The sequence below is a fragment of the Runella sp. SP2 genome, from assembly GCF_003711225.1.
Taxonomy (GTDB): Bacteria; Bacteroidota; Bacteroidia; order Cytophagales; family Spirosomataceae; genus Runella.
In genome coordinates, this window is the sequence record NZ_CP031030.1 from 692,057 (window position 1) to 749,727 (window position 57,671).

Here is a 57,671-nt window from a genome sequence, read left to right on the forward strand (position 1 = left end):
TGTTGAGCGGAGGCATGGCGACGATTGGGATATTGGGAAGCCATTTTGCCAGCGATTTTTTCTTGGGAGTTGACATCATGGTGACCAGTATGTTGGTCAATTTTTTACTGATGTGCATTACCTTATTGACCCTCCCCAAACGCAACCCTGCCATTGCGCAGCGCATCAAAGTATTGGCGTCGCCTTGGCTTCGTCGTACGTTGGCGTGGGCAGGTATTGGGTGTTTGGTGGCATTTTTGGGAATACACGTGTGGAAAGACCTTCAGGCGTCGGTGGGAGCGTGGTATTTTCATTCCACCTACGTGTGGCTTTTGGTGATGGGAGCGGCTTCGCTGATTTATGTTCGCAGAAAACCGTTGAGTGACAACGATTAACGATACAAACGAATGCAGACTTTAGTAACCCCCGATTTTAAAACGTCCAACGTTATTACGGGGCTTTGGCAAATTGCCGACATGGAGCGCGATGGGCGTTCGTTGGATTTGGACGCGGCCGCACGGGCGTTGGTTCCGTACGTGGAAGCAGGTTTTACGACCTTCGACATGGCCGACCACTACGGTTCGGCAGAAATCATTGCGGGAATTTTACACAAAAAATACGTTCCCAAAGATTCGGTGCAACTGCTGACCAAATGGGTGCCGACGCCAGGGAAATTAACCAAAGAGCAGGTGCGCGAAGCAGTGCAAACCTCGCTCCAACGAATGCAGCTCGACACCCTCGATTTGCTGCAATACCACGCTTGGAACTACGCCGACCCCGCCTGGCTCGACCAGCTGTTTTGGCTGCAAGAACTGCAAGAAGAAGGACTTATCAGGCATCTCGGTTTGACCAATTTTGACACCGCTCACCTGAAAATGGTACTGGACAGTGGTATCAAGGTGGTGTCCAACCAAGTGTGTTTTTCGCTGCTCGACCAGCGGGCGCAACGCTTTATGCTGGACGTGTGCCAACAATACGGCGTAAAACTACTGGCGTTTGGTACGGTAGCGGGTGGTTTTTTGAGCGAAAAATGGCTGGGAAAACCCGAACCGACCCAAGATAATTTGGCGACGTGGTCGCAGATGAAATACAAACGGTTTATTGACCAAGCAGGAAGCTGGGAACAATTTCAACAATTGCTTTCGACGCTCTCGACGATTGCGCAGCGGCACTCGTTGGACATGGCCAACGTGGCGAGTCGCTACATCATGGAGCAGCGTGGCGTAGGTGGGGTGATTATTGGGGCACGACCCAGTCAAAGCGAGCACATACAATCGAACCGTCGTTTGTTTGAACTCCAACTTTCGCAGGAAGAAAAGGCTCAAATTGACGCTGTTTTGGGATTACTAAACCCCATTCAGGGCGATTGTGGCGACGAATACCGCAAGCCGCCCTTCCTCACAGCCTCGGGCGATTTGAGCCACCACATTGCGAGTTTTCCCGCGCCTTATGCCACCAAAACGGGTCACGACGGGCGCACTCACGCCCTGAGTGGGACGATTTGGGAAGACATTGCGGGCTTTAGCCGTGCCGTAAAACGCGGCAACAAAATTGTGATTTCGGGTACGACGGCCACCCATGGCCACCGCGCGATTGGCGGAAACGACCCCGCTTCGCAGGCTCATTTTATCATCGACAAGTTGGAAGGAGCGTTGCAGTCGCTGGGGGCACGCCTCGAAGACGTCGTTCGAACCCGAATTTTCATTCGTAACATCGACGATTGGGAGCCGATTGCGCTCGCCCACGGGGTTCGGTTTGCGACGATTCAACCCGCCAATACGATGGTGCGGGCCGATTTGATTGGCGACGAATACTTGGTCGAAATGGAAGCCGATGCGATGATTGAACCATAAAAGTGAAGGGGAAAACGCAAGTATGACGAAAGACTTTAACACCGCTTGGCGCAAAACGGCCTCGACCATTTACCAAAAACCCAACGATTCTAAAATTTTTGGGTCGGTGGAGGTGGACATTACGGAGCTGGAACAATACATCCAACAACAGCGCAAAGCGGGGGTGAAAATTACGTTAACGCATTTTTTTCTGTTGGCCACCGCCCGCGCTCTTCGCGACGAAGTTCCTGAGTTTAATACCTACGTCAAACGCGGCACCATCGTACCTTTTCCGAGCATCGACGCTACGGTGAGTGTCTTGATGGCCAACGGTGAAATGGGTTCGGTGAAAATGCAACACATTGACAAACATACCCTTGCGACGCTGGCCGAGGCGTTGAGGCAGGCGATTCAGGAGGCGCAAAAGGGCGACGATACCTCTAAAAAACAGAAAGAAACCTTGGCGCGTATTCCGTGGCCCTTCCGCGACTACGTCTATCGCCTGATTCGGTACCTGACCGTGCGCTTGGGGTGGACGATTCCAGGTTTGGGGCTTTCGGCCAACAATTTTGGCGCGTTTTTTCTTTCCAACATCGGCAGCATTGGGCTGGACATGGGCTATCCCGCCTTGTTTCCCTCGGCTAATGTCTCCTTTGTGTTGATTTTAGGGGGCGTTTCCCAAAAACCGTGGGTGGTAAACGGCCAAGTCGTTCCCCGCACAATTCTTTCGCTCGGTGCCGCCCTCGACCACCGCGTAGTGGACGCCTCGCACGGGGGAAAGTTATTTAAATACCTCAAAAAAATGATTGCAAACCCTAGTTTGCTCGAACGCTAATGGGTACCCAAGCAACGCCCATTTGTCACCTCGACGAAGGAGAGGTCTAACACCCCACGCCTCTAGCCCCCTCCGCCACAATTTTTAAAAAATTTTTAGGAATTAGGCAGTTAGTTTTGAATTCAACTAATCTTTGGGATATATTTACAAAGCGACATACACCTTTGCTTTTTCGCCCTAATTGGTTTTTAGATATGTTTTGGGTGGAATCGTTTTGCTGGTGAGACGGATGAGATTTTTGGGGCGATAATGGGTGTGTACAATACAAAAAGTACGACACCTAAAGTTAAATCGAATACTGGAATAGTGTAAATACAAAAAGTACTGTAGGACTTTCGTGTGTTTGAGAGTTAGCGGTAATTATAATCAAACAAACCTAAATAATGGCAAGCATAAATGATTTCAAGCTCGTAAATGAGAAAAGTAAAAAATACTTTGACCTTTTCTCAAAACTTATGGATGCCTCATTTGAGAACCTTACAGAAATAAAGCGAGTTCGGTATGGTTTTTATTTTTTTATGTTAGAGAACATATGTGACATTAAAGATGTTCTAGATATTTGTGATTTAATAACTGATATGGATTTTAATAAAGAGATTTTCGGAGAGACATTTGAAGATTACGGCATTGATGCAATCTATATTGACAAGGAAAATCGAATAATTAATTTGTTTAACTTTAAGTTTAGAGAAAAATTTAATAAAGATAAATCTCAGAGTATTAATGAAACTGTCATATCAACAAAATTTGTTAATGCTTTAATAAATGAAAATATAAGCCATTTAGATAATAAACTTAAAAAATATGCTCAACTCATAGTTGATAATTTAAATAGTAACGAAGTATGGGAATGGAAACTATACGTTGTGTCAAATGAGAGTGTAGAATTAAACAGAAATGAACCTAGTCTAAAGCAATTGGAGCAATTATATGACTTAGAAATAATTCCACTTGGCCTTAATAATATAAAAGAACTAATGTCCTTAAGACCAGAACCAATTAATGCAAAATTAATAGTAGACAAGGATGCAATTATGTCTTTTTCGGAAAGTTCAATCTCTTCATCAAAATCCTATATTTTAAGATTACCTATAAACGAATTAATTAGGATTTCTGTAAGAAGTAAGGAAGTAAGGATGAACTATGGAATAGAGGATTATACATCATTATTTAAAGAAGAACTTGAGTTTTCAGTTCTTTTTGATAATGTAAGGGGGTTTGTAATGAATTCTAAATATAATGATAATATTGAAAAAACATTAATTAGTAACCCTACCAAATTCTTTATGTATAATAATGGAATAACGATTACTGCAAATGATGTCTCAGCTGAACCAGTCAATGCAGGTAAAAAAGTTATTCTTACAATTAATAATTTTCAAGTATTAAATGGTGGACAATCACTAAGAACAATCCACAATTTCAATAAAAAGTCAGCTACTAATATTATAGAGAATCTAGCCAATAGTGAAATTCTTGTTAGAGTATTTAAGACAACGTCTGATACTGGACTAATAAACAAGATTGCTGAGTATACAAATAGCCAAAATGCAATTTCAAGTATAGATTTAAAATCTTTAAGTTCCGAGCAAATTGAAATAGAACAATTTTTAGATGTAAATAACATTATCTATGCGCGAAAAAATGGAGACACAGGTATTTCATCTAACAAGTCTTATGATTACAAGATTAGTATGGAGCGACTTGGACAAATTTTATTTTCTATAAATGGTTTTCCAGAAAAAGCATCTAACCAAAAGAAAGATATTTTTGAAAAGTATTATGACAGTATATTTGGCTCGGAATCCCTTGACTTAAATAAGCTTCCAACTTTTATTAGGAATTATTTTTTAATAAAACACAAGTATGATACAAACTCCAAGGGTTACTTGAGTAGTGAGCAAAAAATTTTCTATATTGTATATATTAATCAGCATTTGGAGGAGTCATTAGATAAACAAATTGAAAGATTTGAAGAACTTATTTCTTCCTTTGAACCAGAAGGAAACAAAAATATCGCTGACTCTAGAAAACTTATTCAACTGAAATTTAGAGAATATGTCGAGGCAGAATTAAAAATAAAGTAACTACCACTAATAACTAAGCATTCGTGGTACCTGCAACCCAAGCCATGAAATTCCCGAAAGCGTTTTCAACTGAAATTTAGAGAATATGTCGAGGCAGAATTAAAAATAAAGTAACTACCACTAATAACTAAGCATTCGTGGTACCTGCAACCCAAGCCATGAAATTCCCGAAAGCGTTCGGGATTAAACGAAACTCGGGCGGGCGGCCAGCCTGGCGGTGAGAGCTCACCAAACCCGATGGCTCGAACGTCACGTTCGTGTCTTTGATTATCAGGCTTCCAGCCTTGCATTTTCCCTTCCAAGGCTAGAAGCCTCGGAATAGTGAGCACGAGCGATACGCTCGCGCTAACGTGCAGAAAAGTTTCTAATTCGTTTTCTTTCAAACTTATTGCTCAAAGGAAATTATTCGCTCAAAAACCGTGAAATGCACGTCCTTTTTGACACTGTAAATGACACTGTATTTTCATTGATTAAGCAAAACAACAAAATAACGGCTAACGAAATAAGTGAGCATTTGAAAATGAGTTTAAGTACTGTAAGACGAAAAATCAAAGAACTTAGAAACAATGGAAGGATAGAGCGTGTTGGTAGTGATAAAACAGGGTATTGGAAGATAATTGAATAAATAACCCCCGATGGCGCGAACGTCTCGTTCGTGTCTTTAATTATCAGGCTTCCAGCCTTTCATTTTTCCCTTCCAAGGCTATAAGCCTCGGAATAGTGAGCACGAGCGATACGCCCGCGCTATCGTAGTTTTTGACACAATGGCGGGTGAAGTGGTTCATTAAACATTTTACCTTGCATCAATCCCAAAATCTTTCGGGAGGGTGTATTGGTAGTTTTTTACTCATAAATCCGTCCAAATGCAAAGCCCTATCCATTATGCCCCCTTCTAAAACAACAGAAAACAAGCAACTTAGCCCAAATATTTTGTAAATTTGATAAGAATTTAAAATTAAAAAAATGTTCAACACAATTGAAATAGACAGAAGCAACCTTACAATAATGGGTGTTAAGTTTTCGGACTTGAAAACCTTAGAAAGCACTGCAAACGCTCTGGGAAGTAATATGTTTGAAGGATTTAAACCTACACCAAAAGGAGTTGAAATTATAAGAGACTATGTGACAGGCAAAATATCACTCACAGAACTTGTGGCATTTGCCAAACAAAAAGCCTATGTCTAACTCCTATAAATACATAGACCCTGACTACACCTACACTGACCCCAAGACAGGACTTTTACGGAATTTACAAGACATTACCGACCCCGATGTTTTGCTCTTTGTTGAAAGTGGTGCGGTAACAAAGAGGCTTAAAGAACTCTACGAAAACCCGATGGCGCGAACATCTCGTTCGTGTCTTTAATTATCAGGCTTCCAGCCTTTCATTTTTTCCTTCCAAGGCTAGAAGCCTCGGAATAGTGAGCACGAGCGAAACACTTGCGCGAAGCACTCCGCTCGTATCATCTGATTAGTTGGCTATTTTCCAGGTTATGTCTTTATTGTCTCTGAAACTATCAATACCTTTTTCATGGCTTAGAACCAACTGACGCAAAAACGAAGCGCTTTTGTTGATATTTACGTCCAATTTGTCGCTCCCCAATTCAGGAAAGTTGACGCCATAATGGTATTTATTCAGGTTGACCTCGTTGCCTCTGGCCCCAATTTGTACGTTGTATCCAACATTGGGTTGGAATAAAGTGCCTTTCTGAACAAAAATACGAAACAAGTATTCTACCTCTTTCGGAGGCTGGAGTTCATCATGAACATACACATAACGATTGCCCAAGAGTTGGAATCGAATGGCTTCCGATGGATCTGAGGTATTTTGGAAATAATAAGTCATCGTTTCAAGCTCGAACTGCTGACCGCTGACTCCTCTGTCATAGACACTGAGCAAAACGGGTTTTTCATTTACTTTTTCTACCGAAAAGACTTTTCTTTCGTTTTTTTCATTCACAAACTGAATCGTGTTTTTACCCTCAAAAGCCTTCACCCAAACAGTGGTGCGCTCCCCAAGGGCTTCTTTGGGGTACGCTACCTCTTCTGGGACAATCGTGGTTTCGTTTTTGCACGCAACATGGCAGAAGATAACCAATAAAATGAGCATTAGTTGTTTCATGTGACTATCAGGATTAAGTGTATGTAGCTGTCAACCAATTACTTATTAAAAATGTTTTGATTTTCAATAAGTAATTAAAATGACTCGGTATCACATGCGCATTAGAAGTGGCTCTACCGTTGCCCGCACGTACCTTTGATTATCAGGCTTTCAGCCTTTCATTTTTCCTTTCCAAGGCTAGAAGCCTCGGAATAGTGAGTACGAGCGAAACGCCCGCGCTATCGTGCATCGACTAAAAAATCGTACTTTTGCCCCATCATAGGTAAAAATCGACACCTAGCTACTTCCTAGTTTAGTACGCGCATCCACCAATGAAAAAAACATCATTTCTACTCAGCTTTTTGGGCATTTTATGCCTGCATTTTACCCTCAGAGCGCAGCTAAAACACCTGTCTTCTGCCAACAACGTCCCCGCTCATCCGCGAATCATGCTGCTGAAAGGGGAGGAAAAGGAGATTTTAAAAAACATTTCTTCGGATCAATCTTGGGCCAAACTCCATCAAGCCATTGTGGCCGAGTGCGACAACATGATTGCCCTTGAGCCGTTGCAACGAATCCAAATTGGACGGCGGCTGTTGGACAAATCGCGGGAGGCATTGCGTCGAATTTTTTACCTGTCGTATGCCTATCGTACCACCAAAAAACCTGCCTACCTAAAACGGGCAGAGACCGAACTGCTCACCGTAGCGCAGTTTTCGGACTGGAATCCTTCGCATTTTTTGGACGTGGGCGAAATGGCAATGGCCGTGGCGATTGGCTACGATTGGCTGTACCACGACCTCCAAAAAAGTTCGCTGCCCGTGTTGCGAGACGCTATCTTGAAAAAAGGCTTGGAGCCTTCGTTGGATGCCAAGTACAACAGTTGGTTGAAAGCGTCGCACAACTGGAATCAGGTGTGCAATGCGGGCATGACGTACGGCGCATTGGCGATTTTTGAAGATAAACCCGAATTTGCCAAACAAATCATCGACCGCGCCATCGAATCCATCAAACTCCCGATGGAAGACTACAACCCCGACGGTGCTTACCCCGAAGGATATAGCTATTGGGGCTACGGTACAAGTTTTAACGTGCTGTTTTTGAGCGCTATCAACCGCGCTTTGGGCAGCGAATTTGGACTGTCGCGGGGGCGTGGTTTTTTGAATACGGGCAGTTATGTGCAGCAAATGGTAGGAACGTCGGGCAAGACTTTCAACTATTCCGACGCGGGAAGTGGCTCGGGTGGGCTAAACCCTACTTTGTGCTGGTTTGCCGAACGTACCAACGATGCCTCTTTGTTGTTTTTGCAGAAAAAGGCGTTTGAAAATTTATCCCCCTCCGTCACCAAAGACCGTATCCTTCCTGCGGCGTTGATTTGGGGTAAAAGCCTCAAAATCAGCACGGCTCCTGCGCCAAGTGCGTTGATTTGGGTGGGTCAAGGCAAAAATCCCGTCGCGCTCATGCGTACATCGTGGACCGACCCCAAAGCCATTTACGTGGGACTAAAAGCGGGCTCTCCGTCGGTCAACCATGCGCACATGGACATTGGTTCGTTTGTGATGGATGCCTTGGGCGAACGCTGGAGTATGGACTTTGGAATGCAGGAATATGAGTCGTTGGAATCCAAGGGCGTGAAATTGTGGGGACGCGAACAAGAGGCCGAACGCTGGCAGGTGTATCGTTACAACAACCTTGCTCACAGTACGCTGGCGTTCGACAATGGTTTTCAACTCGTGGATGGCTACGCGCGAATCACCAGCGTTACCCAACGACCCGTGTTTTTGAGCGCTACTACTGATATGACATCGGTGTATCGAAATGCGGTAGCGATAGCCAAGCGTGGACTGGCGATTATCGACCAAAAATACGTAGTGGTAAAAGACGAGATTACGACTTCCGATAAACCAACGGTGGTGCGCTGGGCCATGCTAACGCCTGCGGAGGTACGGATAGGAGCCAACGGTAGTGCGGAGTTGATTCAAAACGGGAAACGAGTGCAACTAAAAGTCATGGAGCCCGCCAGTGTGACCCTTAAAACGTGGTCAACGCAACCTACCCACGATTATGACGCCCCCAACCCTGGCACGACGCTGGTGGGTTTTGAATTAACGTTGCCGTCCAATACCTCCCAAATCATTAATGTTCAGCTCATTCCCGAAGGTATTTCGGTGAATGAAGATACCAAAATCCCCTCGTTGAAAGATTGGAAAAGGTAATTTTACCACCTTCCCGAAAGTGCCACCTTCCCGAAAGTTCTGAAACCTTCGGGAAGGTAATTAGAAGCCCTATTCTATCCCCCCCAAACAATGAAAAACACCTTTTTCTACGCCATTACATTTACTGTTTTTTGCCTACCATTGCTACAAGCGCAAACCCTCAACCAGACCGATGATGGTTTTCGAGGGATTTGGTATCATATTGGTAAATTAGACAACGAATACGTTCATAAATACAGCGGTGGACTGGGTACGTACCCGTCTAACCACAATCCTTTTGCGGTGTACAGCCCAGAGGCGAACAAAACATTTTTTTGTTACGGTGGGGCTTCCAAAGCTGCCAAACCAAGCCTTTTGCACGAAATCGCCTTTTACGACCACCAAACGGGGCTGGTCTCAAAACCCACCATTGTACTCGACAAAGCCACCGACGACGCCCACGATAATCCCGTCTTGAATATCGACGCCCAAGGCTACATTTGGGTATTTTCAACTTCGCACGGGGTAGAACGCCCGTCGTATCTTCACCGTAGTCGCAAGCCGTACGACATCAGCGCCTTTGATAAAATAGAGGCTACTTTTGTGAAAGAGGGTCAAGAAACGGCGTTCAATAACTTTTCTTACCTGCAAAGTTATTACCAAAAAGGCAGCGGTTTTTTTCATTTGATGACGCATTACGAACGAGGAATCTTAAAGTACGGCGCCAAAAAACCGCGACGCACGATTGGTTTTATAACGAGTTTGGACGGGGTCAAATGGTCAGCAATCAAGAATATTGGCACCATTCAAGAAGGGCATTATCAGACCAGTGGGCAGTGGAAAAACAAAATTGGGACTTCGTTCAACATGCACCCCGATACCGAAAAAGGCGCGGGACTCGATTATCGAACCAATTTGTACTATGTAGAAACCTCCAATTTTGGTAAAACGTGGCAAAATGCGGCAGGTGAAACGATTCAGTTGCCGTTGGTTACACCCCAAAATACGGCATTGATTAAAGATTATCAGTCGTTGGGATTGAATGTTTATATCAACGACGTCGCTTATACTCCCAAAGGTTATCCCGTCATTTTGTACGTCACCAGCAAAGGCCCCGACCCAGGCCCAGCCCAAGGCCCGCATACGTGGCAAGTGGCGTCTTGGAACGGTAAAGCGTGGGACATCGCTACCGTAGCCCCTTCCGACCACAACTATGACATGGGTTCATTGTACATTGAAAGTGCCAATCGTTGGAAAATCATCGGCCCCGTGGAAGCAGGCCCTCAACCGTACGGCACGGGTGGAGAAGTGGGCGTGTGGGTGAGCAACAACCAAGGTAAAACGTGGAAAAAACAACCTTCTTTGACCCAAAAAAGCGTTTATAACCATTCGTATGTACGTCGGCCAGCCAATGTTCATCCCGATTTTTACGCTTTTTGGGCAGATGGGCACGCGCGTCAACCGTCGGAATCGGCCTTGTATTTTGCCAATCAAAAAGGGGAAGTATTTCGCTTGCCCCGCCAAATGACTACGGAAATGGCGAAGCCCGAACGGGTTTTTGTAACACCATCCCGAAAGTTCTGATACCATCCCGAAAGTTTCAGGACTTTCGGGATGGTGGGAACTACTGCAAAATCTGAATCACATTAACGGGACAGGCCGCCGCCGCTTGCTGATTTTGAGGAAGTTCGTCTTCCGAAAGTGAAATTTGATAAATCCCTTTTTTCTCTTTAGCACCCAACAACACGGCCTTCCCGTCTTTTTTTGACATCCGCCAGCGCTCAAACGCAATCTCGACGCAAGCATTGCAGCCGATGCAGCGGTTTCGGTAATGAAAGACTTTAAACATCGCTGCTCACTACTTTATAAAGTTTGTCCGAAGGTCTAATTTTTTCAGGAATCCGAATTGCTACCGTGTTTCCTTTCATGGCTTTATCGACCGAAGCGCCCGAATCGAGGCGAATTTCTTCGACGGTGGTTTCTACGTAGCCCGTAGTGGGGCCTGTTACGATGAGTTTGTCGCCCACTTTTACGTCGTGACTTTCAAGGACAAATTCACCCACACCCACACGTTCAAAATACTTGATGCCCTTGCCAATGTACAGTTTTTTCTGGGTAGCTACGGAGCCATATTGGTTGCTCCATTCTCCCATTTTTCTTCCCAAATAATAGCCGTCCCAAAAACCACGGTTGTACACACTGCTGAGGCGTTCTTTCCAATCTTCGATTTTTTCGGGGGTATAAGTGCCGTTTTCGAGGGCATCTACGGCTTCTCGGTAACATTGGGTCGTGGTATAAACGTAGTCGGCAGCGCGGCCACGTCCTTCAATCTTGAGTACGCTCACGCCTGCGTCAATGATTTTGTCCAAAAAGTCGATGGTACATAAGTCCTTGGCCGACATGATGTATTCGTTGTCGATTTTGAGTTCGATGCCTTCTTCGTCAGTCACCACGTACTCACGGCGGCAGTTTTGGATGCACGCACCGCGGTTGGCCGAGGCATTGTGGGAGTGCAAACTCAAATAACATTTGCCCGAAACTGCCATACAAAGTGCTCCGTGGGCAAAAATTTCGACCTGCACCAAATTACCCGACGGCCCCGTGATTTGATTACGGTGAATCGTTTTGACGATGTCGCCCACTTGCTTGAGGGTAAGTTCACGCGCCATTACCACCACGTCGGCGTAGTCGGCGTACAGTTCTACCGTTTCGATGTTGGTAATGTTCGATTGGGTCGAAATGTGCAACTCCATCCCTTTTTTACGGCAATAATTCATCACCGCCAAATCGGAAGCAATCACGGCCGTGATGCCCGCTTCTTTGGCTTGGTCGATGATACGACGCATGAGCGAAATGTCGTGGTCGTAAATAATCGTATTGAGCGTAATGTAACTTTTGACGTTGTGTTCTTTGCAGACGCGCGCCACTTCGGGCAAGTCATCTACGGTAAAGTTATTGGTTTGGCGGGCACGCATGTTGAGCTGTTCCACGCCAAAATACACCGAATTAGCACCTGCTTTAATGCCCGCCATCATTGATTCCCACGAACCAGCAGGGGCCATTATTTCGATAGTTTGCTTTGTTGCCATTGGACAAAAATTGAAGTCGTACAAATCGGCCACAAAGGTAACTTTTTTGTCGGAACCGTTAAATAACCCGCTTCAAGGCAAACTCGGCCACCACTAGGCGTCCGTCTCGCCGTACGACAAGTTGTACCTCCTTGCCTTCTTTTTGCTGAAATGTTCGATAAATCTCTGAAAGTGTGAGGGTTTGCACAGGTTCATGGTTAACTAACATCAATTGGTCGCCTATCTGAAGTCCCGCTTGGTGGGCAGGGGAGTTTTCGGTAATACTTTCGATAAAATAGTGACGAAAATCATTTCCTTTGGCCCTAATATCGATACCGCTCATGTCATGCTCAAATTTTTCGTTTAAAAATCGACGAACAGGTTTAAGAACGATGTAGCCTTCTTCGTAATTGAACGTTACCTTAAAACGTCGTAAAAACTCCCCTCCGAGGTTTCCATGTCGTTGGGGGGAGTTGGGGGAAAGTTTCATACCCAACGAACTGCTATCAGGGAAAGTCGCTAGTACGTCATTGAGTTCATACTGACCAATTCGGACTTTGGACAGACGCCCAATGTGTCCATTGATTTCTCCTCCTAATCCTACCCCTAGTTGGGCTTTGATGACTTTCTGAGGTAGTTGGAGATGCGAGGCGGCAGTATTGAGCATCAAAGCGTGCCCCGCGCCTGTATCCAATACCACCCGAATCGGCATTTCTTGGTTATTGGAAAATACCGTGACGGCATCTAAGTAGGGTTTTGAGCGTTCGATGGTAATGGGCAATTTACTGCCTTTTTTGGGAGAATATTTATAATGTTGTGGGGTCGTTAGCGTAAGTTCACTCGTTTGGAAATCAATGGTAACCACAAATTTACTAAAAAGCTCATAGCCAAAAATACCGTGAATCTGCGTGCCTACTAACTCCGAAAGCCGTAGCACATTATCATCCATCACCACGATGGTTTGCTTCAATCCCCGCATTTGTCCCATCACAAAGGTATTACCGATGGTCACATCAGCGCTGATAGGCTGTCCCCCACCGATGCCCTCAATGGCCATTTTCCGAACCGATTTCATACCGAGTTTTTGGGCTAGTTCACTATTGGTAAGCATCATCGAACTTACCCCCGTGTCTAAAATAAATCGTAAGGTATCAGAAGCATTGATTTTGACGGGCACGACAATCAAATTGGAATGTAATTCAAACGGAATACGGGTCGTCTTTCGACCGTGCAATAGGTGAAACCCGTGAATGTCTTCTTCCTTCTTGAGAGTTATGGCCAAAGTGCTGATACTCTGCACCAACAGTACACAACAAAGCAGGCAATAAGCGATAGATTTCATGGAAAGGAGGGTTTTGGTGAACGAAAACTGGCTGTCATCTTTCCCATGAAATTACACAAAAAACAAAATCGGCGCATCCCCCCAAAATGGTGTTTTTTGGAAAAATGCCCCGTTTTTTTATCCCCCAAAAAAGGGGATTTTATATTAATTTGTCTTTGACCGCTTTTTTCAGCGCTTCTGTCTTGTTGGTGACGTGTAGTTTTTGGTAAATATTCCGAATGTGGGTTTTTACTGTTTCGACACTGATAAACAATTCGTCGGCAATCGAATGATAGGTTTTTCCTTTGGCCAACAAGGTCAATACGTCGGTTTCGCGGTCAGAAAGTGGCGAATTCAGGTTTCTTTGAAAAGACTTTACCACCAACGATGCAATCTTAGAACTCATCGGAGCACCACCAGTTAGCACTTCATCAATGGCGTTCAAAAGGCGAATGTGGTCGGTATCTTTTGTTAAATACCCCGACGCGCCCGCACACAATGCTTCAAACACAAGTTTGCTGTCTTCGTGTACGCTAATCACCAAAATGGTGGTGGAGGGGCGCTCGCGCAAAATGCGTTTGATGCCTTCAATGCCGTGCATTCCTGGCAGCTCAAGGTCAATCAAAACCAGCTCAGGCGCGTCTTTTCGCAGGTTTTTCAAGGCATCCATGCAGTTGGTGTAGGTATTTACTACCCTAAACCGCTGTTGGCTTCCGATGATGAGCGCCAAGCCATCTTTGACCGCTTCGTTGTCTTCAATGACTGTAATTTTTGTAACGTTATTCATTATACGTATTTTGTTTAGGCCCCCTTCTTTCTACCGAATTTTGGGGGAGGCTGTTTTAGTAGGAATCGTACCCGTCAGTGTGAGCGATGTTCCCGAAGGTAATCGGGGCGCAATCACGAGCGAGCAATGAATTTTTTCGGCACGTTGACGCATGTTATTAAGCCCTTTGTGATAACCATCGGTGGGAAAAACAATCCCGCAACCGTCGTCTTCCAACGAAAAAGAAACGTTTCGCCCTTGAAGGGTTGCACAAAAGTAAATATTTTGGCATTGTGCATGTTTAATACAGTTGGTTAAAGCTTCTTTAAAAATCATAATAACCTGAATACTCCAACCTGGCGGTAAGGTTACATTTTCGAGCTCAAAAGGTATGGTGGTATTGGAGTGAAACCGTATGGTGGTGTCCTGAAGAAGGTTTTCACCAAAGTCTTTGATGTACAAAACAAGCTCTTTGACAAGGTTGCTTTCGGGGTCAATCGCCCAAATAAAATCTTTGGTGTCCCGAAATAACCGCACCACATTTTTCTCAATTTCGCCCACAATTCTTTTTTCTTCGTTGCCCGTTTCTCTGCTTTCGTACCTCAATTTAAGAACACTCGATTGCATCCGAATCGCCGCAAGTCGATTCCCCAGTTCGTCGTGAAAATCTTGTGCTAACTGCACGCGAATCGCCGCTTCGGCTTCTTGTTTGAGCTTTTCATAGGCCAACACCCGCCGCGTACGGCGCTGAATATAAAACTGTTGGGCAATACCTATTGATGCTATCACCAGGCTAATCATCAAGGCAATAAACCAAGACCGCTGATAAAAAGGCGGCACAATCTCAAACGCATACACGGCCGTTTCTCCCCAGCGATTATCACCCAAGGACGCCCGAACTTTGAACTGATACTTACCTGGATTTAGGTGCGAATAGACAACACTCGTTTGCTCCGTAGGCCCTAACCACGCATCGTCCTGGCCTTCCAGTTGGTATTGGTACCTGACCAGGTTAGGATGGCTATGATTAATAGATATGAAGCTGATTTTAAGCTGATTACGCGCATGAGGAAGCGCCAAGCCGTTGGGTACGTTATACCATGTATTTTTACTTTTGGCAAATCGAACCAAGTTTGTCGTGTCAAACGGAGATTTAACTTCGGTAAAATGAACTTTGGGCAAAGTTGGTAAGCGAAATTTTGGATTTTCACGGTAATGAAAAATTCCTTTGATGGTGCCAATCCAAAAGTCACCGTTCGGGCTTACGTAAGCCGTATTGGCGTTGGTTTCACGGGCTGTAAATCCGTCGGTTTCGTTAAAGTGCCGAATAGAAGCAATGCGGAATTGCGCATCCAACGTCAAAAGGTCAATCCCCCGTTCTGTACCTATCCAAAGCCGCCCTTTTTGGTCAAAACTCGTATTATAAATAAGGTTAGAACATAACCCTTGCTTGACGGTAAAAAAGCGTTTTTGTTTGGTTTTTGGATCAAAAACAACCACGCCATCTTCAAAACTACCCAAGGCCAAGAGTCCGTCGTGGCGCTGCGCCATACTTAGTGCAGGAAATGAAGCAATTTCGTTATCGTACTGAAAGTCAGAAATTTTACCGTTGCGAACAACATTCAAACCCCTGGGCCCCGCCGTCAACAGTTCGCCCGATTGCAACAACAGTGTGCGCCTCACAAAACTACCTTTGAGCCCTTCTTTGGAATGAAAATGCTGGAACGATTTTCCATCGAATAATAAAACACCGTTTGAAGTGCTTATCCAAACGTCCTTCCCTTTGCCTGCTTGCATAAACAGCGTAACGCCTTGGGACGAGATGTATTCGTCGAGGGGAAAATATGTTACCTTATCGGCTTGCACTTTATAAACCCCTGGTCCTGACAATCCTACCCACACATTTCCTTCATTATCAACGGATAAGCAGTTAACTCTTTTGCGTTGAAGGGGTAGTGGAACGGGCAAAGGTCGGTTAGTTTGGGTATCAATAATGTCTAATCCTCCATCAAAATAGCTTACCCAGAGTTTCCCCGTGGGCGATAAAGCCAAGGACGAAATCGTGTTCCCGTGCAAGCCAGTTTGTGTGTTAAGACTCGTAAAGGCAGGGTTGGTGAACTTATACACGCCGTCGCCGTCGGTAGTAAACCAAAGATTTCCTTCACGGTCTTCGAGCAGTCCACGAACCATAAAGTTGGAAAAGCCATTGTCGGCATTAAATCGCAGGATATTTCCTTGCTGATACCGCAACGCTCCTATCGACAGCCCCATCCAAATACTACCGTCGGAGGCTTCGGTCATTTCGTGGACAATGTCGTGGCTAATAGGTGTCAGCGCCGAAGGTGTTTTTGCTTTTGTGGTAAAAACACCTTCGTCAGTACCTAGCCAAAGAAGCCCTTGATTATCAAAGAGAATACTTCGCAATACCAACGCTGGCGAAAAATTATAGCGGCGAAATAACCCTTTGGGAGTCACCTCAAAAATCTCTCCGCTGTAGGTCGAAACCATGAGTTTGCCGTCGGGTGTCACCGACATATCACTAAAAAAAGAAGGTCGGTCGGAGCTGTTTTTTTTCAAAAACCGAAGACTATCCCCCAGTAGTAAACCCAATTGACTAGCGTTACAAATGGCATAGACATTGCCTTTGGTGTCACCAATGACCGACGAAACGGTGTAGGGCTCGCGGTCGGATGTGCGTACGGGGCGGGTGCGTTGTCCATCGTAAATCGACAACCCAAAGGGGGTTCCCATGTACATGGTACCCTTGGTGTCGATTTCGAGCGATAAAATATTGTTGGCGGGCAGGTTATCTTCTTTTCGGTAGGTCGTAAAATGCAAGCCATCAAAACGCGAAAGCCCTCCCCCCCGAGTTGAAAGCCAAATATAGCCCAAGCGGTCTTGTTCGATGTCGGTGACTTGCGATTGTCCCAACCCCGAAAAGATGTCATAGTGCTGAAAATGATATACCTGCGCTACGGATGTATGTACCACCCACATGACCCAAATGGACACAAGCCATCCGCAGGTCTTTGCTCGTCTGCTTAACATTTCACGACTGTCACGTTAAAAGTGAAGTGGACAAAAATACGATAAATCCACGGAAGACCAAGAGACGTATAAAATACCTTTTGTCGTTCCGACAAACGAAAAAATATAAAAGTCAATATTTCATTAAAAGTCGTCAAAAATCCTCCACCGAGCTGTCGATACTTATTGTAATTTTGGCCATCCAACTTGGCAAGGAATACTACATAAAAAAGTTTACTATGAGCAACATTACGATTGTAGGCGGAGGCGTGAGTGGCCTTTTTTCGGCCTATTACCTCCAGCAAGCAGGCCACAAAGTCGCTATTATTGAACAAGGAAACTTCAGCGACGGCTGTTCGTTTGGCAACGCGGGCATGATTGTACCGAGCCACATCGTACCCTTGGCTCAACCTGGCATGATTTCCAAAGGGCTTCGCTGGATGCTCAAGTCAACAAGTCCATTTTACGTCAAACCAAGATTGAGCTGGGACTTAATGCGCTGGGGAATGTTGTTTTGGAAACATTCGACGGAAGAACACGTACAGCGCTCAATTCCTATTTTAAGAGACATGAGTTTGTTGAGTAAACAACTATTTCAAGAGCTTGCTGCAACCAACGAAGTAGATTTTGGGTGGCACGAGCGCGGGTTGTTGATGTTGTACAAAAACGCCGACACCGAACACGAAATGGCCGAAGAAGCCGCAATTGCCAACAAAGCAGGCATTGTAGCCGAAGTGCTCGATGGACGCCAAGTACAAAACCTCGAACCCGACGTGAAGGTGGACGTACGCGGGGGAGTCTATTACCCTGGCGATGCCCACATTACGCCTAATTTGCTCATCAAAAATTTGGTTGGTTATCTCCAAGCCAAAGGCGTCGCTTTTTACGAAAATCAAGAAGTAACAGATTTTGAGAAAAATGGAAAAAAAATAACGGCTGTCCTGACCCGTACGGGAAAATTTGAAGTGGATGAATTGGTGATAGCCGCAGGGGCATGGTCGCCCGTGTTGAGTGAAAAATTGGGTATTTCGTTGCCCCTACAAGGCGGAAAAGGCTACAGTTTTATGCTAAAAAATAAAACCAACAATATCCACGTCCCAGCCATCATGTTGGAAGCACGCGCCACAGCCACACCGATGGGCAGCGACTTGCGTTTTGCGGGGACGCTTGAAGTGGCAGGAACGGATTTGAGTATAAATATGAACCGAGTGCGGGGAATTGTGCAGGGAATCAATAATTATTATCCCGAAATTGAAGTGCAACTTCCTGAAAAAGAAAAAGTTTGGAGCGGATTACGCCCGTGTTCGCCCGACGGTATTCCGTACGTGGGTCGAGTCGAGCATTTTGATAACCTTACCCTCGCCACGGGCCACGGAATGATGGGAATTAGCCTTGGGCCTGCCACGGGGAAGCTAGTGTCGGAGATTGTGACCCATGAACCTACCAGTATGAATATGCAACCTTTTGCACCTTTACGTTTTTCTTAAAAGTAAAACCTCCCGAAAGTTTGGAACTTTCGGGAGGTTGAAGCAAATTAGTTATTTGAATGTGGCATTGATTTTTTCTTCTCCAAATAAAGCGCCCATTGCTCAGGGGTCAGAATTTTTTGGTACTTTGCCTCGCGTTCAGTCCACCACGTATCTACCAATTTACGAATATCCTGCAACTCTTGCTGCGTTGGACGTGTATTAGCGTGGGTTTTCATAAACGCCTCTTGATAGTCCATCATCCGCAAACAATAATCCAAATTCACCGTTTCGACCGAAATCTCTTGGTCTTCGTTTAATTTTAGTTTTTTCTTCATCCATTTGGTTTGGTCTTCGGCCATTTTGTCCGAAGTAAGCGCCTTTGGAGGTGGATTCGGTGTTTGAGGAAGTCGGCCACCGTAGCCTCCTCGCCCGTAGCCGCCGTAACCATACTGCGCCATTGAACTAACACTTACAAATAGCAGCGCAACGAGAAAAAAAAGCTTCATGTTCATCGTAATCGTTTTTATAAAAAGTGACTGATAAAGTACTTGTATCAATTTATTTCCAAAAATAAATCGAAAAAACAAACCCACCACATTTCTTGCGCAATTTCTCAAAATGACGTGTTTTTAAACTGCTACTGTCTTTTTTTGTACAAATCCTTGACAATCCTGCCTGACCGTCCTACATTTGTGGCATCAATTTGTACAATTCTTCGTGAAAACACAGAACTACGCCTTTTTTCGACATCGTCACTTCCACGCCTGCGGGCGAGCGTAGAACCTTTTTAGTTAAGTTTTTCACATTTTTCAATGGTCTCGTGGTTGTCTTGAAGACGAAATGGAACCTACCCCCACTGTTAAACACAAACAATTCATGTTACGTATTGCCATTCAAAAATCGGGACGTTTGAGCGACGATTCCATTAAGTTATTTAAAGAATGTGGTATCCGTTTTGAGAGCGGTTCGACGGGTAAACTCAAGTCTCTTTCGACCAATTTCCCTGCGGAGTTTCTTTTTCTTCGCGACGATGATATTCCAGGTTACGTAGAAGACGGCGTAGCTGATTTGGGCATTGTGGGCGAAAACGTACTCGTTGAGTCGAGCAAAAACGTACGTGTCGTTCACCAATTAGGCTTCTCAAAATGCCGCCTTTCGTTGGCGATTCCGCGCAGTACGCAGTGGAACGGTGTGCAAGACCTTCAGGGACGCGGTATTGCGACTTCTTATCCACGGATTTTAGGAAATTATCTCCAAGAACACGGCGTAGAAGCCGAAATCCACGAAATCAGTGGCTCAGTCGAAATCGCGCCAAGTATCGGTTTGGCCGATGCCGTGTGCGATATTGTTAGCTCAGGCAGCACATTGTTGAGCAATGGTTTGAAAGAGGTAGAAGTAATTTTCAAATCAGAGGCTGTTCTAATTGGAAGCAATCAATTATCGAACGAAAAACAAGTAATTTTGGAGAGCCTCCTGTTCCGAATTAATGCCGTCCAAGCAGCACAAAGCAACAAATACATCGTACTTAATAGTCCTGTCGAAGCCATTGACCAAATTGCGGCTTTGCTTCCAGGCATGAAAGCCCCCACCGTAGTACCTTTGAAAACGGAAGGATGGGTGTCGTTGCATTCGGTGATCAATGAAAACGATTTTTGGACCAACATCGTCAAAATCCGCGAAGCAGGCGCCGAGGGAATCTTGGTTATTCCGATTGAAAAGATGGTTTACTAACAAGTTTCAAAACGAGTTATCTGTCACTATGCAAATTATTCCTTTTCCTAAAAAATCAGACTGGCCTGCTTTATTGGCACGACCAACGCAAAGTATTGCCAATATCGAGCAAGCTGTAGCGCCTATTTTGGAGAAAGTCCGTACCGAGGGCGACGCTGCCATTCGTGCATTGACGTTACAGTTTGATAAAATTAAACTTGGGGAAATTGCCATGCCCCAAGCCACCATCGACGCTGCCGAAGCGGCGCTTTCGGAGGAACTAAAAGCGGCAATTCGCCAAGCATACCAAAACATCCGTACCTTTCACGAGGCGCAATACCAACCCGTACAGAAAATCGAGACGATGCCTGGGGTGACGTGTTGGCGTAAAAGTGTCGGAATTGACAAGGTAGGTTTGTACATTCCAGGTGGGTCGGCTCCCTTGTTTAGTACGGTGCTGATGCTGGGCGTCCCTGCCCAATTGGCAGGCTGCCGCGAAGTTGTTCTATGTACACCAAGCGACCACCCTGCAATCTTGTACGCGGCTCAATTGGTGGGAGTAACAAAGATATTTCGCGTAGGTGGCGCACAAGCTATTGCGGCGATGGCCTACGGAACAGAGTCAGTACCAAAGGTGTATAAAATCTTTGGCCCAGGTAACCAATACGTGACAGCCGCCAAAATGTTATTGGCCAAAGAGGGCGTGGCGATAGACATGCCTGCGGGGCCGTCGGAAGTAGCGGTGTATGCCGATGCTACCGCGTTGCCGTCGTTTGTTGCGGCCGATTTGTTGTCGCAGGCCGAGCACGGGGCCGACAGTCAAGTATTATTGGTATCGACGGACAAAAAGTTTTTAGCCGCCGTCAATCTTACTTTATCGACGCAGTTGGAAGCCCTACCGCGCAAAGAACTGGCGCGCCAAGCTATTGAGAACAGCAAGGCGATTTTGGTTGAAACCCAAGAAGAAGCCATTGAATTGCTGAACGAATACGCGGCGGAACACTTGATTTTAAGCGTCGAAAATGCCGAGGCAGTGAGCGAACAGATTTACAACGCGGGCTCGATTTTTTTAGGAAATTATACTCCTGAGTCATGCGGAGACTATGCGTCGGGTACGAACCATACCTTGCCCACTAACGGTCACGCGCGGGCGTACAGCGGGGTGTCGCTAGATAGTTTCGTGAAAAAGATTACGGTTCAGCACATTACGCCGGAAGGGCTTAAAGAACTTGGCCCAACCGTGGAAGCCATGGCCGAAGCCGAATCGCTCCAAGCGCACAAACGCGCCGTGAGTTTGCGATTGAGTAGTTTGAAGTAATGCCCAGTTATATCATATTTACGAATTTCAATGAAGTGGGTTGCCACTTTTTAATACAATGATATTTGATTTAGCTTCGATTCTTCGTCCACACATTTTGAATTTGGTACCTTATTCCTCGGCGCGCGATGAATATACGGGCAAAGAAGGGGTGTTTTTGGATGCCAATGAAAACCCGTACCAATCGGTGAATGGGCAGCAGTGGAACCGCTACCCTGACCCTTACCAATGGGCTATTAAAGAAAAACTTGCTCCTATCAAAGGGGTTCGTCCTAGTCAAATATTCTTAGGAAATGGCTCTGACGAACCGATAGATTTGCTCGTTCGGGCTACTTGTACGCCGCGCGAGGATAATATTCTCATCATGCCGCCCACTTATGGCATGTATCAGGTAAGCGCTGATATTAATGATGTTCCTATTATTAAAGTACCGCTGACGCCTGATTTTCAAATTGATACTGAAAAAGTGTTGGCAGCTGTTACGCCAAAGACCAAAATTATTTGGATTTGTTCCCCCAACAATCCCAGTGGAAATTTGGTAAAACGGGAAGCCATTTTGACCATTTTGGCCAATTTTTCAGGTTTGGTCGTGGTGGATGAAGCTTATATTGATTTTGCTGAAGTTCCCGAAAGTTTAGAACTTTCGGGAAGTTTGACGGCCTCATTTACCAACGAATTGGACAATTACCCCAATCTTATCGTACTTCAAACGTTTTCTAAAGCGTGGGGGTTGGCTTCGTTGCGTTTAGGGATGTGCTTTGCGTCGGAAGAAATCATCAGAGTACTTAATAAAATTAAGCCTCCTTACAATCTCAGCGGGGCTACTCAGGCGATTTTGTTGGAAGCCCTCGATTTTGTAGAAATCAAAAATCAGTTGGTGAAAGAAATTTTAGCCGAAAGAGAGAGGTTAGCGCAGGAGTTGGTTGTCATACCTACAGTGAAGCATATTTATCCGTCAGACGCTAATTTTTTATTGGTAAAATTTGAGAAAGCCAAGCAGCTCTTTGATGATTTAATTGAACAAAAAATCATCGTCCGCGACCGCTCGAAAGTAACCCTTTGCGAAGATTGCCTGCGCATAACGGTTGGGACAAGCGAGGAAAATAATGTACTACTGGAAGCGTTAAAAATACTAAGCAAATAATAATCCATGGAAGAATTTGTCAGTGATGTATCAAAACAATCGTTCCCAATTTCCGACAAAGTCGTGGGAGGATACATTACAGGTTCGCTGTACGAATTCATCCGTTCTGAACATCCCGACTTTACCAAAAATAGTTCGTTGTCGATTGCCGAGCTGAACGAATTGCGGCAAAAGTACATTTCGAGTTGTTTGATGAAGGATGGGCAGAAGTTGTCGAAGTTGCAAAAAGACTTTACTAAGTCGTTACACAAGTTGCAAAGTCTGACCAAAACGGTAGAAGAGACTGACTTTTCGGATTTGACACTGGGACAGCGGATTGCCGATAAGGTGGCTACCTTTGGCGGAAGTTGGACATTTATTCTTTCATTTGCTTTTTTTATCACCGTATGGATAAGCCTAAATATATGGGTGTTATCCACCAAACCATTTGACCCGTATCCATTTATTTTGTTAAACTTGCTGTTGTCGTGTTTGGCCGCCTTGCAAGCTCCTGTGATTATGATGAGCCAAAATCGGCAAGAAGAAAAAGACCGAGAGCGCGCAAAAAAAGACTTTTTAATCAATCTCAAGTCTGAATTAGAAATCAGGTTGTTGCACGAAAAAGTTGACCACCTGATTATGCACCAGCAACAAGATTTGCTTGAGATTCAGAAAATTCAAGTCGAAATGATGGATAGTATTATCCAAAAAATAGAGCATATCAACAAAACTTCAAACCCATGAAAAAAGCCATTATTACGCTCATCTTTGTTCAATGCGTTGCGTTTGCCTCGCAAGCACAGTACAACAATTGGGCCATTGGATTTCAGCTAGTTGAACCATCTGGACTTAACGTCCGAAAGTACTATGGCGACAACAAGGCGTTGGATGTTTCGTTTGGAACGTATGGGCTTTTTTATGGTCGCGATCGCAAATACCGTAAAGGTTTTTACCAAAATGCAGGCTTTTCGTTGCGCGTAAATCACCTTTGGCATACGGCTTTATTCAAAAAAGAACAATTCAGAGCGTATTACGGATTTGGTGGGCAAATCAACTCGCGTCGTTATTATTTTGATTCCAGAAATTCGCCAGGTACAAAAGAATTTACGAATTCGATTTCTTTGGGAGGCTCGGGCTTGGCAGGAACCGAATATTTTGTTTCTAATAGTCCATTGTCTTGCTTTTTAGAAACAGGGCTTTACGTCGAACTGGTTCCAGGAATCTTTTTTGTACACCCTCAAGCAAGTTTGGGTGTACGGTTTAATTTTTAACCTTCCGTCTGGCTATCGTCTGACGGGGTCACCTTGGTCAGACGATAGTCAGACCAAGACCTTGTCTGACAAACCTGATTTTTAATCTTCCGTCTGACTGTCGTCTGACGGGGTCACCTTGGTCAGACGACAGTCAGACCAAGACCCTGCCTGACAAACCTGATTTTTAATCCTCCGTCTGACTGTCGTCTGACGGAGTCGCCTTGGTCTGACCTAACGGAGGCGGAGTTTAAGCTTAGCTATTTCTGAAGCGGGCGCTTCTCGTTCGTATAAAATCTTGTACGTGGCTTCTGTTATCGGCATTTCTACGCCGTATTGTTTATTCATTTCATAAATGCTATTGACGGCATAATAGCCCTCAGCAATCATTTTCATCTCCATTTGAGCCGATTGCACACTGTAACCACGTCCGATCATGTTACCAAAGGTACGGTTACGGCTAAATTGTGAGTACGCCGTTACGAGTAAGTCTCCCAAGTACGCCGATGCACTCAAATCACGTTCGCGTGGGTCAACGGCATCGACAAACCGTTTGATTTCTTGCATGGCATTAGACACCATCACGGCTTGAAAATTGTCGCCGTAGCCTAAGCCATGACTGATTCCACAGGCCAACGCCACGATATTTTTCATTACAGCGGCATATTCTACGCCGTACAAATCCGCGAGAGGATTCGCCGTCACGAAGGAACAACTCATAAGCTGGGCAAAATCAGCGGCACAAGCTTCATAGGTTGACGCGATGGTCAAATAGGATTGCTTCTCTAAAGCCACTTCTTCGGCATGACAAGGCCCCGCAATAACGCACATTTGATCAATCGGAACGTGAAAATGCTCTTCTACCCAATCAGTTACCAAAATATGACGTTGGGGAATCATCCCCTTGATGGCCGAAACGATTCTTTTTCCTTCAAAGTGTTTGGGGGTCAGTGCCGACAGAGGTTCTTGCACAAAAGCGGCTGGAATGGCCAGAATTACATATTCGGCGCCGTTAAGCGCATCCGTAATTTTGGTAAACGTCTTCACTTTGCGCGGACTAAGTCGTACATCGCGCAGATAATCAGGGTTGTAGTGGTGCTTTCGGATGTGTTCAACGGCAGCACGGTCGCGAAGCCACCAACGAATTGAGACGTTATTTTCAGAAAGAATTTTAATAATAGCGGTGGCCCAGCTGCCTCCACCTATTACGGCGATTGATGTCATTTTTGGGGTATTGGTTCCTTCGTTTGTGGCACAAACTTGCGAAAAAACTCGCAGCTTTGCACGGTTATCCCCAACTTTCTGCCTACTTCTCACAGCCGCACCCCTTGGCACATCCCGACTTTTTGGGACTGAGTTCTTTACGGATTCGATTTCCGACGTATCCTACCGCACCGATAAAAAGCAACCCAATCAAGATGGTTTCAAGCATGGCGTTATCGTTATTAGTTTTGAAGAAAATGGTTTAAATAACTTTCGTAAAAAACGCCTTTTTGCGTAATTGCGTTCCAGACGACCCTTTTGAACCTAACTTTTATGAAAACTCCTACTTCGGAAGCTGTTTCGCTTCGCCCTCTTGTAAGCTTACCCGTAATTGTGGCCGCTTTGGGCTATTTTGTGGATGTATATGACTTATTGGTCTTCAACATCGTACGCGTACCTAGTCTCAAAGACATGGGGCTTTCGCCCGAAGAGGTGTCACTCTTGGGCGGGAAAATCTACAATTGGCAGCAAGCAGGATTACTTGTTGGTGGAATTTTGTGGGGAATTTTGGCCGACAAACGCGGGCGTTTATCCGTTTTGTTTGGCTCGATTATCATGTATTCATTGGCCAATATTCTGTGCGGCTTTGTGCAATCGCCCGATGTCTATGCACTTTTACGTTTTGTGGCGGGCGTTGGGTTAGCGGGGGAGCTTGGGGCAGGACTTACCTTAGTCGCCGAAATTTTACCCCAACGGCTACGTGGTTATGGTTCGTCGATTGTAGCGAGCGTGGGGCTATTGGGAGCCGTTGTAGCCTTCTTGACCAATAATCTATTCGACTGGCGAACTACCTATTTTGTGGGTGGCGGCTTGGGGCTGGTATTGCTGCTGATGCGGGTAGGTTTATTAGAATCTGGCATGTTTGAAAAAGCCAAAATTTTACCATCAAAACGAGGGAGTATGTTGTCATTTTTCACCGATGGCCCACGTTTTTGGAAATATATGCGCTGCATTGGTGTGGGTGTACCTACCTATTTTGTGATTGGTATTATGGCCACTTACGGAAATGAATTTGGAGCGGCGTTGGGAGTTCAGCCCGACATTGTAGCAGGAAAATGCGTCATGTACGTGTTTATTGGAACGGTCATTGGCGATATGTTCAGTGGCATACTAAGTCAATGGCTTCAATCGCGCAAGAAAGCGATTGGCGTAATGACGACCATGACCCTCGTCGGCATCAGTGTGTATCTGTACGGCGGCATCCAAACGGCTAGTTCTTTTTATGCCCTTTGTGGTGTACTTGGCTTTTCTATTGGTTACATTGCCATGTTTCTGACCGCGACAGCCGAAAGTTTTGGCACAAACCTTAGGGCAACGGCAACTTCGACCGTTGCTAATTTTGTGCGAGCTACTACTTTATTGACTTTACCGTTGTTCCAAACGCTTAAACCTAGTTTGGGTGTCATAACGGCGGGTGCGTTGGTGGCGACGCTGTGCTTTTTGATTGGGTATATTTCTTTATACTTCATGGAAGAAACATTTCACAAAAATTTGGATTACGTTGAATAAAAAATCGGGCGAGCCACTTATGGCTCGCCCGACTGTTTTCAGGCTGTTATAAAATGATGTAGGATAGAATTATTGGATAACTTCACCTTGGATATTGAGCGTTACAGCACCGCCTTCAGCGTTAGATTCTACCGTAACTGTTTTATTGAACGAGCCCGCAGCAGCAGCATTGAAGGTCGCTTTGATGGTTCCAGAAGCACCTGGCATAACGGGTTCTTTGGGATACTCTACCCCTGTGCAACCGCAAGAACCATACGCTTTTCCGATAATTAATGGAGCTTCTCCTTTGTTGGTAAACTTAAATTCGGCAGTCACGGGCTTACCTTGTTTGATTTTTCCAAAGTTGTGATTGGTCTCTACCCAACCAAAAGCTGCCAACCATACATTGGCAAAAACGAGGGTAGTTGCAAAGAACATCGTTAGAACTGAGAGAAAAGTTACTTTTTTCATGGTAGTACGTTTTGTTTTAAGTGAATAAATGTGTTGTCGTTTGACGATTCAAAAGTACTTGGTCAATTCGGGACTCGCTGTTAACAAAAACTGAACGTTTGTTAATGCTTTGTTAATAACTTCAAAAGAATCTGACGAAAGCGTTACTTTCGTATGAGATTTTCTACTAATATTGACGTTAGTACATTTTTAACCTAAAAACGTGCGAAAGCACCATGTCAAGAAACACGATTCGCCTTCTAATCATTTTGTCCACTCTATCCATCATCGGAGTGATCATCACTCAGATATATTGGGTGCGTAAGGCATTAGACATGCGCGAACGTCAGTTTAACCAACGCGCCCACGTAGCTTTGCAGGAAGTGGCGAATGACCTCTCGAAGCTCAACGGTGTCATGTTACACAACAATCCCGTCGAACAACTATCGTCCAATTATTTTTTGGTCAATACCAACTCGATGGTGGACCCCGCCTTGGTCGAACATTATCTCAAAAACCGCTTTCAACAAAACGCCATCGTAAGCGACTTTGAAGTGGGTATTTATGATTGTGCCAGCAACAAAATGTTTTATGGAGTGGCATTGAGTACGCGTAACGACAACAAAAAACCCACCCAAACGGCCAATTGGCTGAAATCAAACAAATACCCTTACTATTTTGGCGTACGTTTCCCTTCCCAAAACATTTCGGTAATTAGTGATTTAAAAGGTTGGATTGGCTCGTCGTTGTTGGTATTGCTAGCTGTGAGCTTTTTTGGATATGCGCTGTTCGTGATTTTGCGCCAACGTCAACTGACGGAAGTGCAACGCGATTTTATCAATAACATGACGCACGAACTACAAACGCCCATAGCCACCATTCGGATTGCGGCCGACGTGTTGAATACGCCCGCAATCAAAGACCAACCTGAGCGTTTGAAAAAATACACATCCATTGTAAAAGAAGAAGCACTCCGTCTGCAAAACCAAGTAGAAACGGTGCTAAATATGGCCAAAGCTGAAAAAAACTCCCTTCCATTAACTATTGAATGGCTCGATGTTCACCAAATTATTTCATCATTGGCCAATAAATACGAAATTAACCTGACGCTCCATCTCAACGCCACGGAACCCTATATTCACGCCGACCGTCTGCATTTGTCAAATGCCATCAGTAATTTGATTGACAATGCCTTTAAATATACGCCGCAAAACCCCGATATTCATCTGGAAACGGCTACCCAAAATGGAAATTTAACAATAACGGTGCGAGATAATGGCATTGGAATTGCCGCTGAACATCATCGAAAGGTATTTGATAAATTTTATCGGGTCTCGACGGGAAATATTCACAACGTGAAAGGTTTTGGCATTGGGCTGAGTTATGTCCAACAAATTGTGAAAGCGCACCACTGGAAACTTGATTTGAAAAGTGAGCTTGGAAAAGGGAGTGAGTTTAAAATAAAAATTCCTTTGAAGAAAGGGTAAAACGGTTGGTTGGCTTACCAACACGAGGTTTTGAGAAACCTCTGGTTTGGTTGTAAGCAACCAAACACACTTGTGATTTTGGTTGCTTACAACCAAAATGTACTTTGATGTGGTTTTGGTTTCTCAAAACCAAAACGCATATAACGAAACCCACCAAAGACAAAATATAGAAATATGCCCCGCATTTTATACGTGGAAGACGACCCGAACCTTGGTTTTGTCACAAAAGATAACCTCGAATTAAATCATTATGAAATCGTTCATTGCGTGGATGGGCAAGAAGCGCTGGAGACTTTTTCGGAGCAGCAACCGTTCGATATGTGCGTGCTGGATGTGATGCTTCCTTTGATGGACGGGTTTACGTTGGCAAAAAAAATTAGGGAACAAGACAAACATGTCCCCATTCTGTTTTTGACTGCAAGGGCTTTGCAGGAAGATAAATTGCACGGTTTACGCATTGGTGGCGATGATTACCTCACCAAGCCGTTTAGTATGGAAGAATTGATGCTTAAAATTGAGATTTTTTTGCGCCGAAGCCAACGAACGGAAGTCAAAACCGAAAAAGTGGAGAAAACTCAAATGTACGTGGGAAAATACGTTTTTGATTTTGATAAACTCTCCCTCCAACTCGCCGATAAAAACCATACCCTCACCTACCGCGAAGCCGAAGTACTAAGGTACCTCTCTAGCCGTCCCAATGAAGTTATCAAACGAGAAGACCTTCTTAAAGCCATTTGGGGCGATGATGATTACTTTATGGGACGAAGCCTCGATGTATTTATGTCGCGTTTGCGTAAATATTTATGCGATGACCCAAGCATTAAAATTGAAGGCATTCATGGAGTCGGTTTTCGGATGCGATGGTAGTTTATAGCCGCTCTGTACGATAGCGCGGGCGTATCGCTCGTGCTCACTATTCCGAGGTTTCTAGCCTTGGAAAGAGAAAATGAAAGGCTGGAAGCCTGATAATAAAAGACACGAACGTGACGTTCGCGCCATCGGTGATAAACTGACTGCTCACATGATTCTTTATGAACTCGCTTGGTAGAGACTAAGCACTTCCTCAAGTATCTTTTTAACTGGATCACTATCAGGTAAATTTACCATTTCCAAATTATCTTTATCTACCCACATGTATGCTTGGTGTTCATTACTTAATATGACTTCACTAATTGAATTAGTCATATTTACAATGTAAAAAAGTTCAACATTATGCTGATAACCCTGCTTGGAAAGATAACTACGACACGTAAAGATATGAGAAGGTTTGACAGACAATCCTGTTTCTTCTTTCAACTCTCTTACAACTGACTCTTCAGGGTGCTCGCCAAAATCGACTTTACCTCCTGGAAATTCAAAATAACCTGGTAAAAATTCTTGTTGTAGCGAGCGCTGTACAAGCAATATTTTCTGTTCATACTCAACAATTCCTGAAACACTTACTTTCTGTATCATCTATTTACGCTTTTTAGAGTATAATCAATAATTTCACAGTACTGTTCAATCAAATCACGGTCTTTTTCTAATCCGTTACTAAATGTAGGAATACTAACCCTGCCTTCAAGATATTTCAAAGCACCATTAAAAGTTTGACCTTGATTAAAGTCTTTAAAAACAGGTAAATCATGTAATGTCTTCGTGTCAGGCAACTTTACTTCTAAATTCCTATTTTTCAATTCATTGATTATTTGGGGCATTAATTCCAGTGAAACTTTAAATTGAGGCTTTAAACCATACATAGCACCAGTAAAATAATCCCCTTCATATCCATCAACTGAAACGTTATCAATTTGCTTTAGACAACTAATAAAATAATATAGAGACTCTGCCCTTTTTTTTATCATATTAATAATTTCATGATTTTCCAGAAGTGCATAGAGCATTGTAGCAGCATAAGGATGCATTCTGTAATTTTCTCCAAACCCTGTTGTAAAACCTTGGTACTTTTCTACAATTTTAAAATGTCCTTGCTGATAAATTCGCTCAATTGCCGACTTAGAACGCTTTTCAAAGTGCCCCAAAAGGGTTGCCCGAACATACACTTCTGGATTATCAGTGAGGAGAAAACCTCCCTCTCCACAAGTCATAGTTTTCCGTGCCCCTGTACTAAAACACGCTACATTCCCAAATGTTCCAGTTAATTTGCCTTTACACATGGTGAAATGTGCATGTGAACAATCCTCAAGTAAAAGTAATCCATTTTGTTCAATAATCGGCATAATGTTATCCATATCGCACGGAATTCCCCACATATGAGTAACGGCAATCGCCTTTGTTTTTGGAGTAACAAGCTTTTTTAGAGAAACAGGACATATATTACCTGTTTTTGCATCTACATCACAAAAAATAATCTTAGCACCCAGACGTAAAAGAGGGGTAACTGTTGCTAAAAACGTGTAGGTCGGTACTATAACTTCGTCACCTTGATTAATACCAATACCAAAATATCCAGAATTTAAAGAACTAGTGCCTGTGTTAGTTAAAACACAATATTCTACACCATAATATTCTAAAAGTTTGGATTCTACTAATGCATAAATACCATCATCGCCATAGATTGACATATCACTATCAGAACCTATGTAATTCTGAACTTTTTCTTTTTGGCTAGATGTTGGTTTTCCCCAAATAAAATGAGGTTTAGGTGTCGATAGAATAGGCCCTTTCATCTGATTTACGTTTAGAATTTATAAGCGGATAAACCTTGTCTAGAATTTCAATAACACTCAAAGAAGTATTAGTGCTTTCCAATACAGAGTTGAGGGCTTGTTTGTCTCTATTTAAGGCATTTATGAATAGTTTTGTGGGTAATGATTTTAATGACTGACTCATTTTCTTAGAAGTTTCTATTACCGTTACACCCTCATAGTTGATGTATTGGAATTCAAAAATTTTACCATTTTCAATTGGAGTATAAATTAATCGAATAAAGCCTGCATCACCAAAGAATTGATATTCTTCTTTTCCAAGTAAAGCTGGCACTCCACGAAACGCATTGACTTGCACAGCAATTTCTGAAACGAGAAAATGTAAGCTAGTAAAAGCATCATTTTTGTTATTTGCGTTATTTGCTATTGCATGGATATGAGAAGGAGGGGTGGAGTAATGTTCTAAAGTTAGAACAGATAATATAGTATCTAATATATGAAACCCACTGTCCATTAGTATACCTGTAGTATTATTGGATCTCCAACTATTTTCGAAATCTTGAAACTGTTTTTGCCAAACAGTACCAGAAACATGATAGAGCTTGCGAAAATATTTTTCTAAACATTCCTTTAACAATGTAACGCCTTCGCAGTACTTTTTTTGTGTATGTGTACTAATTATGAGGTGTTTTTGTTTTGAAAAATTGATAAGCTCAACAACATCCTCTAAATTTTCAGATATTGGCTTATCAATATGTACATGGATGCCCCTCTCCAAAGCTTTGTGTGCATATTTGTAGTGGAATTCATTAGGGGTTGAAATTATCAAACCATCTAAATTTGAGTTAAATAAATCATCTACATTGTCACATACTGTAACTTTTTTATCATGAACTATTTCACTGAAATTTGGGTCAAAAATATATACTTGTTTTACTAGGTTTGTAGATTTGAGAATAGGAAGGTGTGCTTCCAAAGCCCATTTTCCTGTGCCAATTAAGCCTATTATAATTGAATTTTCCATTATTTACTCGATTAAAGAACTGGGGAGTTAACTGATAATACTCTATCAGCCTGCTCACGTGCAAATGATAATGACTTTGATATGTCATTAGTAGTTAAATAAGTTGAAATAAATCCACCTGCAGCAGCATCTCCCGCTCCATTAGTATTTACAATATTTATATTAGGTGTAGCTGGCTCATAAAATAGTGAGCCATTGTAAATAGCTACCATACCTTTTTCTCCATTTGTAATTAAAAACATGGTACAACACGAAGCAGATTCTAGCCTCATATATTCAAAAAAAACAGAGTCTTCATAATCTTCTTTTGAAAACATTTTTTTAAACTCATCTGCATTTCCAAATAAATATTTTAGACATCCTGATTCTACTAAGGAAAATAAAAGTTGTTTTATTTTATCATTTAGTAAATCTTTATCGCCTAAACTTACTATGAAAGGATACTTATTTTTAGATATTTCTGGCAAGTTTATGAAAAAAAAACCATCATTTAATTCAAATATGCTAATCCATGTAAGCGTGTTGAGTTGACCACTAAGCTTAAAAACATTAGTATTATATATGTTTTTGAGTACTATGAAAGTTCTTTCAGGAGCATCTGCATGATGTAATGATAAACAAATTATACAGCCTTCAAAAACTGTTAATTTATTCCAATTAAAAAATTTAGTGTAAAGTTCATTGTAAAATATATCTTTAATTAGAGAGCAGTTATAGCTATCAAAAATAGTTAAAGAAGCTTCAAATTGATAATCTGTAGAAAATGCCGCAAATGATGCTAAAATTCCACCTCCCAAAAAGTAACCCTTCGTCTTTAAGAGTAAATCTAAGGATTCACCAGTAAACAATTTTATCCAATTATTAAAATCAGATGTAGTTTTTACCTCAAGTCTTCCACCTATTTGAAGATTATAATCAGATAATAAGGAAATGTAATCTTGGAATTTTAATTTACATTCCGCACATACATCTAACATTAAAGGTGAATAACCTATAAGATTGTAATTTGACATTGAATTAATTATTGTTTCTTAAACTCTATAACTAAAACATCTCTATACCCAGAGTTATTGGAATCTTTCTCAGTTATGCTTGAATCGAATCTAATTGAATCAAATTTGTGTTTTTTTATATTATAAACACCATCAACATTCTTTGTACGACGAAAAATGGTATCCATTGGATTTTCTAAAAGAAATGGATACGAAGTGGTAGCCCTTTCGCCTTTGCACTCAACTTCTATACTTTCATGGCCTCCAAAAATATTTTTTCTGTCAATAAGATGGGTTACTTGATAATCGTAGTTATTATTATTGTCGTATTCTTCAGTTGTAAACGTAGGGTTTTCATTTTTAACTTCACTTCGAATTAAATGAACGTAAATAGTAAACTTAGAATCTGGTTGACAGTACTCCTTGTCGAAATTTATACTGCGAAAATCATCTTCTATAACGTAGTTTATTAACTTATCCAAATTTTCAAGATGCGACTTGATTTCACCATTGCTTTGAGCAATTTTTGTATCTAAAGTTGTAAAATTACGTTCTTTTTCATCAGAATAACTATTTTTAAAGTATTTATCAATGCAAGTTCTTTCTAAAACAAAGGTAGGATTAAAATAGAGATCGTAAATCGAAAGGAGCCTTTTTCTGGGTTCATTTTTTTTACTATCAGTTGAAATTTGTTTTTTGTCATACTCATCAATATCTAAGCAATTATCAAAACAATATGAAGTACTATGTAAATAGTCTTTTATTTTTTTGTTTAACAAAATATCGTACTGGTTATAAGAAACAAAAATACATGAGTATTTTTTCAAATTTTTACATATTTCATTTTTATTTCGCAAGGCGATTTTGTTTTGCTCTTCGAAGTATCCTATTTCATAAATTCCGTTATTAACTTTATCAAGATTAGTATAAGGGTAATTTTTTTGGATTTGCTTTTGAGCAAAGTCATATTTAGATCTATCATTTTCTATATCTATTTTTTTGATCTGACCTCTATTAGAAATTTTGTTATGTACAATGACAATGTTAAGATTTTTTTCATTTCTACCAAAATAATCGAGCTGATTCCCACCGCTACTAAATGTTATAAATCTTGGCAAATCTTCATTGTTTAGATTTGCACCCCAATAAAGATTTTCAATCTTTGTAGTATCTGTTAATCCAGTATTTGTAGTACTTGTTAATTCACCAATCGTCAAGTAAAGATAATCATCAATGAGCATTGTTGATGCTGATTCATTTAATTCTTTATAATACTTTTCAAAAGTCTCAAATAAGGGTGTCGTTGTTTTTACCAAGTAATTCTTTTTATCACTTCCTGGCAAACTAAAATAAGCTTGGCTATCCCATTGTGTAAATACTATTCTTGCCGAAGTTCGATATAGTTTAACCTTAATTTTGTTTTTATTGTTACCGACAGAGCCAATCAAATATGAAAGAAAGTAGATATTTTTTTTCAACCTATCATAAATGGGTTTTACTGCTTGAGATGAACTTTTTTCTCTTTGCTCAAAAACAAATGTATCAGGATGTTGCAGTAGTATGTCGATACTTTTTACTTTTTTTAAAGCTTCTTCTATAGCTTCTTTAAATTTTCTTTCATCTTTTTCATCATTCAAAAATTCTTCCATTGTTTCACTTACAATGGTAATTTTTGAAATTGTTTCTTTATGAAATTGATCAAGTATTTTCTTGTAATCATCATCATCAGCTACTATAGGTATATCGCTAATATTTCGTATTTTTTCTTCTAGAATCCAATATATTACTATTGAACAAACAATCTCCACCCAACCGTTTTCACTGAGCCTCATTATTGCTATTCTAGATGCTTCACAAAGCGCTTCAAGAGAAATTGATTTACTACTAAAAAAAACGTCAAATAAAAAAACCAAAAAAGAGATAGAGAAGAGGGATATTATTGGAAACCTCTTAGCTAATTTTATTATTTTTTTAAAATATATAGTAGCCATTTTTATTATTTAATAAAACTAATGAACCATAGTTTCATTATAGGAATAAGGTTTGATATTTGAAATGACATACAGCCTACATCAAAGATATTTGGCATTGTCTATATTTCCAAATCATTTTGTACATTATTTCAAAACCTCGGTTCTGCTTCTTTGGAGTAGGACGCTCGTGCCATTTTGGGTTACCCTTTGGAGTCGGTGCCGAGTAGCAACGGAAGCATAAACGCGTTTCGTCCTTCGGGTTTTACGGAGGGGAGGAGGGTTAGGTACGCTGGTTGGTGGTATTTTTGGGAGGCCAACGTAAAAATAGCCGCGCTGTGTTCGTACGATTTGGGTTTAATCTGCTGGTACGTCCACGCTTTTTGCCCTTCTACAAAAGGCACCAAAAAGTCAACGCATTTCCGAATTCCCTTCCCGTCGGGCGTTTCGTACGTCCAAAGGTCGATGCGGAGGTGTTCGGCCAGCCGCGCCAAGGTCATAAATCCCCACAAATTCATGTTGGTATAGTTCCACGACAGAGTTCTTGCCAACTCGTGCGGTTGGCTGCCGTCGGGTTTCCATTGGCTTACCATCCGTTCTTTGGTCACGGCGAGCTGCTTTTCGGCCAGGTCGCGGCGGCCACACGCCAAGGCAAGGGCCACGAGCTGCACGTCGTAATACGTCCCGTGGTTGTTGTGTTCGTCGGCTTCGTCTTTGCCCAACTCGCTGGTCATCAGCCATTCTAGGTACGACGAAAACCATTTGTTGATCCCCTGCTGCGCGGCCACGTCCCAATGTTTGGAGCCTGCCAACAGCGCCGACGCGTCGCAGACTTTGCCCAGCTCGCGGGTTTCGATGATGCCAATGCCGCGCCCGTTGTTTATTCCAGGAATCCCCTGTCCGTAGTTCAAATGAGGGTTCATGCGGGTTTCAGGGTTCAAAAACCACGTTTTGAGCAGTTTTGCCGCCAATTCGGCGTATTTTTCCTCATCCGAATAAAAATACGCCAACCCCAATAACTCCGATTCGGCCATGAGTTTATCAAAATGGTCGTGGTCGGTAATGCCATTGATTTCGGGGTTTCGGTCTCCGTCGCGGCGAATGTAGGGCTTCCCGTCCGCTTTGGTAGGGTCGGGCCACCAATACGGCGCCTGCGACATATAGTCGTGTTTGTCGCCACTCGGCGGCAACGGGATTTTGTCCATCACCGAATACACCTTGTTGTTTTTCACCAATTGGTCGGCTTCCTGCACCAACTGCCGATAGGCGGCGGCGAGGGTAGGGTTTCCTGCCTTGCGTAATTGCTGGTTATGGGTCAATATGTTGGCGTCCATCAAGAGGGTTGCGGGCATTTTTTGCCCCCGAACGACGGAGTATAGGGTGACCAATAGAAGGATCAAAACAAGGCGATTGGGCGTCATCAGAATGGAGTTAATTGGCGTACATACCATAAAAAGCCACAAATGGGTTTAAAATACCTTCTTAATGGTATTTTTGATTACCGACGAATATCCCCTAATTTTAGCGCCGAATCCTAAACATCATTCCATGATTTCTATTTCCAAATTTAAGGTGGCAATTGTCGTGCTTGCCGCCGTCTTATCCAACATTGCTATTGCACAAACTCCCAAAAAGACCTCAGGAAATCCCATTTTTGATGGCTGGTATGCCGACCCAGAAGCAGTTATTTTGGGGAAAGAGTACTGGATTTTTCCAACTTTTTCGGCCAAATACAAAGACCAAGTGTTTTTGGATGCCTTTTCGTCAAAGGACTTGGTTAACTGGGAAAAACACCCGCGTATCATCGACACCTCGGCCGTCAAGTGGGCTAAAATGGCGATGTGGGCGCCTTGTATTGTGCCTAAAGACAACAAATACTTTTTGTTTTTTGCAGCCAATGACATTCAAAGTTCGGAAAGAAAAGGGTTTGGAGCCAACAATCCCGATAAAGACGATAAAATCGGTGGGATTGGCATTGGGGTGGCATCGCGTCCCGAAGGGCCGTACAAAGATTATTTGGGCAAACCGCTCATTAATCAGTTTTACAACAAAGCGCAGCCCATCGACCAAGCTGTTTTTAAAGACAAAGATGGCCAATATTACATCATTTATGGTGGCTGGGGGCGCTGCAATATCGCCAAGCTAAAAGATGATTTTACGGGACTTATGCCGCTGGAAAATGGCGAAATGGTGAAAGAAATTACGCCGAAAGGCTACGTAGAAGGACCAATTATGTTTATTAGGAATGGGAAATATTACCTGATGTGGTCGGAAGGAGGCTGGACAAACGGCACCTACAAAGTAGCGTACGGCGTAGCGGACTCGGTTTGGGGGCCTTTTGAGAAAAAATCAACGATTTTGGTTGCCGACGAAAAAGTAGCAACGGGCGCAGGCCACCATTCGGTGATTAATATTCCAAAAACGGACGATTGGTACATCGTTTACCACCGTCGTCCTATTCCCAATAAAGACCGCGACCACCGCGTTGTCTGCATCGACCACCTGTATTTCAACGAAGATGGCACCATCAAAGACGTAAAAATGACGTTTGAAGGGGTAGCTAAACGGAAGTTGAAGAAATAGGCTTTTTGTAAAATTGTAGAATCTTTTAAAATTCTACAATTTTACTTCATCATGAGTTAATTTATTTTTCTGTAGATGAATTTGCTTACAAAATGCCTAGCAATACTCTTGCGAATATTCCAAGTTCTTTTAAGTTTATTTATAGTGATTTTATTATACTTACTTTTCCAAAAATCATCATCATATTTTTTCCATATTTTAAACCCAGAATTGAGTAAAGAACCTGTAATATCCCATGGCTTGGGAGAACCTACAAGATGAAAAATTGCATTTTCTTCTTCTGTGAAAGGATTAATAGCATTTGGAAACCATATAGAATTAAAATGGCTTTGTAAATGAAGAAAGTTTCCTTTACAAAGTAAATTTAATAATGTTTGATCAGCATCTAAAAAATAGTTTGAATATTTTAGAGCAAGACTTGGCCATGTGAAATCAATATTCATTTCTTTCCAAGTTTTTATATTAAATACTAAAACTCCAGCATTGAAGTTGCCAGTTTCAGGGTGCCAATTTAGTTTTTGGATAAAAAAATTGTGGGTTAACGCTTTTTCTATATGCCCCCCATAAACAGCACCTAAAAGTTCTCCATTAAATTTGATATTTTTAAGAGTTAATATATCAAGTTTTATGATTAAATCAGAGTCTAAATATAAAGCAGTTTCTCCATTGATTTTTTGTGGGATTAATAGTTTTCCATAAGTCGTCCAATCGCCGTGTAAAGAACGAAGATGACCAAATGATTTTTTTGCATCAAAATCTATGAAGTTTGATTGCCCATTAAATTTTTCAATACTAAGAAGTGTGGTGATGTTTTTTTTATCTTCTGCCGTCATTTCGGAACATAAGAACCAAAATGTAATTTCTGAACTATTTGAACAGTTCCTTAAAAGTGAAATTAGGGTACTTCCAAGACCTTCGAGACCTAACTGGTTGATGCAAAATACAATATTCATTAACTGGTTTTTTAAATTAAAATAGATTCTTTGTGTTCAAAAATAAATGTAGGCTTTTGTTGAATACCCTTGTAATGTATGCCTTCCTAATTCTTGTCACTCCTTATAAAATACCCTTTTGACGCGTTCACTAATCCCCGTTAGGATTTCGTACGAAATGATGCCGATTTGGTCAGAAAGCGTGTAAATGGGAAGTTCTGGCCCAAAAATAATGACTTCATCGCCTTCTTCTACCTGTACGCCTGTAATATCCACCATGGTCATGTCCATGCAGACGTTACCAACCACGGGGCACAGAGTACCATTAATTAGCACTTTTCCAACCCCTTTGCTAAAACGACGGTCGTAGCCGTCGGCGTAGCCAATCGCAATGGTGGCAATTGAGGAAGCCCTTTCCAGTACACCTTTTCGGCTGTAACCGATGGTTTCGCCTGCGGGTAAATGTTTTACTTGGGATACGACCGTTTTAAATCTTCCAATTTGTTGCAACAACCGCTGTTCTTGACGATTGACCTCCACGCCGTACAGCCCAATTCCCAGCCGAACCATGTCAAGTTTATAATCGGGGAAACGGACAATCCCCGCCGAATTGAGAATATGACGCAGCGGGCGATAGCCCAACGCCGCCTCAAGCTGTGCAGCACCTGCCACAAAACGCTCGTATTGCAGACGTGTAAAATCGTTGTGAATGGCTTCGTCTGCCCCCACCAAATGACTGAAAATGGATGCCACTTTTAAGGCAGGATACTGCGCCAGCCGCTCGATGAGGCGAGGTAAATCGGCCTCGGTAAACCCAAGGCGGTGCATTCCCGTATCGAGTTTGAGGTGAATGGGCAAGTGTGCCGCCGATGGTTTTTCGGTGATAAATTCGAGCCATTCGGCCAAAATTTTGTGGCTATAAATTTCGGGCTCCAACTGAAATTCCAACAACTTATCGAAGGTCGAAAGCGATGGGTTCATCACCATGACGGGAAGCTCAATCCCGTTTTGGCGAAGCGTGACTCCCTCGTCGGTGTAGGCAACGGCTAAGTAGTCAACGCGGTGAAACTGTAGTAATTGTGCCACTTCGGCGCTACCACTTCCGTAGGCAAACGCCTTCACCATGACCATAATACGGGTATCGTTGCCCACCCGATTTCGGTAAAAATTGAGGTTGTGGGTAAGGGCATCGAGGTTGATTTCTAACACCGTTCCGTGAACGCGCTGTTGTAGGCGGTTGACAATTCGCTCAAACTGAAAGGGGCGAGCGCCTTTGATAAGCACAATCGCGTCTCTAAAAGCATTGGTATCTAAGCTGCCCAAAAACTCCGAAGTACTAGGGTAAAAGTCGGCAGGGATGCTGATTAGGTGCGCATTACGGGCAAACGCATCACCAATGGCAACGAGTTTTTCTACCCCTTTTTGTTGCAAAAGGGTATTGATTTGGGCGTACAACTCTTCTTCTTTTTGTCCCGTTTGAAGCAAATCAGAGAGAATCGCGCATTTGTGCGGGCGTTGTTCTTGTTGGCCCAGAAAATTAAGGGCGATGCTTAGCCCAACGAGGTCGTTGTTGTAGGTATCGTCAATCAAATAACATTCGTTGACGCCTTCTTTGAGTTCGAGGCGCATCGAAATGGGCTTTAAACGGGAAATTCGCTGACGGATTTCGCCCGAAGGAATGCCCATTTGAAGCATCAGAATCAAACAATGAACGAGGTTTTCGACCGAGGCATCGTCGGTAAACGGCACCGAAAATAGTTGGTCGTCAAACTTGCTGATCTCCGACTTCATCACGATATACGTCTGGGCAGCGTCTTTGTGCCAATCTACTTTAACGGTACAGCTCTCCGAAGTTCCCCAGCTTATTAATTCGCAATTGGGGTTAACGGGCTTGAGAATCAGTTTTATTTCTTCGTCGATGTCGGCATAATCAGCCCGATAAATCAGCTGTTGACTTTGGGTAAACAACCGAAGTTTTTCCGTCGCTTTTTGTTTTCGACTCCGAAAGCCTTCGTCGTGGGCGGAGCCAATGTTGGTAAAAATACCGATGGTTGGGCGGATGATTTCTTGCAAAGCCTTCATCTCGTGCGACTGCGAAATACCCGCCTCAAAAATCCCAAGCGTATGATTTTCATTGAGTTGCCACACCGAAAGCGGAACCCCAATTTGTGAATTGTAGCTTTTGGGACTTTTGGCAATCCGAAAATCGTTGCTCATCAACTGGCTCAACCATTCTTTGACAATGGTCTTTCCGTTACTTCCCGTAATGCCAACCACTGGAATCTCAAACTGGGTGCGGTGGCGTTTGGCGAGCTCTTGGAGGGCTTTGATGCTATTGTCAACTTCCCAGATTTGGGCATCTTCAAAACTTTCTAATTGGTCGGTAAGGGCGTTGGTGAGGGCTTTTTGCTCGACCACAAATTGCCGTACGCCTTTTTGGTACAAATCACCGAGGTAGTGATGACCATCGTGGTGCTGCCCTTTGATGGCAAAAAAGAGCGTCTGATTCGGAAACACCAATTGACGGCTATCAGTCAGCAAATAGGTTGCTGAGGTTTCAATGGGGGTATGTAAGAACGTGGTGGTTGTCATTTTCAATAAAAAAAGTAATGTGCCAAAATTAACGTTTCTCTGAATCACCTTTTTGATTATCTTTCGAATAAATTACACTTTACCCAATGTCGCCCGAAAATTATCTATCTAGCAAGGATGCTACTTTGGCGTCTATTATTGAAGCTACCTCTACTTTTAAGAAAACGGATTGGAACAAAGATTTGTACTTGGCACTCTTGGAAAGTATTGTTTCTCAGCAGATTTCGGTCAAAGCTGCGGATTCGATTTTTGCCCGTTTTAGGGCTTTATTTCCAGAGCAATATCCACATCCTGAGCTGCTTTTAGCCCAAACCGACGAAGAACTACGAAGTGCAGGACTGTCGTTTCAAAAAATCAATTATCTCCGTAATGTGGCTACGTTTTCGCTCGAAAAAGGCATGGATTATGCGCATTTGGACACGCTGACGGACGACGAAATCGTTGATTATTTAATTCCTATCAAAGGCGTTGGGCGCTGGACGGTAGAGATGCTGTTGATGTTTGTGATGAATCGTCCTGATGTTTTTCCCGTGGATGATTTGGTGATACGTCAAAAAATGGTGAAAGCGTATCAACTGACCGAAACAGGACGACCTTTGTACAAACAATTGCACGAAATTGCCGAGCAGTGGCGCCCGCACCGCACCATGGCTTGCCGCTATTTGTGGCGCTGGCAGCCAAACGCGAAATAGTTTGGTCTGTTTTTTGAGGGAAAATTAATTAAAGAAAAACTCATCGAAACTATGGAGGTGAAAATCTTGACCAGTAGTCAATATTTCAAGCTTTTGATGTTGATTTATGGAGTCATGTTGTTAGGACAGGTGGGAACGGGAATTGTCTTCTTTTTTTTAAGGAGCACCCAAGAAGAAGTGATGCAAAACAACGCTGAATTGGGTGAAATCTTTCAATATTTGATACCAATTTTGATTTTAATGCCTTTTTTTGGGTGGTATTTGTCAAAAAGTACATTGAAAAAGTTGAAAGAAAATGACCCACTTTCCGATAAACTTCGCACGTATCAAAGTACCATTTTGGTAAAATATGCCTTTTTTGAAGGAGCTTCTTTGTTTTCGCTGATTGCTTATTTTTTGACGGGCAAAAACATGTATTTGGGCATAGCTGGCGGGTTGGTGTTGTTTTTTTTGAGTCAAATTCCAACGCCCAAACGACTGTCTGCTGAGGTTCCCTTATCGCTCATCGACGAATCAAAATTGAACGACCCAGACGCCGAAGTGGCCGAAGTGCCACTGAAGGATTGAGGATTTGTTTGTACTTTTGCCCGCTATGACGCGTCGAATAACATCATCTACACCCCAAAAACGCCCCCTTCCGCCCGTTGGGTGGGCCATCTTGGTGGGGCTTCTTGTGCTGATTGGCGGAGGAATTTGGTATTATAACCGCCTGAATATCAATCAATGGAGACATGTGTCGAAATTAGGGATTCGTTTGCCGATGAAATTTCAAATCCACGGTATCGACATCTCAAAACACAACGGCCGCATCAATTGGAACGATCTTCGTGCGATGCGGTTTGAAGACATTCGCCTGCAATTTGTCTATATAAAAGCCACCGAGGGAACGTCATTGATGGACAAAGATTTCAAAACCAGTTGGCAAAAAGCCGATGAAGTGGGCTTGTACCGTGGTGCGTATCATTTTTACATTCCCTGGAAAGCACCAGAGCCGCAGTTTGAAAATTTCAAAAAAATGGTAAAACTAAAGCGAGGCGATTTGCCTCCTGTGCTTGATTTTGAAATTGGAACCAATGTCTATACCCGCGAACAAGTCGTTGCCAACGTGGCTACGTGGCTTCGGTTGGCCGAAAACTACTACGGTGTTCGCCCCATCATTTATACCAACGCCGACTTCTATCGCCGCTATATCAAAGGAAATTTGGACAATTATCCCCTTTGGATTGCCGATTATTCGGGTTGGACCCTCGACCGTTACGACGATGCCCGCATTCATTTTTGGCAACATTCAAAAAGTGGCTACGTCAATGGCATTCGCGGTACGGTTGACTACAATGTTTTTCTAGGGGAAGTCGAGGACCTAAAGCAGCTTTGCGTTAAGTGAAATATTTAGGAAATAAAGTTTTCAAGGTATTTATAGCCACTTCCCGTATTCAACAAAAGTATGTTTTCTGAACGTTGAATTTGCTGGGCTGCCGTCAATTGTTGAAGGGCAACAAAAAGCGCGGCTCCTTCGGGGGCAATGAGTAAACCTTCAGTTCGAGCGATTTCTTTCACGGCAGCGACCATGTCAGCGTCTGAAACGGCGACAGGGCAACCACCAGATTCTCGCATTACTTCCAGCATCAACGTTTCGGCAAAGGGCTGAGGCACTGCCAAGCCGTTGGCCAACGAAGCTTTGCCTTGATACTGAGTGGCATTGGGCTGCGCATTTTCCCACGTTTTAACGACGGGGCAGCAGTTTTCGGCTTGAACGGCGTACATACGCGGAAGTTTGGCGTCTTTCGCAATCCAGCCCAGGGCTTTAAGCTCAAAAAAAGCCTTCCAAATGCCAATCAGGCCAGTTCCACCGCCTGCAGGATATAAAATAACGTCAGGTAATTGCCAGTTTAACTGTTCCGCAATTTCGTACCCCATCGTTTTTTTCCCTTCCAACCGATACGGTTCTTTCATGGTCGATACATCAAAATAACCGTTTTGAGTTTTCATTTCGGCTACTTTTTTACCGCAATCGTTGATGAGGCCATCGACCAAAACAAGTTCAGCTCCGTACAATTCACATTCGTCTTTAAACACCTGAGGCGTGTGGCGTGGCATGACTACGGTTGCTTTGATACCCGCACGGGCGCAATAGGCTGCCATAGCGCCCCCTGCGTTTCCTGCGGTGGGAATGATGCACGATTCGACGCCAAATTCTTTGGCTTTTGAAATGGCCATGCTCAAGCCCCTTGCCTTAAACGACCCCGTTGGATTATTGGATTCGTCTTTGAGAATCAATTGTTTATACCCGTACTGACTTGCCCATTTCTGTAATGGCAATATGGGCGTTCCACCTTCGCCGAGTGTTACGATATTTTGGTCATCAAAAACGGGAAGCATTTCACGATAACGCCAAAGCGTATTGGGGCGAGTTGCCAACAAGGAAGGAGACAAAGGCGCCGAATAGTCGTAAGTAGCCCACAAAGGTTTTTGACAACAGGGCGAAAAGGTAGCAATAGTAGAGGCAGAATAGACTTTCTGACAATGGCTACATTGCAACGCAGCAACCCGACTTACGGAGGTGTGGGAGAGGAGCATGGTGGTTGTTTTTTTGCAAAACTAATGTGCTAAACCTCGCTCTGGAAAGTCAGATTTTTGATGGGGTATTCTAAAAGTTGATACCCTGCTGGCAATGTTTGATGAACAGTCGTGTGAGTTTGTGGTTTTCATCCCCTTGGCGTTGGACGATGTAAAAATCACGGTGAATGTTCAAGCCTGGAATTTCAATTTTGGTTAACTCCCCGTTTACAAGTTGTTTTTGGACAGATAATTGAGGAAGGAAGGCCAACGAGCCATTTTCTAAAATGAAATTTTTAAGCGCTTCCGTTCCGCCGATGATCGCTTGAATGGGCAATTGGGGAAGTGCAATCCCTTTGTTTTTTAAGGCATCAACCACAACAGCGAGCGTTCCTGAGCCTTTTTCGCGAACCGCAATGGGCGTATGAAGGAGTTGTTCCAACGACAGGGTGGTTGTTTTTGCTAATGGGCTATTGGAGGCACAAACGGCCACTACCTCATCGCGAAGCCAGAATTGGTAAGAAACCGAACTAAGTTTGTGGGTTCCTTCCACAATGCCCACATCGACTTCGTGGTTGAGAAGGGCTTTTAAAATATTGTCCGAGTTTCGATTGATAAGTTGTAACTGAATATTGGGAAATGCTTGGCGGAAAGAAGAAAAAATACGCGGCATTAGATAAAGCGCGACGGTCGTGCTCGCACCAACGACGAGCGCACCTTTGGCGTCCGATTGGTTACGTAGAGTCGAAATTTCAAACTGTAACTCTTGGTTTAACTGATGAGCCTTGGTCAGAAAATCAACTAAAATATGGCCTTCTTCGGTCAGACTAATGCCGTTGGTTTTACGTTCAAACAATGCAACCCCATAGACACCTTCCAAGTTTTTAATGTGTTTGCTCACCGAAGGCTGCGATAAGTACAGCTTTTCGGCGGCTTTAGAAAAGTTGAGCTGTTTGGCCACTTCCAAAAATACAAGGTGAGCAAAGTCAATCATGGCATTTGAAGATTCAATGCCAAAGAAACGCAAAAAATGGACTAAGTTGTTACAAATAAATTTCTAAGTCGGCTTGTTTTTATGGATGGCAGCCAGCTACTTTGTTTTTTGAAAATAGATACACAACTGGAATTTTCTCATGCTCAAAGCCCGCAATATCGTTCGTAATTATGGTAATCTGCCTGTATTAAAAGGAATTGACCTCGATATTCATCAAGGCGAACTGGTGACGATAGTAGGCGCTTCGGGGGCGGGAAAAAGCACGCTTCTTCAAATTGTAGGAACCCTCGACCGACCCGATGGCGGGCAAGTTTGGATGGACGACACCGACGTTTTTGCGTTGAAAGAGAAAGAGTTAGCGGCCTTCCGAAACCAAAAAATTGGCTTTATTTTCCAGTTTCATAACCTCTTTCCCGAATTTACGGCCCTCGAAAACGTGTGTATGCCTGCCTTCATTGGGGGGAAATCGCCCGAAGCTACCATTAAAAACCGTGGTGCTGAATTGTTAGAAATGTTGGGGCTCAAAGATCGTATGCAGCATTTACCTTCGCAAATGTCAGGAGGAGAGCAGCAGCGGGTAGCCGTGGCGCGGGCGCTTATTAATAACCCTGCCATTGTGTTTGCCGACGAGCCAAGTGGAAATTTAGACTCAAAAAATGCTGAAGATTTGCACCAACTCTTTTTTAAACTTCGTACCGAATTGCGCCAAACGTTTGTGATTGTAACCCACAACGAACACCTCGCTGACTTGGCCGACCGCAAGCTGGAAATGGTCGATGGTCTTCTCCGTTTATAGCTTTTTGGGTTAAAAATGAACTATTAGGCTTCCCCGCTTAGCTGAAGCATGGCTTTGCGGATGGCTTCATTTTTGCGTTTGCGTTGCAGTACAGTGGGAGCTGCCATCCGTTCTTTGCAGTCAAACGAAGGACAACGCTCGCAGGTTTCGTTGACTTCACGTTTGGGAATGTCAGCATTGTTCAAAAACTTAATCTTTGCCCGTACATTATTGTCCAAACGAATACCCATCGAAACACTCACGTTGAGGTTGGGGGTTGGAGACATCGGCTTGGCAAAAGCCACCACAAAGTATTCGTCTTGGGTGTCCATGTAATGCGAAATCTGCATTCGGCACAACGTATGATGATATTGCCCTTTAGATTGTAAATCAGCGAGTTCCTGCAAAATCGTCAACGCTACCCAACGGCGGCAGTAGTGTTCGTCGCGTACGGTATGGGGGTTGTGTTTGCGCGCGATGTGCATTTCTTTGGTGAGGTCAAAGCGATTTTGACCCGCAAAATTATTGAAACGCAAAAAGAACAATTGGCTGATACCAAAGTACTTAGGAAGGATATTGCTCAGCCGATAGCAGAAAGACTCGGGGGTACTGTGGAAGTAGTCAATGAGTTGTACGAGTGCTTCGCCGTCAAACTGGGGTTGGTCAAAAAAGTGACTTAGTTTTTGAGCCAGAACTTTCCCTTTGATAATGATGGCACTCGCAAAATACGATGCTTTATAGTTATTCAGAAGTTGCTCAAACGACTCGGCTTCCACTAAGTGCGTGGTATTGAGGCGGTTCTTGAGCTTCATGTATTGGTAGCCTAATTCCCGACCGTAAATAAAAGCACGCTGGTTGGCGTCGAGTTGGGGACTGACCAGTAAGCGCAATTTGTCTCCTCGTGGAACGAGCATTGACCGAATACCGATGAGTTCGGGGTATTTTTTTTCGTCGATAAACTGAATTTCGTAGGGGTAGTTTTTAACCAACAAATCTGCCAAGTATTTGTCGTTCAAAATCAACTCTTCGGGGACTTGGTAGTGGGCTAAAAACTGCTCGGCTTCTTGTTCCAAATCCTCAAAATAGTTGTCATACATCTCTTGGTACGTACGCAAAGCCGAGAAATAAAACTGCTCCACCGACATGTTGTAATTGCGGGCAATTTCAATCAGGGTTCCGATAAAAGCACTGAGCTTCGTGGGAGCGTCGGAGAGCATTTCGAGCAAGTCGGCGGGGTCGATGCCAAACAAATCTAAGGGAAGTTCGGTGAGGATATTCGACTGAAGAAGCTCCGAAATAGGTTCTAATTTTTTACTGAGTTTAATCGAAACCAATGAATCATACTCAACTTCGAGGGCGCGGGCAAGGGCAATTATTTTATCGGATTTAGGGTATTTTTTCCCTTTTTCAATTTCGTTGATGTAAGAAATAGAAAGCCCCGTACGCTGCGACAAGTCGCTGAGAGACAGTGATTTGTCGAGGCGAAGTTGTTTTAGTTTTAGTCCAAAAACGAGGCGAATATTATCTTGATTCAGTGGCACTTGATGAGCGGATGAGTAAAACATGAGGAACTCGAAAACCTGGGCTTCGTCTTCCTGTTGATTGATTTGGGTAAATTTAGCACTTTTTCTTTAATCGCCATAGCCGCCGCCCCCTGGGGTTTCGATGCAAAGTGTATCGCCCGTATCGACTTCGATGCTGCAAATCCCCGCCAATACTTCTTGCGTTCCGTCGGTACGAGTCAGGGTTTGTTGGCCTACTTTGCCATTTTGTCCTCCTGCCAATCCGTAAGGGGTGACAACGCGGTGTTGGGTGATGAGCGTTACGCGCAACGGCGCCAAAAAAGCAACTTCTCGGACAATTCCATCGCCGCCTTTCCAACGCCCTTCCCCGCCTGAATGTGCCCGAATTGCGAAGTTTTTGAGACGAACAGGGTAGCGTCGTTCGAGTTCTTCGGGGTCGGTGATGCGGGTATTGGTCATGTGTTGGTGAACGGCAGAACGCCCGTTGGCACCTTGGCTTGCACCCGTACCGCCGCAGATGGTTTCGTAGTAACCAAAGGCACTGTTTCCAAACAAAAAGTTATTCATTGTTCCTTGGCTACATGCCGATAATTCAAAGGCTTTGAGCAGGCTGTCCACCAACCGTTGACTGACTTCGGTATTGCCCCCTACGACGGCAGGGCATTCAGCGGCTTCATCGCTAAAAATGGGATGTAAAAAGCTGTTTTCTGGTAAACGAACTTCCACACCTTGCATTAAACCTTCGTTAAGCGGGATGTTTTTGTTGACCAGCAAACGGAGTACATACAAAATGGCGCTGTAAATGATGGAGACGTTGGCGTTGAGGTTGTTAGGGTGGCAATCTGATGTTCCCGTAAAGTCAAATATGATTCCCCCTGCTGAGTTAGGCTGTATTGAAACTCGAATCGTATGCCCATCGTCGAGCGATTCGGACGCTTCAAATACGCGGTTTTTATAGGGTAAAAAAGCCTGTTGGAGGGCTTCAAAAGCGTTGCTTTTCAGTAATTTCATATACCGATGCACCTTCGTCAAACCGTGTTGTTCGACCAGCTGCTGGAGCGCCAATTCGCCCGAGCGCAGGGAAGCCAAAGCGGCGTTGATGTCGGCAATATTTTCGGTCAAAGCACGGGTAGGGTAGGGAGAATTGGTGAATAATTCGGTAACGGTTTCCCACTGCATTTCACCATTTTTTACCAAATACGTTGGCAATAAGACGACTCCCTCTTCCACCAACGAGGTCGCGTCGGGAGGCATAGAGCCTGGTGTTTTTCCGCCTATTTCGGCGTGGTGAGCGCGGTTGATGACATAGCCGATAAGTTCTCCCGTAGGGGTAAAAACGCCCGACAGAAGGGTAACATCAGGTAAATGAGAGCCGCCGTATTTGGGGTGATTCGTAATGATGACATCGCCTACGCCAATGTTGATTTTTTCCCGAACCAGCCGCGCACAGACGCCCAAACTCCCCAAATGCACAGGAATGTGCGGGGCATTGACCAACAACTCGGCATCGGCATCTAGCAATGCACACGAAAAATCAAGGCGCTCTTTGACGTTGACTGAGAACGCCGTTCGCTGCAATTGAGCGCCCATTTCCTCCGCAATCGCCATAAAACGATTGGTAAATAGTTCTAATTCAATGGCTTCGATTTGGGCGTCAACGATACTATTCCGTTTTTCTACCAAAGTGACTACGACGTCGGAAGTAGGCGTGATGACGGCTTGCCATCCTTCGGGGATAAAACTGGTAGAAGTAGTATTGAGCAACACCGCAGGTCCCGAAAAGTAATCGCCTGGGTTCAATTGATTCCAGTCATAAGCGGGGTATTTTGCTTGGTGAATGGGACTGGCAAGTTGTTGTAATTGAGCGGTTTCGGTTGTTGCTTGGCTGGCCGCTTTTTCCGAAACGACAACTTTGACACTTTCTACTTCGATGGTCAGGTTGTTGGGACAGTAACCAAACAAACGGCGGTATTTATCGTAAAAATGTCCTTCAATTTCGTCTAAAGTAAGGGCTTTCTGCACGGGGACGGCTACCTCTATCGTACTTTCTTGGCCTTTGAAACGTAGATACAACAAAGCGAGTGCATTTTCTTTGTCAATAAGTTCCGTTCCATCTTGTTGGAGAAGCTGAGTGCCTTGTTCAGTGAGGTGGTTCAAACGGGTAAAAAGCGACTCGTTTATTTCGGTTAAAGGTAAAAGTACTTGTTGAGTAACAATGCGTTGGGCAGATGCTTGTCCCATTCCGTAGGCACTTAAAAGCCCTGCATCGTAGGGAAGAATAACGGTTGAAATACCGAGAATTTCGGCCAATTGGCAACCGTGTAACCCACCTGCTCCTCCAAAGGTAAGGAGGGGATATTCTTTGGGTGAAAAACCTTTGGCTACCGAAATTCGACGGATGGCCTCGGCCATTTTTTCGTTGGCAATTTGTTCAAATCCCCGCAGCAATTCTTCTTCCGAAATCGCTTGTTGGGTTTTTGTAAAAATCTGATGCTGAATGGTTTGAAGAGCTTCTTTGGCTTTGTCAACCCGAACGGGAATCCCAAAACGAGAGGTGTCGAGTTTGCCTAAAAGCAAGTTGACGTCCGTGATGGTTAAAGGACCTCCTGCACCGTAACAAGCAGGCCCAGGATAAGCACCTGCGCTTTCGGGGCCGACGCGTAGTTGATGCCCATCGAATCCGCAAATGGAACCACCACCAGCCGCCACGGTTTCGATAGCGAGGGTGGGATTGTGGAGTTCGATACCTTCGATTTTGGTGATAAATTCTAAATCCAATTTTCCGTCAAAACGAGCGGTATCGGTACTGGTGCCACCCATGTCAAAGGTCAAACAGCGCTCAAAACCAAGGCGTTTGGCGATTGCCGCCGCGCCTACCATTCCGCCCGCTGGACCGCTTAGGAGGCTGTCTTTGGCCTGAAAACTTTCGGCACTTACCAAGCCTCCCGCACTGGTCATTACCTTGACCGAATGATTGGAATGGACACTATTTTCTTGATGAAAAGAGGCGGTGATGTTGTTTAAATAATCCGAAAGAATCGGTTGTAGGTAAGCGTTGACGAGGGCTGTTTGGGTACGTTTAAGGTAATTAATCCCCGCGTATAAATCGGTCGAAGTGCTTACATAGCGGTGGCCTTGTGCAAAAAAATGACGTTGGACAGCTTGTTCGTGTGCTGGGTTTCGATAACTGTTGAGGAAAGAAATAGCGATGGATTCACCAGCGTTTTTATTTGAAACAGGCAGTGTCAGTGCTTCTATTTCAGTTCCTGAAGCATCGAGTCGTTCGTTAACTTCAACTACTTGATGGTACAAAAGCGTTGGGTCTGGAATGGCAATTTGGAACAAATTGGGACGTTGTTGCGTCCCGATTCGCAGTAAATCTTTGAACCCTTTGGTCACAAAAAGGGTGACTTTCGCACCTTTTCTCTCCAAAAGCGCATTGGTGCCTTTGGTCGTACCAAGCCGCATCGACAAGGGTGGAAAAGCGGCATCGAGCGGCGTTTGCGTCACAATCCTTGTCGCCAATACAGGTGCTTCTTCGTGGGTTGTAATTTCAAAATCGACGGCCTCTCCCTCCCAAACGAGGTCATTGGAAAGCGTTATTATATTGCCTTCAACCGCCGTTATGTGGAGAAAGTCGATTTGGCCAACGATTCGGAAGGAAAAACCAATAATTAATTCAGGGGAAAATGCCCAAGACGAGGAAATTTGGACTTGATGAGAGGCTACTTTTTGTTCAATTCTACCTCGTAAAAAGCTGCTACTAAGTACTTTGGTTCGGAGAAGGTCTTGAGAAGGAGTAAGCGCAAGGCAGTCGGTAAAAGTACCGCCTGTATCAATCCAAATGTGCCACATAATGAGGGGGGTATTTAAAATAACTTCCCGAAAGTAGGCTCACTTTCGGGAAGTTTAAAGTATGATTTTTACAAAAAATTACTTTCTTTTTCGATGTACTTGCCCTTGTGTGAGCCAAAGAAATAACGCAGCGACACTTACCAAATAAATCACGTTGCGGGAGTCAACCAAGCCACGCCCCAAATCAGCGTATTGTTGGTCGAGCGAAATCCACGAAATGGGATACGACAAAGAACCCCAAAAATCAAGTTTGGCCACGGCACCTATGCCCGCAAAAAGTAAAAAACTGACAAAAACACCAAGTACAAAAGCAACGATTTGGTTGTCGCTCAACGATGAAGTCCATAAACCAACGGCGACGAAAACCGCGCCCAACAGCAACAACCCAATGTAAGAACCAAATACTGCCCCAGCGTCAATATTGCCTACAGGATTGCCCAGTTGATACACCGTGAAATAATACAAAAGGGTAGGAGCAAGGGTGAGAATGATTAATACCCAATCCGCTAAAAACTTGCCAAGTACTAAGTTCCAGTCGCTCAGGGGCTTAGTGAGTAATAATTCAATCGTCCCGTTGCGAAATTCTTCGGCCAACGACCGCATCGTAACGGCAGGGACAAGAAAAAGTAACACAAAGGGGGTGAGGCTGAAAAAAGAACTCAAATCGGCATAACCGTAGTTCAGAATATTAGTATCAGGAAACACCCACATCAACAACCCTACGGCAGTTAAAAATACTGCCATGACGATATAGGCCGTAAGCGAGCTAAAGAAGGCGTTGATTTCTTTCTGGAAAATGGCAAACATTTTTAACTAATTACGAATTTGGAATGAAGAATTACGAATCGAGGTCTTTTTATTCAAAATCAAAGGGTTTATCTTTTTTCATAATTGCTGAAACAATCAATGAAATGATAAATCCTATAAGAATGGCCATAAAAATACCAAGCGCGAAAGTAATGCCAGGCGTTGAAAATTTGGCACTCATTTCTATCGCAGCGTCGATTTGGGCATCATCCATACCACGGTTTTCTAGGTCTTCTCTGGTTTTATCCAGAATTTGTTGGCGTAAAGTAGGATCCACAAATTCGTTGTAAATATAGTTGTAAACACCTGCCAAGAAACCACCAATACCCGACAGTAACGTGCCGATGCCAAGACCTTGGCCATAAGACATAAAACCACCATTTTGGGCGCGAAACTCTTTCATGCCCATGACCATCGCAAGAATTGGGATGATAATTCCCATCCAAGCAAGGCCAGGGTTGGTTACTTGTCCAGTTACATAAATAAGGGTACTAAAAATCATTGAACCAATTCCTGAAATGGCACCCCATTTTAAGGCGGCGCGGGCTGTAGTAGGTTGTTGTTCCATAAAGTAGCTTAGTTTAGTGATAATTAATCTTGAAGTTTGCGTTTCAATTCAAAGCTTTGTCCTAAATACAAACGACGCACTTGTGGGTCGGCGGCAAGTTCTTCGGGAGTTCCCTGTTTTAAGATTTTACCTTCAAACAACAAATACGCACGGTCGGTGATGGAGAGGGTTTCGGATACGTTGTGGTCGGTGATAAGAATACCGATATTTTTGAATTTTAATTTTGAGACAATGGTCTGAATGTCTTCGACGGCAATGGGGTCAACGCCAGCGAATGGTTCATCGAGCAAAATAAACTTAGGGTCAACGGCCAGACAACGCGCAATTTCCGTCCGCCGCCGTTCACCACCCGACAGTACCATCCCTTTGTTTTTGCGGACGTGCGTAAGGCTAAACTCCTCTAATAATTCTTCACATTTGGCTTTTTGTTCGGATTTGCTCAGGTCTGTCATCTCAAGGACGGCGATGATGTTTTCTTCGACGGTCAGGGTCCTAAACACAGAAGCTTCTTGCGCCAAATAGCCAATGCCCAAACGCGCACGTTTGTACATGGGCAAATCGGTGATTTCTTTATCGTCGATATACACATGGCCGCTGTTGGGTTTGACAAGCCCCGTTGCCATGTAAAACGATGTCGTTTTACCTGCGCCGTTTGGCCCCAACAATCCAACAATTTCACCTTGCCCAACTTGGTAACTGACGTTGTTGTTAACAAGGCGTGAACCGTATTTTTTTATCAAATTTTCTGTTCTGAGAATCATAATTTTCTGTTCAACCTTCTTCAAATCGTATGTCTTTCAAATACAACTGTAACGTCGTCTTATCGCGAAACGTATTTTCTTCGATGGTATAAGCGATTGAAAATGGCTTGCCCGACATAAGTTTTGGGTAAAAATCGACCATGCCAAAGCCAATCGCGGTGTATTTGGTGGGGCCTTGGGGGCTGGGCTGAAACACTTCCAATTTTAAGTGCTTTTCTTTCATCAACGTCGGATTTCCGCTCATCCTCACTTGGTGACTCGCAAATACGGGCGTCATGTTTTCAGGGCCAAAAGGAGCCATCTGCTTGACGATGCTGTAAAATTTGGGTGTAATGGCGTTGAGATCCAAATCCATATCAATCTCAATCAACGGTGTAAGTTGCTCTGGCCGAATACGTTCAGTTACAATGTTATTGAACTTTTTGCGAAAAGCATCAACGTTCTCAACGGGCAATGAAAGCCCGGCGGCAAAGGTATGTCCCCCAAATTGTTCCAATAAATCGGAGCAGGCTTCGATGGCTTCATACACATCAAATCCTGGGACGGAGCGTGCCGAACCCGCCGCTTTGCCGTGTGAATTGGTCAGGATAACCGTTGGGCGGAAAAAATGTTCAATGCAGCGACTCGCCACAATTCCCACAACGCCTTTATGCCAATCTTCCTTATAAAGCACCGTACTGTTGGCCGACAGCATCCATTCGTCTTCACGAATCATGTTCAAGGCTTCGTCGGTAATACTGGTGTCAAAATTTCGGCGGTCGCTGTTGTGCTGATTAATTTCTTGGGCAAATGCCTCGGCTTCTGTTTTGTCTTTTGACAAAAGAAGTCGAACCGCCTCTTTGGCGTGCGCAATCCGCCCAGCGGCATTGATTCGTGGCGCCAGTCCGAAAACCACACTGTTGATGTCGAGTTCGTTGCGCAGTCCTGCCAGCGCCACGAGCGCATTGATGCCCGGGCGTTTGTGTTTATTAAGTTCTTTGAGGCCAAAAAAGGCCAACGCACGGTTTTCGCCCGTAATATGCACAATATCAGCGGCAATGCTGACGACCAATAAATCAAGCTGTTGATACAAGACCTCTTCATCACCCATTCCTTGTTCGCAAAGGGCTTGTAGGAGTTTAAACCCGACGCCGCAACCCGTCAACTCTTTATAAGGATAAGGGCAATCATCGCGTTTGGGGTCAAGAACGGCCACCGCAGGAGGAAGGTGCTGGTCGGGACGGTGGTGGTCACAAATGATAAAGTCGATGCCTCTACGTTGGGCTTCGGCTACTTTATCGGCCGATTTGATGCCACAGTCGAGGGTCACAATGAGCTTAACCCCTTGTTCTTCGGCATAATCGATTCCTTGCCACGAAACCCCATAGCCCTCAGTGTAACGGTCGGGAATGTAATATTCGAGCTGTGTGTAGTATTTTTTGAGAAAACCATAGAAGAGCGCCACCGATGTCGTGCCATCCACGTCGTAATCTCCATAAATGATGATTTTTTCGTTGTTTTCAAAAGCACGTAATAGTCTCGCCACGGCTTTGTCCATGTCCTTCATTAAGAAAGGGTTATGGAGATGAGCGAGCGAAGGTCTAAAAAAGTTTTTGGCCTCATCAAAAGTCCTAATCCCACGTTGCACAAGGAGTTGTCCCAAAAATGGATTGACATTGATGGATTTGGCAAGGGCTTCCGCTTGGATTTGTTGCGATTCTGAAAGTGTTGTTCGGAATGTCCAACGTTTGGTATTCATAGCTTGCAAAGTAACGAAAATATAGTCAATTCCGTTTAGATACCCCAGAATCTATTCCGAGTTCTTTAGATATTTTTAACATTCCCTTGCCAAAATAGGCTAGGGTTTTTACATTTGCTTTACGATGAATCCTGACCTCAAAAAATACCTCGCTCGACTTGCCTACTTGCGTAGCGCTTGTTCATTTGTTCCATAACGAGCAAGGTTAAAGCCCCTCTGTGGGTGACTCTTTTTCTTCCCAGTTTCATTCCAAAAATCAACAAACTACCATGCAAAATGTATTAATCATTGGCTTGGGGAAAGTAGGCTCATTGGTGGCTACTTTGCTCCACAAGCGTTTTAATGTCAAAGGTCTAGATAAGCGTAAGCCTAGCCGAAGCTTTGCTTTTGAGGTGATTGAAGGCGATGTAACCGACGAAGCCTTCATTGAACGTACCTTGTCGGAGTTTGACGCCGTTGTATCGTGTATGCCCTACAACCTCAACTTGCCGATTGCGCGGGCTGCCTTTAAAAACGGTATTCATTATTTTGACCTCACCGAAGATGTTCCTACCACAACGGCAATCAGAGAAATGGCCCACTCTCACCGTGCTGTGATGGCACCGCAATGTGGATTGGCACCTGGGTTAATTGGAATTGTGGGAGCTGATTTGGCCAAACGTTTTGAGCGCTTGCGTGATATTGAGCTTCGGGTGGGAGCATTGCCAAGGTACCCAAATGGGTTGCTGGGGTATTCTTTTACGTGGTCGCCTGCGGGGGTCATCAACGAATACATCAACGACGCTGAAGTGATTCATAACGGCGAGCGCAAAATGGTGTCGTCGTTGGATGGTATCGAAGTCATTAACATCGAAGGGCAGGAGTTTGAGTCGTTTAGCACGTCGGGAGGGCTAGGAACCATGTGTGAAACTTACCTTGGGAAAGTCGATACCCTCAACTACAAGACGATTCGCTACCCAGGTCACGCCAAGCTGATGCGTTTTATGCTGTACGAACTAATTATGAAAAACAACCGTCAGCAGCTGGAAGAAATCTTGACCGCGGCCAAACCACCCGTCAAAGAAGACGTGGTCTATGTATATGCCGTCGTGGAAGGTTGGCAGGCAGAGGGACTTGCGCGCGAAGAGTTTTATCGGGCGTATCATCCCATCGAAATAGATGGTGTGCATTGGCGGGCTATCTCGTGGACAACGGCGGCTTCGGTGGCGGCAGTGGTAGAGATGGTTGCCGATGGCACATTGCCGCAGCAGGGATTTATCAAACAAGAAGAGATACCATTTGAAGCTTTTTTAGCAACTACCAATGGTAGCTTTTTTAAAGAGTGATAAAGCGTATTTAAAAATATAGTGTCTTATAAGTGACTTTTAGACAGAGAGTTCCGTATATGATTGTAAAACGTTAATAAAAACCATTTCTAGATTCGAGTTAAAACCCTCATGGCAAAAAAAATAAATCGTCAGACTGCACTTCGTGCTTTAGTTGGAGTAGGCGGAACACTCCCCGTCTTGGGGCAAGAGCGTTCCAAAAAAGAGTTAAAAGAGTTTCAAGAAGAGTTTAGCGTGGCTTGGCGCCGTTCGCTCGACTATTCGTTGACGATTATTGGGCAAATGCCCGAAGAGCATTTGGACTTTCATTATACCCCCGAAGCCATGACTTTTCGTGGGCAGTTTGTGCACTGTATTGTGTTTACTGCCATGCAATTTGCGGGAAGGTTCGATATTCCCAACCCTTACGACGCCAAAAATGATTGGCAAAAACTATCAAAAAACCAACTCATCGACGAAATGAAGGGTTTTTACGCGTGGGTTGAAAAGGTAGTTGGCGAACTTCCCGCCGAACGACTTGCTCGTCACGAAGGGTATGCAGGTGGAAAAATTCAAGCGTGGCGTTTC

51 protein-coding genes (2 of these 51 running past the window's edge) are annotated in these 57,671 nt (G+C 43.8%); 25 read left to right on the forward strand and 26 right to left on the reverse strand.

All coding sequences use genetic code 11. The annotated features are described in order from the left end of the window. The 7 genes from DTQ70_RS02735 to DTQ70_RS02765 form a co-directional block, all read left to right on the forward strand. Positions 1 to 374: the final stretch of an APC family permease gene (locus tag DTQ70_RS02735; RefSeq protein ID WP_122929389.1), read on the forward strand. The gene continues 1,075 nt to the left of window position 1, outside the view; the window shows 374 of its 1,449 coding nt (coding positions 1,076–1,449); the start codon falls outside the window, past its left edge; the stop codon is at positions 372 to 374. Positions 375 to 386: 12 nt separating this feature from the next. Continuing rightward, entirely contained in the window at positions 387 to 1,832 is a 1,446-nt protein-coding gene (locus DTQ70_RS02740) for an aldo/keto reductase (protein WP_122929390.1), read from the forward strand. Between the two features lie 22 nt (positions 1,833 to 1,854). Beyond that, positions 1,855 to 2,646 carry a 2-oxo acid dehydrogenase subunit E2 gene (locus tag DTQ70_RS02745; RefSeq protein WP_122934247.1) on the forward strand — a complete coding sequence of 264 codons (792 nt, stop codon included), beginning with the start codon at positions 1,855 to 1,857 and terminating at the stop codon, positions 2,644 to 2,646. Positions 2,647 to 3,029: 383 nt separating this feature from the next. After that, positions 3,030 to 4,733 (forward strand): AIPR family protein, encoded by a 1,704-nt coding sequence (locus DTQ70_RS02750; protein ID WP_122929391.1) that lies wholly within the window; start codon positions 3,030 to 3,032, stop codon positions 4,731 to 4,733. Between the two features lie 424 nt (positions 4,734 to 5,157). Continuing rightward, the gene (locus DTQ70_RS31285) at positions 5,158 to 5,358 is read left to right on the forward strand and encodes an HTH domain-containing protein (protein ID WP_409050435.1); all 201 of its coding nucleotides are present in this window, start codon (positions 5,158 to 5,160) and stop codon (positions 5,356 to 5,358) included. Between the two features lie 338 nt (positions 5,359 to 5,696). After that, complete coding sequence (locus DTQ70_RS02760) at positions 5,697 to 5,918, forward strand: antitoxin VbhA family protein (RefSeq protein ID WP_028526399.1); 222 nt, start codon at positions 5,697 to 5,699, stop codon at positions 5,916 to 5,918. Further along, entirely contained in the window at positions 5,911 to 6,099 is a 189-nt protein-coding gene (locus tag DTQ70_RS02765; RefSeq protein ID WP_229600059.1) for a hypothetical protein, read from the forward strand. Before DTQ70_RS02760 ends, DTQ70_RS02765 begins: the two co-directional genes overlap by 8 nt. Positions 6,100 to 6,204: 105 nt before the next feature. Here DTQ70_RS02765 and DTQ70_RS02770 read toward each other — a convergent pair whose 3' ends face one another. After that, a complete protein-coding gene (locus tag DTQ70_RS02770; RefSeq protein WP_122929393.1) occupies positions 6,205 to 6,855 on the reverse strand; it encodes a hypothetical protein in 651 nt (216 codons plus the stop codon). A gap of 311 nt (positions 6,856 to 7,166) precedes the next feature. Between DTQ70_RS02770 and DTQ70_RS02775 the strand changes: the two genes are divergently transcribed. Both DTQ70_RS02775 and DTQ70_RS02780 read left to right on the forward strand, forming a co-directional pair. After that, positions 7,167 to 9,050, forward strand: coding sequence for a heparinase II/III family protein (locus DTQ70_RS02775; protein ID WP_122929394.1), 1,884 nt, complete (start codon positions 7,167 to 7,169; stop codon positions 9,048 to 9,050). 90 nt (positions 9,051 to 9,140) lie between these two features. Further along, entirely contained in the window at positions 9,141 to 10,613 is a 1,473-nt protein-coding gene (locus tag DTQ70_RS02780) for a BNR-4 repeat-containing protein (protein WP_122929395.1), read from the forward strand. A 40-nt stretch (positions 10,614 to 10,653) separates the two neighbouring features. Here the strand turns inward: DTQ70_RS02780 and DTQ70_RS02785 are convergent, their stop codons facing one another. The 5 genes from DTQ70_RS02785 to DTQ70_RS02805 form a co-directional block, all read right to left on the reverse strand. Continuing rightward, entirely contained in the window at positions 10,654 to 10,878 is a 225-nt protein-coding gene (locus DTQ70_RS02785; protein ID WP_122929396.1) for a ferredoxin, read from the reverse strand. Then, positions 10,871 to 12,118 (reverse strand): peptidase U32 family protein, encoded by a 1,248-nt coding sequence (locus tag DTQ70_RS02790; protein WP_122929397.1) that lies wholly within the window; start codon positions 12,116 to 12,118, stop codon positions 10,871 to 10,873. The genes DTQ70_RS02785 and DTQ70_RS02790 overlap by 8 nt, the downstream gene beginning before the upstream one ends. Before the next feature lie 58 nt (positions 12,119 to 12,176). After that, positions 12,177 to 13,439, reverse strand: a complete 1,263-nt coding sequence (locus DTQ70_RS02795; RefSeq protein WP_122929398.1) for an aspartyl protease family protein — start codon at positions 13,437 to 13,439, stop codon at positions 12,177 to 12,179. Positions 13,440 to 13,578: 139 nt separating this feature from the next. Further along, positions 13,579 to 14,205 (reverse strand): response regulator transcription factor, encoded by a 627-nt coding sequence (locus tag DTQ70_RS02800; RefSeq protein WP_122929399.1) that lies wholly within the window; start codon positions 14,203 to 14,205, stop codon positions 13,579 to 13,581. Between the two features lie 30 nt (positions 14,206 to 14,235). After that, positions 14,236 to 17,232: a sensor histidine kinase gene (locus tag DTQ70_RS02805; protein ID WP_122929400.1), complete on the reverse strand. Its 2,997-nt coding sequence runs from the start codon at positions 17,230 to 17,232 to the stop codon at positions 14,236 to 14,238. 218 nt (positions 17,233 to 17,450) lie between these two features. Between DTQ70_RS02805 and DTQ70_RS02810 the strand changes: the two genes are divergently transcribed. Next, the gene (locus DTQ70_RS02810) at positions 17,451 to 18,698 is read left to right on the forward strand and encodes an FAD-binding oxidoreductase (RefSeq protein WP_122929401.1); all 1,248 of its coding nucleotides are present in this window, start codon (positions 17,451 to 17,453) and stop codon (positions 18,696 to 18,698) included. Positions 18,699 to 18,745: 47 nt separating this feature from the next. Here the strand turns inward: DTQ70_RS02810 and DTQ70_RS02815 are convergent, their stop codons facing one another. Continuing rightward, complete coding sequence (locus DTQ70_RS02815; RefSeq protein ID WP_164489829.1) at positions 18,746 to 19,186, reverse strand: hypothetical protein; 441 nt, start codon at positions 19,184 to 19,186, stop codon at positions 18,746 to 18,748. A gap of 370 nt (positions 19,187 to 19,556) precedes the next feature. Here DTQ70_RS02815 and hisG point away from each other — a divergent pair, with 370 nt between their 5' ends. Genes hisG through DTQ70_RS02840 form a run of 5 tightly spaced genes read left to right on the forward strand, consistent with a single transcriptional unit; the run spans position 19,557 to position 24,102 of the window. Continuing rightward, a complete protein-coding gene (hisG, locus tag DTQ70_RS02820) occupies positions 19,557 to 20,411 on the forward strand; it encodes an ATP phosphoribosyltransferase (RefSeq protein WP_122934248.1) in 855 nt (284 codons plus the stop codon). A gap of 28 nt (positions 20,412 to 20,439) precedes the next feature. Beyond that, positions 20,440 to 21,708, forward strand: a complete 1,269-nt coding sequence (hisD, locus tag DTQ70_RS02825; protein WP_122929403.1) for a histidinol dehydrogenase — start codon at positions 20,440 to 20,442, stop codon at positions 21,706 to 21,708. Between the two features lie 58 nt (positions 21,709 to 21,766). Continuing rightward, positions 21,767 to 22,852 (forward strand): histidinol-phosphate transaminase, encoded by a 1,086-nt coding sequence (gene hisC, locus DTQ70_RS02830; RefSeq protein ID WP_122929404.1) that lies wholly within the window; start codon positions 21,767 to 21,769, stop codon positions 22,850 to 22,852. A gap of 6 nt (positions 22,853 to 22,858) precedes the next feature. Further along, positions 22,859 to 23,575, forward strand: coding sequence for a DUF1003 domain-containing protein (locus DTQ70_RS02835; RefSeq protein ID WP_122929405.1), 717 nt, complete (start codon positions 22,859 to 22,861; stop codon positions 23,573 to 23,575). After that, complete coding sequence (locus DTQ70_RS02840; protein ID WP_122929406.1) at positions 23,572 to 24,102, forward strand: hypothetical protein; 531 nt, start codon at positions 23,572 to 23,574, stop codon at positions 24,100 to 24,102. Before DTQ70_RS02835 ends, DTQ70_RS02840 begins: the two co-directional genes overlap by 4 nt. A 213-nt stretch (positions 24,103 to 24,315) precedes the next feature. On the opposite strand, the gene DTQ70_RS02845 is transcribed toward DTQ70_RS02840, so the two are convergent. Continuing rightward, positions 24,316 to 25,305 carry an NAD(P)H-dependent glycerol-3-phosphate dehydrogenase gene (locus DTQ70_RS02845; protein WP_122929407.1) on the reverse strand — a complete coding sequence of 330 codons (990 nt, stop codon included), beginning with the start codon at positions 25,303 to 25,305 and terminating at the stop codon, positions 24,316 to 24,318. Positions 25,306 to 25,387: 82 nt separating this feature from the next. Beyond that, positions 25,388 to 25,513, reverse strand: coding sequence for a FeoB-associated Cys-rich membrane protein (locus tag DTQ70_RS02850; protein ID WP_122929408.1), 126 nt, complete (start codon positions 25,511 to 25,513; stop codon positions 25,388 to 25,390). Positions 25,514 to 25,617: 104 nt separating this feature from the next. Here DTQ70_RS02850 and DTQ70_RS02855 point away from each other — a divergent pair, with 104 nt between their 5' ends. After that, positions 25,618 to 26,853, forward strand: coding sequence for an MFS transporter (locus tag DTQ70_RS02855; protein ID WP_122929409.1), 1,236 nt, complete (start codon positions 25,618 to 25,620; stop codon positions 26,851 to 26,853). 69 nt (positions 26,854 to 26,922) lie between these two features. Here DTQ70_RS02855 and DTQ70_RS02860 read toward each other — a convergent pair whose 3' ends face one another. After that, positions 26,923 to 27,303: a DUF1573 domain-containing protein gene (locus tag DTQ70_RS02860; RefSeq protein WP_028526377.1), complete on the reverse strand. Its 381-nt coding sequence runs from the start codon at positions 27,301 to 27,303 to the stop codon at positions 26,923 to 26,925. A 215-nt stretch (positions 27,304 to 27,518) separates the two neighbouring features. On the opposite strand from DTQ70_RS02860, the gene DTQ70_RS02865 reads away from it, so the two are divergent. Together DTQ70_RS02865 and DTQ70_RS02870 are read left to right on the forward strand one after the other, a co-directional pair. Beyond that, on the forward strand, positions 27,519 to 28,769 hold the full coding sequence (locus tag DTQ70_RS02865) for a sensor histidine kinase KdpD (RefSeq protein ID WP_122929410.1): 1,251 nt from the start codon (positions 27,519 to 27,521) through the stop codon (positions 28,767 to 28,769). Positions 28,770 to 28,943: 174 nt separating this feature from the next. Continuing rightward, positions 28,944 to 29,636, forward strand: a complete 693-nt coding sequence (locus tag DTQ70_RS02870; protein ID WP_122929411.1) for a response regulator transcription factor — start codon at positions 28,944 to 28,946, stop codon at positions 29,634 to 29,636. A gap of 162 nt (positions 29,637 to 29,798) precedes the next feature. Here the strand turns inward: DTQ70_RS02870 and DTQ70_RS02875 are convergent, their stop codons facing one another. The 6 genes from DTQ70_RS02875 to DTQ70_RS02900 all read right to left on the reverse strand — a co-directional run bounded on the left by DTQ70_RS02875 (position 29,799) and on the right by DTQ70_RS02900 (position 36,755). Next, the gene (locus DTQ70_RS02875) at positions 29,799 to 30,224 is read right to left on the reverse strand and encodes an NUDIX hydrolase (RefSeq protein WP_122929412.1); all 426 of its coding nucleotides are present in this window, start codon (positions 30,222 to 30,224) and stop codon (positions 29,799 to 29,801) included. Beyond that, positions 30,221 to 31,438: an aminotransferase class I/II-fold pyridoxal phosphate-dependent enzyme gene (locus DTQ70_RS02880; RefSeq protein ID WP_122929413.1), complete on the reverse strand. Its 1,218-nt coding sequence runs from the start codon at positions 31,436 to 31,438 to the stop codon at positions 30,221 to 30,223. Before DTQ70_RS02880 ends, DTQ70_RS02875 begins: the two co-directional genes overlap by 4 nt. After that, a complete protein-coding gene (locus tag DTQ70_RS02885; RefSeq protein WP_122929414.1) occupies positions 31,410 to 32,441 on the reverse strand; it encodes a Gfo/Idh/MocA family protein in 1,032 nt (343 codons plus the stop codon). The genes DTQ70_RS02880 and DTQ70_RS02885 overlap by 29 nt, the downstream gene beginning before the upstream one ends. 11 nt (positions 32,442 to 32,452) lie before the next feature. Continuing rightward, a complete protein-coding gene (locus DTQ70_RS02890) occupies positions 32,453 to 33,454 on the reverse strand; it encodes a PfkB family carbohydrate kinase (protein ID WP_122929415.1) in 1,002 nt (333 codons plus the stop codon). An 8-nt stretch (positions 33,455 to 33,462) separates the two neighbouring features. Next, a complete protein-coding gene (locus tag DTQ70_RS02895; protein ID WP_122929416.1) occupies positions 33,463 to 35,424 on the reverse strand; it encodes a 2OG-Fe dioxygenase family protein in 1,962 nt (653 codons plus the stop codon). A gap of 182 nt (positions 35,425 to 35,606) precedes the next feature. Continuing rightward, on the reverse strand, positions 35,607 to 36,755 hold the full coding sequence (locus DTQ70_RS02900; RefSeq protein WP_164489830.1) for an alginate lyase family protein: 1,149 nt from the start codon (positions 36,753 to 36,755) through the stop codon (positions 35,607 to 35,609). 196 nt (positions 36,756 to 36,951) lie between these two features. Between DTQ70_RS02900 and DTQ70_RS02905 the strand changes: the two genes are divergently transcribed. Then, positions 36,952 to 37,986 (forward strand): glycoside hydrolase family 43 protein, encoded by a 1,035-nt coding sequence (locus DTQ70_RS02905; RefSeq protein ID WP_122929418.1) that lies wholly within the window; start codon positions 36,952 to 36,954, stop codon positions 37,984 to 37,986. A gap of 56 nt (positions 37,987 to 38,042) precedes the next feature. On the opposite strand, the gene DTQ70_RS02910 is transcribed toward DTQ70_RS02905, so the two are convergent. Together DTQ70_RS02910 and DTQ70_RS02915 are read right to left on the reverse strand one after the other, a co-directional pair. Further along, positions 38,043 to 38,939 (reverse strand): glycosyltransferase, encoded by an 897-nt coding sequence (locus DTQ70_RS02910; protein ID WP_122929419.1) that lies wholly within the window; start codon positions 38,937 to 38,939, stop codon positions 38,043 to 38,045. A gap of 96 nt (positions 38,940 to 39,035) precedes the next feature. Beyond that, positions 39,036 to 41,510 carry a bifunctional UDP-N-acetylmuramoyl-tripeptide:D-alanyl-D-alanine ligase/alanine racemase gene (locus DTQ70_RS02915; protein WP_122929420.1) on the reverse strand — a complete coding sequence of 825 codons (2,475 nt, stop codon included), beginning with the start codon at positions 41,508 to 41,510 and terminating at the stop codon, positions 39,036 to 39,038. An 86-nt stretch (positions 41,511 to 41,596) separates the two neighbouring features. On the opposite strand from DTQ70_RS02915, the gene DTQ70_RS02920 reads away from it, so the two are divergent. The 3 genes from DTQ70_RS02920 to DTQ70_RS02930 are packed head-to-tail and all read left to right on the forward strand — an operon-like array spanning position 41,597 to position 43,586. Then, a complete protein-coding gene (locus DTQ70_RS02920; protein ID WP_122929421.1) occupies positions 41,597 to 42,202 on the forward strand; it encodes a DNA-3-methyladenine glycosylase in 606 nt (201 codons plus the stop codon). Between the two features lie 51 nt (positions 42,203 to 42,253). Then, complete coding sequence (locus tag DTQ70_RS02925) at positions 42,254 to 42,769, forward strand: hypothetical protein (RefSeq protein WP_122929422.1); 516 nt, start codon at positions 42,254 to 42,256, stop codon at positions 42,767 to 42,769. A gap of 25 nt (positions 42,770 to 42,794) precedes the next feature. Further along, positions 42,795 to 43,586, forward strand: coding sequence for a glycoside hydrolase family 25 protein (locus DTQ70_RS02930; RefSeq protein WP_122929423.1), 792 nt, complete (start codon positions 42,795 to 42,797; stop codon positions 43,584 to 43,586). A 5-nt stretch (positions 43,587 to 43,591) separates the two neighbouring features. On the opposite strand, the gene DTQ70_RS02935 is transcribed toward DTQ70_RS02930, so the two are convergent. Next, positions 43,592 to 44,779: a threonine synthase gene (locus DTQ70_RS02935; RefSeq protein ID WP_122929424.1), complete on the reverse strand. Its 1,188-nt coding sequence runs from the start codon at positions 44,777 to 44,779 to the stop codon at positions 43,592 to 43,594. Positions 44,780 to 44,849: 70 nt separating this feature from the next. Continuing rightward, the gene (locus DTQ70_RS02940; protein ID WP_122929425.1) at positions 44,850 to 45,752 is read right to left on the reverse strand and encodes a LysR family transcriptional regulator; all 903 of its coding nucleotides are present in this window, start codon (positions 45,750 to 45,752) and stop codon (positions 44,850 to 44,852) included. A gap of 139 nt (positions 45,753 to 45,891) precedes the next feature. On the opposite strand from DTQ70_RS02940, the gene DTQ70_RS02945 reads away from it, so the two are divergent. Further along, complete coding sequence (locus DTQ70_RS02945) at positions 45,892 to 46,548, forward strand: ABC transporter ATP-binding protein (RefSeq protein ID WP_122929426.1); 657 nt, start codon at positions 45,892 to 45,894, stop codon at positions 46,546 to 46,548. A gap of 23 nt (positions 46,549 to 46,571) precedes the next feature. Here DTQ70_RS02945 and DTQ70_RS02950 read toward each other — a convergent pair whose 3' ends face one another. The 6 genes from DTQ70_RS02950 to recJ form a co-directional block, all read right to left on the reverse strand. Next, positions 46,572 to 48,092 carry a helix-turn-helix domain-containing protein gene (locus tag DTQ70_RS02950; RefSeq protein WP_229600060.1) on the reverse strand — a complete coding sequence of 507 codons (1,521 nt, stop codon included), beginning with the start codon at positions 48,090 to 48,092 and terminating at the stop codon, positions 46,572 to 46,574. A 66-nt stretch (positions 48,093 to 48,158) separates the two neighbouring features. Continuing rightward, complete coding sequence (locus DTQ70_RS02955; protein ID WP_122929427.1) at positions 48,159 to 51,905, reverse strand: hydantoinase B/oxoprolinase family protein; 3,747 nt, start codon at positions 51,903 to 51,905, stop codon at positions 48,159 to 48,161. A 78-nt stretch (positions 51,906 to 51,983) separates the two neighbouring features. Continuing rightward, positions 51,984 to 52,712 (reverse strand): gliding motility-associated ABC transporter permease subunit GldF, encoded by a 729-nt coding sequence (gene gldF / locus DTQ70_RS02960; protein ID WP_122929428.1) that lies wholly within the window; start codon positions 52,710 to 52,712, stop codon positions 51,984 to 51,986. 49 nt (positions 52,713 to 52,761) lie between these two features. Then, complete coding sequence (locus DTQ70_RS02965; protein WP_122929429.1) at positions 52,762 to 53,280, reverse strand: DUF4199 domain-containing protein; 519 nt, start codon at positions 53,278 to 53,280, stop codon at positions 52,762 to 52,764. A 23-nt stretch (positions 53,281 to 53,303) separates the two neighbouring features. After that, the gene (gene lptB, locus DTQ70_RS02970; protein ID WP_122929430.1) at positions 53,304 to 54,041 is read right to left on the reverse strand and encodes an LPS export ABC transporter ATP-binding protein; all 738 of its coding nucleotides are present in this window, start codon (positions 54,039 to 54,041) and stop codon (positions 53,304 to 53,306) included. A gap of 10 nt (positions 54,042 to 54,051) precedes the next feature. Next, a complete protein-coding gene (gene recJ / locus DTQ70_RS02975) occupies positions 54,052 to 55,779 on the reverse strand; it encodes a single-stranded-DNA-specific exonuclease RecJ (RefSeq protein WP_122929431.1) in 1,728 nt (575 codons plus the stop codon). A 269-nt stretch (positions 55,780 to 56,048) separates the two neighbouring features. Between recJ and DTQ70_RS02980 the strand changes: the two genes are divergently transcribed. Both DTQ70_RS02980 and DTQ70_RS02985 read left to right on the forward strand, forming a co-directional pair. Next, positions 56,049 to 57,104: a saccharopine dehydrogenase C-terminal domain-containing protein gene (locus tag DTQ70_RS02980; RefSeq protein WP_122934250.1), complete on the forward strand. Its 1,056-nt coding sequence runs from the start codon at positions 56,049 to 56,051 to the stop codon at positions 57,102 to 57,104. A 111-nt stretch (positions 57,105 to 57,215) separates the two neighbouring features. Continuing rightward, positions 57,216 to 57,671, forward strand: the 5' portion of a protein-coding gene (locus tag DTQ70_RS02985; RefSeq protein WP_122929432.1) for a DinB family protein. Its footprint extends 99 nt past the window's final position; 456 of the gene's 555 nt are visible here — the first part of the coding sequence; its start codon is at positions 57,216 to 57,218; its stop codon lies beyond the right edge, outside the window.

Coding starts and splice junctions, on each gene's coding strand:
- DTQ70_RS02790 (WP_122929397.1), bottom strand. CDS start 12,118: ATGGCAACAAAGCAAACTATCGAAATAATGGCCCCTGCTGGTTCGTGG.
- DTQ70_RS02940 (WP_122929425.1), bottom strand. CDS start 45,752: ATGATTGACTTTGCTCACCTTGTATTTTTGGAAGTGGCCAAACAGCTC.
- DTQ70_RS02780 (WP_122929395.1), top strand. CDS start 9,141: ATGAAAAACACCTTTTTCTACGCCATTACATTTACTGTTTTTTGCCTA.
- DTQ70_RS02880 (WP_122929413.1), bottom strand. CDS start 31,438: ATGAAAGGGCCTATTCTATCGACACCTAAACCTCATTTTATTTGGGGA.
- DTQ70_RS02915 (WP_122929420.1), bottom strand. CDS start 41,510: ATGACAACCACCACGTTCTTACATACCCCCATTGAAACCTCAGCAACC.
- DTQ70_RS02850 (WP_122929408.1), bottom strand. CDS start 25,513: ATGCTTGAAACCATCTTGATTGGGTTGCTTTTTATCGGTGCGGTAGGA.
- DTQ70_RS02920 (WP_122929421.1), top strand. CDS start 41,597: ATGTCGCCCGAAAATTATCTATCTAGCAAGGATGCTACTTTGGCGTCT.
- lptB (WP_122929430.1), bottom strand. CDS start 54,041: ATGATTCTCAGAACAGAAAATTTGATAAAAAAATACGGTTCACGCCTT.
- DTQ70_RS02835 (WP_122929405.1), top strand. CDS start 22,859: ATGGAAGAATTTGTCAGTGATGTATCAAAACAATCGTTCCCAATTTCC.
- DTQ70_RS02925 (WP_122929422.1), top strand. CDS start 42,254: ATGGAGGTGAAAATCTTGACCAGTAGTCAATATTTCAAGCTTTTGATG.
- DTQ70_RS02810 (WP_122929401.1), top strand. CDS start 17,451: ATGAGCAACATTACGATTGTAGGCGGAGGCGTGAGTGGCCTTTTTTCG.
- hisD (WP_122929403.1), top strand. CDS start 20,440: ATGCAAATTATTCCTTTTCCTAAAAAATCAGACTGGCCTGCTTTATTG.
- DTQ70_RS02945 (WP_122929426.1), top strand. CDS start 45,892: ATGCTCAAAGCCCGCAATATCGTTCGTAATTATGGTAATCTGCCTGTA.
- DTQ70_RS02950 (WP_229600060.1), bottom strand. CDS start 48,092: ATGTTTTACTCATCCGCTCATCAAGTGCCACTGAATCAAGATAATATT.
- gldF (WP_122929428.1), bottom strand. CDS start 52,712: ATGTTTGCCATTTTCCAGAAAGAAATCAACGCCTTCTTTAGCTCGCTT.
- DTQ70_RS02760 (WP_028526399.1), top strand. CDS start 5,697: ATGTTCAACACAATTGAAATAGACAGAAGCAACCTTACAATAATGGGT.
- DTQ70_RS02745 (WP_122934247.1), top strand. CDS start 1,855: ATGACGAAAGACTTTAACACCGCTTGGCGCAAAACGGCCTCGACCATT.
- DTQ70_RS02785 (WP_122929396.1), bottom strand. CDS start 10,878: ATGTTTAAAGTCTTTCATTACCGAAACCGCTGCATCGGCTGCAATGCT.
- DTQ70_RS02910 (WP_122929419.1), bottom strand. CDS start 38,939: ATGAATATTGTATTTTGCATCAACCAGTTAGGTCTCGAAGGTCTTGGA.
- hisC (WP_122929404.1), top strand. CDS start 21,767: ATGATATTTGATTTAGCTTCGATTCTTCGTCCACACATTTTGAATTTG.
- DTQ70_RS02895 (WP_122929416.1), bottom strand. CDS start 35,424: ATGGCTACTATATATTTTAAAAAAATAATAAAATTAGCTAAGAGGTTT.
- DTQ70_RS02885 (WP_122929414.1), bottom strand. CDS start 32,441: ATGGAAAATTCAATTATAATAGGCTTAATTGGCACAGGAAAATGGGCT.
- DTQ70_RS02770 (WP_122929393.1), bottom strand. CDS start 6,855: ATGAAACAACTAATGCTCATTTTATTGGTTATCTTCTGCCATGTTGCG.
- DTQ70_RS02890 (WP_122929415.1), bottom strand. CDS start 33,454: ATGTCAAATTACAATCTTATAGGTTATTCACCTTTAATGTTAGATGTA.
- DTQ70_RS02795 (WP_122929398.1), bottom strand. CDS start 13,439: ATGAAATCTATCGCTTATTGCCTGCTTTGTTGTGTACTGTTGGTGCAG.
- DTQ70_RS02750 (WP_122929391.1), top strand. CDS start 3,030: ATGGCAAGCATAAATGATTTCAAGCTCGTAAATGAGAAAAGTAAAAAA.
- DTQ70_RS02740 (WP_122929390.1), top strand. CDS start 387: ATGCAGACTTTAGTAACCCCCGATTTTAAAACGTCCAACGTTATTACG.
- DTQ70_RS02935 (WP_122929424.1), bottom strand. CDS start 44,779: ATGCTCCTCTCCCACACCTCCGTAAGTCGGGTTGCTGCGTTGCAATGT.
- DTQ70_RS02775 (WP_122929394.1), top strand. CDS start 7,167: ATGAAAAAAACATCATTTCTACTCAGCTTTTTGGGCATTTTATGCCTG.
- DTQ70_RS02875 (WP_122929412.1), bottom strand. CDS start 30,224: ATGATACAGAAAGTAAGTGTTTCAGGAATTGTTGAGTATGAACAGAAA.
- DTQ70_RS02805 (WP_122929400.1), bottom strand. CDS start 17,232: ATGTTAAGCAGACGAGCAAAGACCTGCGGATGGCTTGTGTCCATTTGG.
- DTQ70_RS02965 (WP_122929429.1), bottom strand. CDS start 53,280: ATGGAACAACAACCTACTACAGCCCGCGCCGCCTTAAAATGGGGTGCC.
- DTQ70_RS02865 (WP_122929410.1), top strand. CDS start 27,519: ATGTCAAGAAACACGATTCGCCTTCTAATCATTTTGTCCACTCTATCC.
- hisG (WP_122934248.1), top strand. CDS start 19,557: ATGTTACGTATTGCCATTCAAAAATCGGGACGTTTGAGCGACGATTCC.
- DTQ70_RS02800 (WP_122929399.1), bottom strand. CDS start 14,205: ATGAATAACGTTACAAAAATTACAGTCATTGAAGACAACGAAGCGGTC.
- DTQ70_RS02980 (WP_122934250.1), top strand. CDS start 56,049: ATGCAAAATGTATTAATCATTGGCTTGGGGAAAGTAGGCTCATTGGTG.
- DTQ70_RS02930 (WP_122929423.1), top strand. CDS start 42,795: ATGACGCGTCGAATAACATCATCTACACCCCAAAAACGCCCCCTTCCG.
- DTQ70_RS02845 (WP_122929407.1), bottom strand. CDS start 25,305: ATGACATCAATCGCCGTAATAGGTGGAGGCAGCTGGGCCACCGCTATT.
- DTQ70_RS02870 (WP_122929411.1), top strand. CDS start 28,944: ATGCCCCGCATTTTATACGTGGAAGACGACCCGAACCTTGGTTTTGTC.
- DTQ70_RS02765 (WP_229600059.1), top strand. CDS start 5,911: ATGTCTAACTCCTATAAATACATAGACCCTGACTACACCTACACTGAC.
- DTQ70_RS31285 (WP_409050435.1), top strand. CDS start 5,158: ATGCACGTCCTTTTTGACACTGTAAATGACACTGTATTTTCATTGATT.
- DTQ70_RS02860 (WP_028526377.1), bottom strand. CDS start 27,303: ATGAAAAAAGTAACTTTTCTCTCAGTTCTAACGATGTTCTTTGCAACT.
- DTQ70_RS02840 (WP_122929406.1), top strand. CDS start 23,572: ATGAAAAAAGCCATTATTACGCTCATCTTTGTTCAATGCGTTGCGTTT.
- DTQ70_RS02955 (WP_122929427.1), bottom strand. CDS start 51,905: ATGTGGCACATTTGGATTGATACAGGCGGTACTTTTACCGACTGCCTT.
- DTQ70_RS02905 (WP_122929418.1), top strand. CDS start 36,952: ATGATTTCTATTTCCAAATTTAAGGTGGCAATTGTCGTGCTTGCCGCC.
- DTQ70_RS02855 (WP_122929409.1), top strand. CDS start 25,618: ATGAAAACTCCTACTTCGGAAGCTGTTTCGCTTCGCCCTCTTGTAAGC.
- recJ (WP_122929431.1), bottom strand. CDS start 55,779: ATGAATACCAAACGTTGGACATTCCGAACAACACTTTCAGAATCGCAA.
- DTQ70_RS02900 (WP_164489830.1), bottom strand. CDS start 36,755: ATGCCCGCAACCCTCTTGATGGACGCCAACATATTGACCCATAACCAG.
- DTQ70_RS02815 (WP_164489829.1), bottom strand. CDS start 19,186: ATGAAGCTTTTTTTTCTCGTTGCGCTGCTATTTGTAAGTGTTAGTTCA.